Below are 57400 nucleotides of genomic sequence, written 5' to 3' on the forward strand. Positions count from 1 at the left end.
GAAATTCGTTCCAACCTGGATGAGTATGTTATTGGTCAGAACCATGCGAAGAAGGTTCTGGCAGTCGCGGTTTATAACCACTACAAGCGTCTGCGCAATGGCGATACCAACAGTGAGGGTGTTGAGCTGGGCAAGAGTAATATCTTGCTGATCGGTCCTACCGGTAGTGGTAAGACGCTGCTTGCCGAAACCTTGGCACGTATGCTGGATGTTCCGTTCACCATGGCCGATGCAACCACGCTGACTGAAGCGGGTTACGTGGGTGAAGATGTTGAGAACATCATCCAGAAGCTTTTGCAAAAATGCGATTACGATGTAGCTAAGGCCGAGCGCGGCATTGTTTACATTGATGAAATTGACAAGATTTCCCGCAAGTCGGACAACCCATCGATTACTCGTGACGTATCGGGCGAAGGTGTTCAGCAGGCATTGCTGAAGCTGATCGAAGGTACTGTTGCATCGGTGCCGCCGCAGGGTGGTCGTAAGCATCCGCAGCAGGAATTCCTGCAGGTTGATACGTCGAAGATCTTGTTCATCTGTGGTGGTGCATTCGCCGGTTTGGACAAGGTTGTTGAGCAACGTGTGTCTACGGGTACGGGTATCGGTTTTGGTGCCGATGTTCGCTCGAAAGACGAGTCACGTACGCTAAGCGATCTGTTCGAGAAGGTTGAGCCAGAAGATTTGGTTAAATACGGCCTGATCCCTGAGTTCATAGGTCGTCTGCCTGTGGCGGCGATCCTGAGCGAGCTGGACGAAGACGCATTGGTTCAGATCCTACGCGAGCCAAAGAATGCCCTGACCAAACAGTACGGTGCGTTGCTTGAGCTGGAAAATGTCGAGCTTGAGTTCCGTGACGATGCATTGGTTGCGATTGCCCGCAAGGCAATGGAGCGCAAGACGGGTGCCCGTGGCCTGCGTTCGATTGTTGAAGCCGTGCTTCTCGACACTATGTACGAGCTTCCTTCGGCAGAAGGCGTAAGTAAGGTTGTTATCGATGAATCAGTTATTAAGGGCGAGTCTGAGCCTTTGCTGATTTACGAAAACACTGAAAATCAAGCCGCTGGCGCTGAGTAAACTCTGCACAGAGTGACGAAAAAAAGGAGGCATTGGCCTCCTTTTTTATTTTCTGCCGCATATCCCGTTGAATCTTGTCCCCAAGCCCCCATATACTCAGTAATAGAGTGAACGGAAGAGAGAATAATATGAACCTGGAGCGTTCGGAACGCCTTGAGATCCCCGTTCTGCCACTGCGTGATGTGGTTGTCTACCCGCATATGGTTATTCCATTGTTTGTAGGACGGGAAAAATCGATTCGCTGCCTAGAAGCGGCGATGGATGATAATAAACAAATTCTGTTGGTTGCCCAGAAGGAAGCGGCGACTGATGAGCCATCGATCAATGATCTCTACAACGTCGGTACGATAGCAACGATTTTGCAGTTGCTGAAGCTGCCTGATGGTACAGTTAAAGTGTTGGTTGAAGGTCAACAACGCGCCAAGGTTCACACGCTTAGCGATGATGATTTCTTCTATGCTGACGCAGAGTACCTGGTGACAGAAGAGATGGATGAGCGCGAGCAGGAAGTGCTTGTGCGCACCGCCATCAACCAGTTTGAAGGCTTTATCAAGCTCAACAAGAAAATCCCACCGGAAGTTCTGACCTCGCTAAACGGTATCGATGAGGCGGCACGTCTTGCTGACACCATTGCTGCGCATATGCCTCTTAAGTTGGCAGATAAGCAAAAAGTGCTGGAAATCACCGATGTCGTCGAGCGTCTGGAATTCCTGATGGCGATGATGGAGTCTGAGATTGACCTGCTGCAGGTGGAAAAGCGCATCCGCGGCCGCGTCAAGAAGCAGATGGAAAAGAGCCAGCGCGAGTACTACCTCAACGAGCAGATGAAGGCGATCCAGAAAGAGCTGGGTGAGCTTGACGATGCACCGGACGAATTCGAATCACTCAAGAAGAAGATCGAAGAGTCGAAGATGCCGGCTGAGGCGCGCGAGAAGACCGAGCAAGAACTGCAGAAGCTGAAGATGATGTCGCCGATGTCTGCCGAGGCAACGGTGGTACGCGGCTATATCGATTGGATGCTTAGCGTGCCGTGGCACAAGCGTTCAAAAGTGAAGAAAAACTTGGCGAAGGCCGAGGAAGTACTGAACGCCGATCACTACGGCCTTGAGCGCGTCAAAGAACGTATCCTTGAGTATTTGGCGGTTCAGAGCCGAATCAACAAGCTGAAAGGTCCGATCCTGTGTTTGGTTGGGCCTCCAGGTGTTGGTAAAACATCGCTGGGTCAGTCGATTGCTGCAGCTACCGGACGTAAGTATGTACGTATGGCCCTTGGTGGCGTACGTGACGAAGCGGAAATCCGTGGTCACCGTCGTACCTATATCGGTTCGATGCCGGGTAAGCTGATCCAGAAAATGGCCAAGGTCGAGGTGAAGAACCCACTGTTCTTGCTTGATGAAATCGACAAGATGTCCTCTGACATGCGTGGCGATCCTGCCTCAGCCTTGCTTGAGGTACTTGACCCCGAGCAGAACAATGCGTTCAACGATCACTATCTGGAAGTTGACTATGACCTGTCGGATGTGATGTTCGTGGCGACATCGAACTCAATGAATATCCCAGGTCCGCTGCTTGACCGTATGGAAGTGATCCGTTTGTCGGGTTATACCGAAGACGAGAAGCTGAACATTGCCAAGCGTCACCTGTTAGGCAAGCAGATCCAGCGTAATGGCCTTAAAGCCGGCGAGATTGACGTTGATGATTCCGCACTGATCGGCATTATCCGCTACTACACGCGCGAAGCGGGTGTGCGTAGCCTTGAGCGTGAGATCTCTAAGCTATGCCGCAAGGCAGTGAAAGAGATCCTGCTGAATCCGCAAACCAAGCAAGTGGTTGTTAATCAGGAGAACCTGAAAGACTACCTCGGCGTGCAGCGCTTCGATTACGGTAAAGCGGAAGACAGCAACCGTATTGGTCAGGTAACCGGTTTGGCATGGACCGAAGTGGGCGGCGATCTGCTGACCATCGAGACCGAATCTATGCCGGGCAAGGGCAAGCTGACCTACACCGGTTCGCTAGGTGATGTGATGCAGGAGTCGATTCAGGCGGCGATGACCGTTGTCCGGACCCGTGCAGAGCATTTGGGTATTGCGCCAGACTTCTACGAGAAGCGTGATATCCACGTACACGTGCCTGAGGGCGCAACGCCGAAAGACGGCCCGAGTGCCGGTATCGCGATGTGTACGGCACTGGTATCGAGCCTGACGGGCAACCCGGTACGCGGTGACGTGGCCATGACGGGTGAAATTACCCTGCGTGGTGAAGTGTTGCCGATTGGCGGCTTGAAAGAGAAGTTGCTGGCTGCCCACCGTGGCGGTATCAAAACAGTGCTGATCCCGAAAGAGAACGAACGTGATCTGGAAGAGATCCCAGACAACGTGATTGCTGATTTGGAAGTACGCCCAGTGCGCTGGATTGACGAGGTGCTGACGATAGCGCTTCAGAACAACCCAGCAGGCATTGAACTGGTCAACGCACAAAACAGTGACATGCAGCAAAGTTAATGTATGAAAAAACGCTTTCAGGGCTAAAAAGCCTTGTCAGCGTTTTTTTGTGTAGCTATAAGTTAGTTTTAATTTGCTGTTAGCTCAATAATATCAACGCTTGCCAGATTATTGGTGTTCTGTGCTGATATAATTAGACCTTATATATTTTTATCCGTGACATGTATTTTGCCCAGAAGGCCTTGCACGGATAGTGTTCATAGAGGGGATGAGATCGTGAACAAAACTCAACTAGTTGATAAAATCGCCGAAAATGCAGACATTTCTAAAGCATCTGCAGGACGTGCTCTTGATGCCTTCATCGAAGCCGTATCTGATAGCCTAAAAGCGGGTGATCAGGTTGCTCTTGTAGGCTTCGGTACATTTTCTGTTCGCGAGCGTGCAGCACGTACTGGCCGTAACCCTCAGACGGGCGCGGAAATTCAAATTGCAGCAGCAAAAGTACCTGGTTTTAAAGCGGGTAAAGCGCTAAAAGATTCTGTAAACTAAGCACCGGGTTGATGCCCGTTTGTTTTTTGGAACAAAGACTTATTCAAGTTGTCATAGCGATACAACTTCAAGTTGAATGTGCGTAGCAGCTTGGCATGATAAAGGGCGCATCCAATCGGTGCGCTTTTTTTACTTTGACAGTGTGAAAATTATTTCAGGTCTCGCCCTGTTAGCTTTCTTCACCGCTATGCCAAATCGAATCAGTAGGAGATACGGCAAATTATGATGGAGCGTATGCGCGAAGGCGCAAGCAGCATTTGGGTCAAGATCATTCTTGGACTCATTATTCTTTCTTTTGTTTTTGCAGGTGTAGGTAGTTACCTTGCCAGCGGCGGTCAGCAAGTAGCTGCTAAAGTAGATGGCCGTGAGATCAGTCAGCGCGAATTCGAGATGGCATATCAGAACGAGCGTAACCGTATGCAAAGCCAGCTAGGTGACTATTTCTCGACGTTGATGGGTGATCCTGCCTACGTTGAACAGTTCCGCCGCAGCGTGCTGGATCGTATGGTGAACGATCTGCTTATCGAAGAGCGTGCGAAGGCGCTGGGTATGCGTATCAGCGATGCGCAGGTTCGTCAGACTATTCTGGCAATGCCTGAATTCCAGCGCATGGGTACATTTGATAACGAACAGTACAACACATTGCTGCGCCGTGCCGGTATGACACCTGACATGTTTGCCGAATCGATGCGTACTGACCTGCTTCGCCAGCAATTGCTTCGTGCTCTGCAAAGCAGCGATTTTGCCCTGAGCAATGAGCTGACTGCGCTGACTAAGCTTGAGCAGCAGCAGCGTGAAGTACGTACGCTTACTCTGAATGTGGCTGACTTTACCAATAAAGTCGAAGTGACTGACGAGGAAGCCCGAGAGTTCTACGCACAGAATTCAGAGATGTACACGCGTCCTGATCAGGTGAAAGCGGCGTATATCGAACTGTCTGGTGACAATCTGAAGCAGACGCTGGTGATTAGCGATGCAGATGCCAAGGCATACTACGACGAGCACCCAGCCAAGTTTGGTTCAGCCGAGCAGCGTTTGGTTCGCCACATCCTTGTTGAAGGCCGTGGTAGCGAGGCGAAGGCCAAGGCTGAAGCGCTGGATGCAGAGCTGAAAGGCGGTGCGGATTTTGCTGCATTGGCTGAGAAAGAATCTGCGGATACGTTCAGTGCTAAGAACGGCGGTGAGCTGGACTGGTTCGAGCGTGGCGTGATGGATCCTGCTTTTGAAGACGCAGCATTTGCCTTGGACAAAGGCCAGATCTCCGGCGTGGTTGAATCTGATTTCGGTTTCCATATCATCAAGCTGGAAGATGTGAAGCCATCGAAGCTGAAGCCATTCGATCAGGTACGTGATGAAATCATTGCTGACCTGCGCGAGCAGCGTGCGGCAGAAGCATTCTACGACTTGCAGACTCAGCTAGCAGAGAAGGCGTTCGAAATGCCAGATTCGCTGGATGATGCAGCCGAAGCCGTTAATGCCAAGGTGCATGCTACAGGTTACTTCTCGCATGCGGATGCCCCGGGTGTGCTTAACAACCCTGCGGTATTGCAGGCGCTGTTCAGCCCAGAAGTTCGTGAAGATGGTCTGAACTCAGATATTATTGAGATTGCACCTGAGCACGTGGTTGTAGTGCGCGTTGATGACTCTCGTGATGAAGCGGTGCTTCCTTTCGAAGAGGTATCTGCCAAGGTTAAGAGTCAGCTAGCACAGCAGAAAGGCCAGGAGCAGGCGCAGGCGAAAGCCGACGAACTACTGGCAGCCCTGCGTGATGGCAAGGCAGATGTAGTCGCTGAAGAAGGTCTGAGCTTCTCTGCACCTGAAATGCTGACTCGTACCAGTGCAGAGCCTATGGTTGCTCAGGTAGCCTTTAGCTTGGCGAAACCAGTAGACGGCAAGCCTGTTTACGGTATGACCCGCGATGCCAAGGGTGACATGCTGATCATCGAACTGGACAAGGTGGTTGAAGCCACTGTTCAGCCAGTATCGGCAGACAGTCAGCTAGGCCAGCAGTATGCTCAGATGCTTGCTCAGCAAGATGTGATGACAACCCTACAGGTGTTGCGCAATACATCGGAAGTGAGCTTCCCAGTGGAAGAGCAATCAGCTGCAAACTAACAGGTAATTATTACGTTAGTCAGACGGGCCACCTTGTGTGGCCCGTCGTTTTTTTAGGGCCTGAAAATAATTGACTCTTTACTCGCCGGAGTGCACTCCACCACTCTGGTTATGTTTGGCACGATGGTACAAACATGACAAAAACATTAAAAGGAGAGTATGAATGAAACAGTCACTGAAAGGGATTTTGCTGCTGCTGGCTTGTCTGTGTTATCCGGGCGCAGCGGTATTGGCTGCAGAGAGCAGTCACGAGGGAATAGAAATCACTGTCAATATCAATGACGCCAATGCCGAGGAGCTGGATGAGCTGTTGGTGGGTATTGGGCCGGAGAAGGCTCAAAGCATCATTGAGTTCCGGACCCAAAATGGCAAGTTTACCTCGATAGAGCAATTGTCTGAGGTGAAAGGGATCGGCCCTGCTACGGTGGAGAAGAATCGTAAGCGGATTCAGCTGTAGGCGACCCCGAGTGTTATAGCTTTACCCTGCGAAGGAGAGAAGTGTGTGGTTCTCCTTTGTTTTGCATTATCAGAGTCAGACCTTGGGTGTTGTGGCTTTGTTTTTGGCCATTGATGCCAGCCCCCCGAATACAATTCCGCCCAGTGCGCCAGCAAGGTGCGCTTCGACCGCTACCCGGGCCCCGATCAGTTGTGCTGAACTGGCGGCTCCTCCGAAAAACTGCTCCCATAGAATTTTGGCAACAATCGCTGCTAGTAACCATTTACCGAGTTTGTCATGTTGTTTGATATCGGCCAGCGCCCCCCAGGCAAACAGGCCATGAAGCACTCCTGACAGCCCTGCGTACCAAGTTGTCGGCCATGCAAACAATGCGCATCCTACCCAGGCGGAAAGTCCGAGAAGTAGCAGGAATAACCGTTTAGGGCTCAGGTGATGGCGAAAACAGAAGGTTATAATTGCCAATCCCATGCTGTTCATTATCATGTGGGGCCAGTTGGTGTGGGTGAGGTTACCGGTGATAATCCGCCACAACTCCCCATTTTTAATCATGTCGCTCTGCCAGACCAACTGCGGCTGGATGAACGGCAGTTGTGCCAATGCCATTAAGGCGATCACAATGAGTACTGAAATACGTAAAGACAAGGCAACCTCGATGAGTCGTTACTGTGAGCAATGCGGCAAGGCGAAGAAAGCCTGTATTTGCCGTTGGATCCAAGTTATTGATGCTAAAACCGAACTTTGGATATTACAACACCCAAGCGAGGTTAAACGGGCAATTGGTACAGCCAGAATCCTGTCGTTGTCGCTTCCTAACAGCCGATTGTGGGTTGGAGAGGACTTTTCCTTGCACGAGGAAATTAACCATTTGCTGGCTGAGCCGGGGCGGCAGGCATGGGTGGTATACCCCGGTGAGCAGGCGGTTCCCATCTCTAGCCTGTGCTCGCAAGACGCAGCGAGTGCGACGGACGGGATACGGACATTGATCCTGCTCGATGGCACGTGGAAGAAAGCCTATAAGATGTGGCAGCTGTCCAGCAACCTGCAGCAGTTGCCGTCGGTGATGTTGGACAATGTCGAAAAAGGCAACTACCGGATCCGCAAGTCCCCGCGTGAAGAAGGGGTGTCGACCGTAGAGGCCGGTTTCCTTGCCCTGTCGGCGATGGACGGTGAAACGGATAAGTACTTGCCCCTTATCGACACCTTCAACAAGATGATTGAGTTCCAGATCCAGCAGATGCCTGCAGGGGTCTACCAGAAAAACTACGGCGCCTCCTAGAATCCATGTCCGTCGAGCCCGAACGATGATGAGGTAGAGGGCTGGAACAGGGTGCTGTAGAGGCGTTGGGCATAGCCATCGGTCATGCTGGAAATATAATCGGCAATCACCCGGTGCGGGTTTCCTCCGCTGCCTAGTGCCTCGCGCCAGCGTGCTCGGGTGCTTTCAGGCAGCAGTCGTTCGGGATCGGAGGCATAGGCTTCGAATAGCTCCATGATCAGCTGCTGGCCTTTGTATTCAACCAGCTGGATGTCGGGTTTGTGAACGACGTACTGGCTAACGAACTGCTTGAGGACATTGAGGACCTGCTCCATCGGTTCGGTGAGGAAAGCGTTCCATTTGAGCAGCGGCTCATCGTAGCTGTCGATACCGTTCTGGATTGCCGGGGCGATATGGATCGAGGTCAGCAGCGCGTTGACCATCGCGCCGATGGCATCCTTGCGCTGGTGGTGGTTGCCAAAGAGTTGGTCGCTAAGCGTGCCGATTCGCTCTTCAAGCCAGTACTCGCCACAATCGGCAAGCTTGCTGGCCGCCGCTTCCTGCCATTGGTCGCGGTTGACGATTCCCATCACAATGGCATCTTCCAAGTCATGCACGCCATAGGCGATATCATCGGCCAATTCCATGATCGAGCAATCTAGTGATTTGAATTGGGTTTTGTTGTGCTCGCGCGGGCCGATATCAGCAGCGCGCATCTGGCTAAACAGGGTTCGGTCGTTGCTGCTCAGGGGTTCCAGTACCCAGTTGAAGGTATCGGCATCGTCATGGTAGATCCCTTTTGCCGGGTGCCAGTCGCGAGCCTTGAGGTGACGGAAATTATGGACCGGTGCCGGCTGTTCGCTGGCTTGGGTCTGGCTGATGAAAGCCGGGTATTTGAGCAGGCCGAGCAGGGTACGGCGTGACAGGTTCATCCCGTAGTGTTCGGTGTAGGGTTCGAGCTGGCTGACGATACGGAAGGTTTGGGCGTTACCTTCGAAGCCGCCGAATTCGTGCATCATGTAATTGAGTGCCACTTCACCGCCGTGGCCAAAAGGGGGATGGCCGATATCATGAGCTAGGCACAGGCTTTCCATCAGGCTGGTGGAGGGGAGCAGGTTGCGAAATTCGGGCTGCTTGATTTTTAGCTGGGCGACGATCCCTGTTCCGATCTGCGATGCCTCAAGGGAGTGGGTCAGGCGGGTGCGGTAGAAATCATGGTGTCCGGCGCCGTGGACTTGGGTTTTCGCCTGTAGGCGGCGAAAGGCGGCCGAGTGAAGAATTCTTGCCCGGTCTCGCTGGAAGGCCGAACGGTGGTCGTTGCGGCGCATCTTTTGTTCGTTGCTTTTGCGTGCTTCCCAGATTTCACCGGAAGGTACTGTTGTGGTTAACATTGTCATTAGCTGATTTCGTCCAGAGTTAAGTTGAAGCTGTCGACAAAGGTATCGAGGAAGTAGCGCATTTCCGGTGTTGAGCGGTCAGCGAGGGTCTTTTCAAGGTTCTTTTTGGCGGAGGTAAATTCGTGGTTGCCGGCATTGAGCTCTTCGAGGCATTTGAGGTAGGCACAAAGGCTGTCGGCCTGTTTGACGATAGCGTAGTCGTCTTTGTCGATACGGTGACTATCGAGCAGCGGGGCATAATCGTCGTGGAACTCTTCCGGTAGCATCGATAACAGTTTTTGCTCTGCTGCCAGTTCGATTTTCTTGTATTCCTCTGCAATGGCCGGGTTGTAGTACTTGATTGGCGTTGGCATGTCACCGGTGAGTACTTCGCTGCAATCGTGGAACATGCCGAGCAGGGCTATGCGCTCGGGGTTGGTGTTGCCGCCGAATTTTCGGTTCTTGATCAGGGCGAGGGCATGGGCGACGAAGGCGACTTGAAGGCTGTGCTCGGAGATATTTTCGGTTTCGACGCTGCGCATGAGCGGCCAGCGTTGGATGAGTTTCATCCTGGCGAGGTGTGCAAAAAAATGGCTCTGTTTCATGATCTACTTCTTGTTGGTATCGCGTGATATTGAGGATTGTACCGCTGGTTTATGTAAGGTAGCTGACAGGATTACGTTACCAGATCTGGACACGGGTCAATAGTAAATTTGTTGGGTATAAGTATAGCGAGGGAATGGATGGCCAAGCGGATAAAAGAAACCCCGCAGAAGCGGGGTTTGAAATTACTGGCGGTAGCCTGACAGGAAGCGCTCCAGTCGGCCGATGGCCAGCTCGAGGTCGTCGACCCGTGGCAGGGTAACGATACGGAAGTGGTCAGGCTGCTTCCAGTTGAAGCCGGTACCGTGGACGATCAGCACTTTTTCCTGCTGGAGGAAGTCCAGCGCCATGCGTTGGTCGTCGATGATGTTGAATTTCTTCTGGTCCAGTTTCGGGAACAGGTATAGCGCGCCTTTCGGCTTGACGCATGAAACACCCGGGATCGAGGTCAGCAGTTCGTAGGCTTTGTCGCGCTGTTCAAGCAGCCGACCGCCCGGCAGGATAAGCTCGTTGATACTCTGGTAGCCGCCGAGAGCGGTTTGAATCGCATGCTGCATCGGCACGTTGGCACACAGGCGCATAGAAGAGAGCATTTCCAACCCTTCGATGTAGCCTTTGGCAACGTGCTTCGGCCCAGAAAGTACCATCCAGCCAGCACGGAAGCCACACACGCGGTATGATTTCGACAGGCCATTGAACGTCACGCAGAACACATCGTCTGCCAGCGAGGCAATGGATGTATGCTGCGCACCTTCGTAAAGGATCTTGTCATAGATTTCGTCGGCGAAAATAGCCAGTTTGTGTTGACGGGCAATTTCAACGATTTCCAGCAGGAAATCACGGCTGTAAACCGCGCCGGTTGGGTTGTTCGGGTTGATCAGCACGATGCCGCGGGTGTTCGGGGTGATTTTCTTGCGGATATCGTCGAGATCCGGATACCAGTCAGACGACTCATCACAGACATAGTGCACGGCCTTGCCGCCTGACAGTGAAACGGCTGCGGTCCACAGCGGGTAGTCCGGTGACGGGATCAGCATTTCGTCGTTGTTGTTGAGCAGTGCCTGCATAGCCATGACGATCAGCTCGGATACCCCGTTGCCGATATAGACATCTTCGACATCGATATCGCGCATGCCGCGTTTTTGGTAGTGCTGGACAACGGCTTTGCGAGCCGGGTAGATCCCTTTGGAATCACAGTACCCCTGCGAGGTCGGCAAGTTGCGGATTACGTCAACCAGAATTTCATCTGGGGCGTCAAAACCAAACGGGGCAGGGTTACCAATATTAAGCTTGAGGATTTTGTTTCCTTCCTCTTCCATGCGCTTGGCATGTTTGAGGACGGGCCCGCGAATGTCGTAGCAGACATTATTGAGTTTGGATGACATCCCGATGTTATGCATTGGCTGATACTCTGTAACTTTTAGTGAATATCCACAAATTACACTATGAAACCCTATAAAATAAACACCTATCGGGTGAATATAGGGATAAATAGTTTTTTATATTATTAAATTCTTCCTTGGGTGAAAGATTACGCTACTTTGGCGGTTTTTTTAGGCTCGATTGGCTTGGAAAGCAGTAGGAAATGTTACTTTGCGTGGTTCTGCTCGGGATTTAACCAATATAGAACCGAGGTTTTGCCCTGCATTGGACACATTGGTGTACAGTTTGGTGGAGTGGTTGCGTATGCCGAGATGAGAGTGGTAAGAAACTAAACATCGTAGGTATATGATGAGATGTGAAAATTCGTGTTGAGTCATTACTTTATTAGTCAGAATACGATAACTGATGTAGAATGGCTTATTCATTGTATGGTTGCCGTAGGTGGGCCGAGGGCTTGCTACATGCGGTATTTTGCAACGAAACTGCAACCATAACAGCCATACAAAGCAAGTGATATGCTAACGATTAGCAGCAAAGCATCAGCCAGGGATGAGCCTTTTTTAGTGCTTGAGAGCTGAGTGAGGTTACCTTGACCGCGTTACAACAAGCCGTTGAGTTCTTAATTAGAAAAATTCAACAATCCGCACCGACAACTCAACGATTAATGGTAAAGCTGGAGCTTCCGGCAAATACCGACTTGATAGACTGGCTAGACAGCCAGCCGCTGTTTCCTAAATTCTATTGGCAGTCACGTGACGGACGCGAAGAGGTCGTTGCGCTTGGCCAAATCAAAACCTTTACCGATCCGAAAGCTGCCGAGAAAATCTTGGCCCCCGAGCAACGCATCTGGGGTGGCCAGTCCTTTGACGGACGAACGGCACGCAACCAGCGTTGCCTCCCGTCGTTCTTTTTCCTGCCTGTGGCCGAGTTGGCCCGGACGGACGGTGACTGGTATCTTGCTGTCAATATCTCTCCAGAATCAACAAGCAAGGTGCTTTCAGCCTTGTCTCAGCTCAGCATAGAATCGAGTGAGGTGTTGGAGATAAAGAGCAAGATCCTTGGCCGGACCTATTCGCCAGATTTCTCTGGTTGGTCGACAATGATCAGCAACGCCCTTGAGGCGATCTCCCAAAAAGTATTCGAAAAAGTGGTTTTGGCGCGTAAGACAACGCTAACACTCGATACACCCGTTGCGCCTGCTCAGCTGCTGAAGGCCAGCCGGAGCAGCAATCATCACAGTTTTCACTTTATGATGGCCCTTGATGCCAAGCACTGCTTCGTCGGCTCGACTCCCGAGCGACTGTTTTTGCGTCAGGAGAGAGCATTGCTGACCGAGGCGGTGGCGGGAACGATCGGACGGGGCAATAGCCCTGCGGAAGATAACCGGTTGGCACAATGGCTGCTTGATGACAATAAGAACCGGTATGAAAACCGCCTTGTGGTTGATGATATTGTCAGTCGCCTCGAGGCATGCTGCGATACCATGAATGTGGCTGAGACCCCAGAACTGATCCGGTTGCGCAAGGTTCAGCACCTCAAGCGAGGCATCGATGCCCAGCTCAACAGCGACGTAGACAGTGCGGACTTGCTGGAAAGCCTCCAGCCGACAGCGGCGATTGCCGGTTTGCCCCGCGACAAGGCATTGGATTTTATCACCGAGCACGAGCCGTTTGCCCGAGGTTGGTACAGCGGTTCGGTTGGTTTTCTCAGCCAACAGCGCAGCGAGTTCTGCGTGGCAATTCGCAGTGCGCTGATTATGGGCGACCAGCTTCATCTGTTTGCTGGCGCCGGGATTGTCCCTGGCTCGACCGCCGATAGCGAATGGAAGGAGTTGGACCGGAAAACCTCAACCTTGTGCAGCCTGTTCGGTAGTGATGAAACGGATTGGGAGCGCAAGACGGCATGACAGTTGCGACTTTACCGCAGGGGCTCGAAAGCCGGGCTGCCTTGAACCAACTATGGGCAAGTTTGATGCTCGAAGAGCTTTTCAGGTTGGGTGTCAAACATATCTGTATTGCTCCGGGCTCACGCTCGACCCCGTTGACGCTGGCGGCGGCCCGTCATGGCGGATTGACCGTCCATACCCATTTTGACGAACGCGGTCTCGGATTTCTCGCGCTGGGGCTGGCAAAGGCCAGTGACCAGCCGGTGGCAGTCGTTGTGACTTCCGGTACGGCGGTGGCCAATTTGCTTCCCGCTGTTGCCGAGAGCGGCCTGACCGGTGAGAAGTTGGTCCTGCTTACCTCTGACCGTCCTACCGAGCTGATTCAGTGCGGGGCCAATCAGGCTATTCGCCAGCATGGTATTTTTTCCACCCATGTGACGGCCTTTGAAGATATACCTTCCCCTACGATGTCGATCAGTCCAGCATGGCTGTTGTCTACAGTGGACAAAGCGATGCAGCAGCAGGCTGTACGTGGTGGTGCCGTTCATTTCAATTGCCATTACCCTGAGCCGCTGTATGGCTGTGAGCAGGACTTTTCGGATTACCTTCAGCCTGTTGCCCGCTGGCAATCCTCGTCTTTGCCGCTGACGGTTTATCCGTCTCCGATGGCGGGGTGTGCCGTGCCTGCGTGGCAGGATTGCGTGTCGCGCAAGGGGGTACTGGTGGCTGGGCGGATGGCGCCGGGCGAGTTGGCGCAAGTCAAGGTGTTGGCAGAGGTTTTGGGCTGGCCGGTGTTGGTGGATCCGCAGGCAGGGGGAACCAGTGATTGGTTCGGTTTTGACGTTTGGATGCAAAATGCCGCGTGCCGAGCGAAACTGGCCGAAGCCGAGGTGGTGCTCCAGTTTGGCGGGCGTTTGGTATCGAAACGCCTTGGTCAGTTTATTGCGTCCAACCCGTTACAGCACTACTGGCTGGTGGATCCGCTGGATGTGCCGCTTGACCCGAGTTTCCGTTGTACCTTGCGGCTACAGGCGGGTATCGCACAATTCGCTGCCGCGATGGCCTCTGAATTGATGCAGGCAGGCCTGTGCGGTGAGCATCATGGTTGGGCGGATTCACTGAAAGCTGCCGCCTTGCGTTGCCAGCAATTGGCCTCTGATAAAAACGGTGGCTTGAATGAGTTGGGTCTAGCTGCCGAAATGATGGAGTGGGTGCCGCAAAACACCACGGTCTTTTTGGGTAACAGCCTGATTGTGCGTTTGCTTGATATGCTTGCGCAAATGCCGGAAACCGCTACTTTTGCCAATCGCGGGGCCTCGGGGATAGATGGCTTGATTGCCACTGCTGCCGGGGTGCAGCGGGCGCAGTTGGCACCGATGCTGTGCGTACTTGGTGACACTTCGCTGCTTTATGATTTGAATTCGCTGGCGCTGTTGCGCCAGCAGGATTTCCCGTTGGTGGTACTGGTGACCAATAACGATGGCGGGGCGATTTTCGATATGCTGCCGGTCCCTGAGCAGGAAAAGGCACAGTTCTACCGAATGCCCCACGGGTTAGACTTTAGTCATGCCGCCGCAATGTTCGGGTTGGATTATGTTTGCCCGGCAACGCTGCAAGATGCTCAGCAGGCTTGTGAGCAGGCATTGGTAAACTCAGGTACAACGGTTATTGAAATTCAGACCCCAGCCGGTGACAGCGGCAGCCGCTTGCAGGCGTTGTTTGCCGAGGTCCGCGATGCCGTATTGCTCTAGTCGGCTTTATAGCGAGTCATTTGGTTGGTCGTCACCGTTGGCGGTAGAGCGTCCGGTTCTGGTTTTTCTTCATGGTTTGTTGGGAAACGGGCGCGACTGGCAACGAGTGATTGCTGAGATGGCGACGCACTGGCCATGCCTGAGTATTGATTTGCCGGGGCACGGGCACAGCAAATGGTGCCGTGCAGATGGTTTTGATGATGTCTGCCGGCAATTATCGGCGACGCTGCGTGCGCGAGGCATCCGCCGTTATGTCTTGGTTGGCTATTCGCTGGGCGCTCGGATCGCAATGTATTATGCCAGCTGTTATCTGCCCGCTGAAACCGATAGCGAGGCAGGTGGCGAGGCAGGCGGCGAGGTCGATAACGAGTTCGGCCCCCCACGGCTTGCAGGCTTGGTTGTCGAAGGCGGGAATTTCGGTCTGCCGGAGATTGAGCGTGAGCCTCGCTGGAAAAATGATCTGTGCTGGTCGCGGCGATTTGCCACCGAGTCGCTGGATTCGGTGCTGGCGGACTGGTATCGACAGCCGGTTTTTTTATCTCTCAATGATGACCAAAGACAAGGTTTTATCGCCAAACGCAGTGATAACCTTGGGGTTGCTATAGCACATATGTTACAGGCTACATCGTTGGCCAAACAGCCGTTTTTGCTGCCACTTTTGACTGGGCTGACGATGCCCGTGCATTACATTTGCGGCGAGAACGACACCAAATTCAAAACTCTGGCAAGCCAGTCTGCACTTGACCACTCGGTGATTGGCGGAGCGGGGCACAATGTCCATGCCGAACAACCCGATGCGTTCGCAGGCACCTTGCGGCAGATATTAATCAATAAGATGGAATGAATAATGCGTAGTGCAAAACTCTACCAATACCAGTTGCCGATGGATAGCGGCGTGATCCTGCGAACTCAGCGATTGGTTAACCGTGATGGTTGGATTGTCGAGCTTAAAGACGGTGAGTGTACTGGCTATGGTGAAATTGCCCCCTTGCCGGAATTCAGCCACGAGACGGCTGAGCAAGCCGGTGAGCAGGCCAAAGCACTGCTGGCCCAGTGGGTGGCTGGTGAGGCATGGGATCTAGAGTCAGCAATGCCTTCTGTTGCGTTTGGCCTAAGCATGGCTGCCATGACGTTGGCTGGCGAACTGCCGGAAGACGGTAACTATCAGGTTGCCCCGCTGTGTGCCGGTGACCCTGATGATTTGGTGATTGCCCTCAATGAAATGGAAGGGGAGAAGGTCGCTAAAATCAAAGTGGGTATGTACGAAGCGGTTCGTGACGGCATGGTTGCGAACATGTTTATCGAGGCTATTCCGGGTGTACGCCTGCGTCTTGATGCCAACCGTCAGTGGACGCCATTGAAAGCCCAGCAGTTTGCCAAGTATGTGAAGCCCGAGCACCGCGGTGGAATCGCGTTCCTCGAAGAGCCGTGCATGAACCCTGCCGACAGCTTGGCTTTTGCCCAAGAGACCGGCATTAATATCGCATGGGATGAAACGGTACGCGACGAAGGCTTTGAAGTGAAGGCTGAACCGGGTGTTGCGGCAATTGTTATCAAGCCGACCTTGGTGGGAAGCGTGGCGCGCTGTATCGACCTTATTGCGCAGGCACAGGCCGTGGGTCTTGTCGCGGTGGTGAGTTCCAGTATGGAAAGCAGCCTTGGCCTTAATCAGTTGGCACGTCTTGCCGCATGGCAGACCCCGGGTGTTATTCCTGGGTTGGACACCATGCAGCTGTTCATGGCCCAGCTTGAGATGCCGTGGCCGGGTTGCGAATTGCCAGTGACGTCATTGGCGTCGTTGCCGGTTGTTTGGCAAGCCTAACGGTACGGTTTAGGGCAATTTATAATAAGTAAAGGTAAGTAATGGCGGAAGTGATTGAATCCCATTTCCCGACCTGGCCCTGGCAGTATTGGGCAGCAGAGCGGCCCTCAGCGGTCGCTCTGTCGTTTGATGGCCAGTCGTTTGGTTGGGCGGAAGTTGCTCAGCGGGTGGATGATTATGCCCAGGGGCTGATCGAACAGGGGGTGAAGCGCGACCAGCTCATCGCGGTTGTGGCTGCGAATTCTGTGTCTGTGGTTTGGTTGCTGTTGGCGACACTGCGCGTCGGAGCCCGGATTGTGGTTCTTAACCCGCGTTTTTCTGCGGTGGAACTGGAGCGTCAATTAGCTGCATTGGCCTGTGATTTTGTGTGGTATCCGTCGAAACAAGCTGGCGTACCATCGGGATATACCCGGCTGCAATTATTGCCGGCCAAACAGCCAAGGCTGGTGCCCGTGACATGGCAGCCGACGCGAGCGGCAACCTTGACGTTGACCTCTGGCTCGACAGGATTGCCAAAGGCCGTGGTGCATTCGGCCCAAAACCATTTGAGCAGTGCCGAGGGCTTGCTCGAACGGATGGCGTTTGATGCCGACGACAGTTGGCTGTTGTCATTGCCGCTGTTCCATATTTCTGGTTTGGCGATTGTATGGCGCTGGCTGCTGCGTGGTGCCCGGTTGGTATTGTGCCCGCCTCAGCAGTTGGAGCAATCGTTGGCCGACGTTACCCATGCTTCCTTGGTGCCTACCCAGCTTCAGCGGCTACTGGCTGGAGGAAGGCCGACTAATTTGGCGTTGAAACGGGTCCTCCTCGGCGGAGCTGTGATCCCGGTGAGTTTGACTGAACAGGCCAGAGCGGCTGGAATCGAATGCTGGTGCGGCTATGGCATGACCGAAATGGCTTCGACGGTCACGGCTAAACTGGCTGATCAGAGCACGGGGGTTGGCTATGTATTGCCTAACCGTAATGTGGCGGTGAGAAATGGTGAGGCATGGGTGAGCGGTGCGACGCTCTGCTTGGGATATTACCGTAATCGGATGATTTTCCCCGCTGGTGAAACCGAGTTTGACGGTGTGCGTTGGTTTGCGACTAAGGATCTGGCCTTCTGGCAGGATGAAGAGCTGCATATTTCCGGCCGTGCTGACAATATGTTTATTTCCGGTGGCGAGAACATTCAGCCAGAAGAGATTGAAAAAGTTCTGATGGCTCACCCTGAGGTCGATCAGGTGTTCGTTTTGCCTGTCGAGGACCATGAGTTCGGGAGCCGTCCGGTGGCGCTGGTGGCCTCGGGGCAACCGTTCACATCTGAGTTGGCCGAGCGGCTGGCGGATTATATGGCCGAGCAGGTTAGCGGCTATCGTCGGCCTGTACGTTATCTGCCGTTACCGGAGACATTGGGTGGTGGGATAAAAATATCGCGTGCCATGCTCGCTCAGTGGCTGACGACGCAGTAATTCTTATTATCTTGCTATTATTGCCAAAAAGGCCAGCTCTTGGGAGCTGGCCTTTTTATTTATCTGCTTATATCCGCTTATTCGCAATGAAGAGCCGTTATCGACTTTCGCCACGTAGCTGGGCTACCTGTTCGCGTAGGGTTGCGCTGTCGGCATCACTTGCATTGATTGGGCTGCCGAAAACAATATTGATTTTCGACCAGAAACGCTTTGGCCGTTTCAGCAGGGCCTTGCCGCCTTCGCGACTGAAATAGCTGCCCCATAGCCCCTGTAGGGCGACGGGGATCACCGGCACGGGGCTGCGCTTGATAATGAGGTCGATACCGCGCATGAAAGGGCCAATTTCCCCATCGTAGGTAAGCTGCCCTTCGGGGAAGACGCAGATTACCTCTCCGAGCTCTAGCCGTCGGTTTACTTCAGCGAAGGCTTTCATTATCGAGCGACGGTCTGTGGCATCGATTGGGATCACCTTGCACTCCCGGCAGAAGGTCTTGATCAGGGGCAAGTTGTAGATATCCCTGTCCATCAAAAAACGGATGGGGCGCGGGCAGGCCCCGGCCAGCAGCAAGGCATCCATGTAGCTGACATGGTTGCAGACAATAAGCGCGCCGCCTTTGGCCGGGATATTGGCCAGATTTTGGTGCTCGACCCGGTACATGGTGTGGCTGACCATCCATACCAGAAATCGCCAGAAGAAATCCGGAGCCTGGATATAGATATAGATTGTCACGCCGAAGTTAAGCACGGAGAGAAACAGGAAAAACTCAGGGATATTGAAGCCGAGGACGGAGAGGAAAACAATCCCGGTAATGGCACTGGCCACCATGAATATGGCATTCCAGATATTGTTGGCGGCAATAATCTGCGAGCGTTCACTGTCTTTGGCACGCTGTTGCATCATGGCATATAACGGGACGATGAATATCCCGCCTGAAACGCCTAGCATCATCAGGCAAACAAAGACCGAGAATAAGTCGGGATGGCTGATAAATTCGATAAACCCGATATTCTCCGGCATTGAGCTCGGGGTGGAGAACATCAGCCCGGCACCGAAGACCGTGATCCCCAAGCTGCCCAAAGGGACGATGCCCGGTTCGATACGGTGTCCTGAAAGGCGGTCGCAAAGCAGTGAGCCAACGGCAATTCCAATCGAAAATAGGGCCAGTAGGAACGAGACCGCCGCGGCATTGCCGGCAAGGTGCAATTTGGCAAAGTTCGGGAATTGGGTGAGGTAGCACGCGCCGAGGAACCAGAACCAACTGATCCCCATCACGCATTGGAAGATGACTTTGTCTTTACGTGCGATAGCCAGCGTGTGTCGTGTTTGCTTTATGGGTTGCCAGCGGAAGCTGCCGTGCGGATTGCTTGGCTTGGCTTCGGGGATCCACCTTGATGTCAGATAGCCGAGTACCGCAAAGGTGACAACGCTTATAGCGGCGATAATGTTGGCATCGGCCTGGTTGGCAATCATGCCTGCAATCAGAGTACCGAGCAGGATGGCTAAGAATGTACCGGTTTCAACCAGTGCATTGCCAGACACCAGCTCTTCTTTTTTCAGGTGCTGTGGCAGCAGGGAATATTTTGCCGGCCCGAAGAATGCCGATTGAGTCCCCATAAGAAATAATAAGATGAGGAGAATGGCATAGTTTTCACTGATCAAGGCCAGTGCTGCCAGTGACATGATAACCACTTCGGCCATTTTGACTACCCGCATAATTACGGCTTTGTCATACATGTCAGACAGGACTCCGGCACTTGCCGAGAACAGGAAGAAGGGCAGGATAAAGAGCCCTGCAGCCAAGTTGATGATCAGATCGCTCTCAAACGGCAGGGCACTAGGCGCAGCAAAGGCAATCAGTAGCAGCAGGACATTTTTATAGACATTGTCATTGAATGCCCCAAGCGCCTGAGTGAGGAAGTAAGGCAGGAAGCGCCGTTTGGTCAACAGGCGAGATTGGGGCTTTTCCGACATCACAGGCTCCGCTTACCCTTTCCAGACATTAAGGTAAGTTGTCAGCAAGTTGTCGATGAGCGCCTTGCCGTCTACTGGTACTTCGGTAAACAACTTGTCGTCGACAGTCAGCAGGGTAATACCGTGAACACCCGCCCACAAGACCCGGCTTGCCGCCAGAACATCGGCGTCATTGATGTCGGGGTTGATCTGGCTGATCAGGGTTTCCAGCATTCCCGTCATATTGTTGATACGGTCTGACTGCCAATCTGGCAATTCTTCACCGTTCATTGTGTGCTGGAAAATAAGCTGCCATCGGTAAGGGTTGCGGCTGGCAAAATCGAGATAGCAGTAGGCGAGCTTTCGCAGTGCTTCTTCCGGCGAGGTAGCGGTGGCCATTTCGGCTTCGGCCTCGGCGAACAGCTCATCGAGTGTCTGGGCGACAGCATGAAGCAGAAGCAGGTTGTAGTTGCCGAAAATATTGACCAGCGTGCTCGGTACGTAGCCGATCATCGCGGCAACTTTACGCAGGCTGAGTTCGTGGTGAGGGTGCTCGGAAAGGAACAGCTTTACTTGTTCAAGGGTCATGCTTACCAACTCTTCCCGAGTATGGTCATTTCGTCTTGCCATTGAATTATCAACTCTTAATCGTTCAATTTATTATCTTGCCCAGCCTCAGTCCGGTTAGCGCAGAGACATCGTCAATATAGAACATTGTTCGATATTTTAGTTCGAACGCTTGTTCTAGGTCAAGGGCTGGGCTTATATCCCACAAGGTTTCGGCTGATTTCTTGGCAGCCTGTGAGGGCTATCATATCAGCGTGTATTGAGCGTCGTGGTCGACGGGTTAGCGTCGTAGGCTCTCGCTATTTTTGATGGAGACCTGCTCGTTGAGTGTCCAGAAATCGACTAGGACACCGATCAGGAAGAAGCCTGCTGTACATAGGTATAGCAAACCTGTTAGCCACTTGCCCATATAGAAGCGGTGGAGGCCGAAGATCCCTAGAAACGTCAGCAGTAACCATGCAACGGTATAGTCGTAAGGGCCAGCTTGGAAGCGCAGGTCAGCTTCTCTGTCCATCGAAGGGATCAGAAATAGGTCAATTAACCAACCTATGCCCAGTAAGCCAAAGGTGAAGAACCAAATCGTGCCGGTAACCGGTTTGCCGTAATAGAAGCGATGGGCGCCGAGGAAGCCGAAGATCCATAAGAGGTAACCGATGAGTTTGCTATGTGTATCTTGGTGCATTACTTATTTCTCCTGAGGTGACAGCCGGTTGGGTCAGCCTAATGGCGATTACCGGTTATGGCGAGCGGCTGCCATATAAATATTAGTAACAATTTGCTTTTGTGGTTTAGTTGACATTCAGTCAAGGATGTTTACGATGCAGCTACGACTATAAGGCAAAGGTATGCATTGATATGAAACGCATCTTCACCATTTTTGCCCTGATACTGACAGTGTCCTTCGCGGCACCGCACGTTGAGGCTAAAAAATTCGGTGGCGGCAAATCATTCGGTAAAAGTTTTAAAACGGCACCGGTGAAAAAGCAGCAACCGCAACAAACTGATACCCTAAAACAACAACAACCTACCGCGAATCAGCCTGCTAAGTCTAGCAAGAAAGGGCTTATGGGCGGTCTACTTGGCGGCTTGTTGGCCGGTGGCTTGTTGGCAGCCTTCTTCGGCGGGGCATTCGATGGCATTCAGTTTATGGATATTCTGATCATCGGTTTGCTGATGTTTGTGGTATTCAAGATTTTCAAAGCACTGCGTGGTTCAAAATCGACACCGATGGGACACCGCGAAGCGTATGCGGGGAACTCTCCCCAGCAGCAGCAACAAGCCCAGCAATTCCGCCAGCAGGCGAATGCCGGTCAGGAAAGCTATGTGTCGACAGACAGCGAAGTGCCGTTCAACTTGCCTCCAGGCTTCAATATGAACGCATTCCTGAATGGTTCGCGTGAACATTATCGTACGATTCAGGGAGCTTGGAACCACAATGAACTGGGTAAAATCCGTGAATACGTAAGCCCGGCATTGTTCGATGATCTCGCGGCAGAGCGCGCCAAGCTAGATGGCGAGCAGCATACTGAAGTCATGTATGTTGACGCCGAACTGGTACGTGCCGATTACAATGCGAGCATGGCTCAGTTGAGTATCCAGTTCTCCGGCCGCTACAAAGACCGTGCTGAAGGCGTTGAGGAAGAGATCACTGATGTGTGGCACCTTGAGCGCGATTTAACCAAGCCAAATGCACCGTGGTTGATTGTGGGTATTCAGGCGTAAGCCGTTCTCATCAATACCAATAATGGTGTAGCCGCAAGACAAAAGCCGTCCCTAGCAGGGCGGCTTTTTGTTTTTTTGATCTTCCTCTCTCAAAAAATCAATGAGATATGATCTGACCACCTATTATTCGTGCGCCAAGACGCTACTATTAATGCAGGTTAAGAAACAAATGAGAGAATGCTATGCCTTATAATGCAGACCTAATGCACGAGATGAACCTGCTGGTAAAGTTCCCGATGCACAGTGAACGAGAGGGGATTAAAGTTCGCAGCGATGCCGCGCCTGAAACGGTAGCAGCAGCCAAGCGTCTTTATGCCAAGGGGCTGGTAACTCAAGAAGATGGCGGCTATTTGACCTTTTCCGGCCATCAAACCGTTGAGCATGCAAAAGCAGCGTTACGTATTCTGACTGGTAAAGTCGACGTTGCCTAAATTTCGCTAACTGCGAGAGAGTCTTCAGGCCTGATGAGCAAATCATCAGGCCTTTTTGTTTCTGGTACCATTCGAAGAGTACGATGGGTATCAGGTAATATTTTCCAGTTCGGTGATGGTATCAAGCGCTTCTTGGTTTGATGTGCCGCATACCGATGGGCAGGGTTTGAAGTGTCCGCAGACTTTAGGCCGTTCCGGCTTGCCAAATAGCTTGCACAGATTATCGTCGTTAAGCTGAATGCAACGCACGCCAGCCGGTTTGCCATTGGGCATCCCAGGAATGGGGGAGGAGATACTCGGGGCTATACAACAGGCACCGCACCCTAAACGGCATTCCATAACTCACCTACACTGTAATTTTAAGGGAGCGAACGTTATCACCCTTGGGCGTTCGGATCAAAAATTTGTCGTTGTTTGTCTGCCAAATAAGAATGAATTTTATTACAACGCCGGTTTGGCGGCATTTGGCCATAAGTGCTTGCACTTTGCTGGGCTGGCGGCTATAACACCGCCTCACCATAGCGCTTGGCCAAGTTGGCAGGCAGGATGAAGACAGAAGGCGATGTAATGACACACTACTGGCAAGAAAAAGATTTGAAGGATATGACAGATCAGGAATGGGAAGCCCTGTGCGACGGTTGCGGTAAATGCTGCCTGCATAAGCTGATCGATGACGATACCGATGAAATCTACTACACCAATGTTGCCTGTAGTTTGCTCGACAGCAAGACTTGTTCGTGCAGTGATTACCTGAACCGTTTTGAATCAGGCGAAGAATGCCTCAAGCTGACCCGCGAACGTATCGATGAGTTCGTATGGCTGCCAGATACTTGTGCATACCGCTTATTGGCTGAAGGCAAAGGCCTACCAGAGTGGCACCCGCTGATCACCGGTTCTAAAGACGCGATGCATGCAGCTGACGAGTCGGTTAAAGACAAAGTCGTCTACGAAATCGATGTGATTGATTGGGAAGACCACATTCTGAATCATCCAAATCGATAACAGATAATTTAATATTGTCTAAGTGTCAATGATATAGGGTTTCTAGTCTAAACCGTGTATTGACATTGAATGCCGCCATGTTGTGGCCACTCTTGTGGCAACAACATGGCGGCATTTTTTATTGGCGATATTTACCCTAAAATCATTTTTGATTTTGGTAACAGACGTAGAATCGCGGCAATTACCAGACAGATGGTAAATGTAATTAGAGAAATGGAGATAATAGAAATCATAGCCGGTAAATGGATGTGACCGGTAACAAAATGAGTGACTTTCTCTAGCACAAGCACATGAACAAAATAGATGATGAATGTGCGATCAGAGATCCAGTTAAGAACCTTCGCTGTTTTTTCTTTGGTCTTTAGTTGGCTAAAGAGAACAAATAGCGAAACAGAGGCAATGAAAATGGTTGGGCAGAAGTTACCGTAAGCCGTTTCTAGTGGCCTGTTGGCTTTGTCGGAAATAAACCAAGTAATTAAAAATGTACTTACTACCGCGCCTACAAAAACAATGAAGGCGAGCATTGTTTGTGGTTTGCCGAGTTCTTTATGGGATGAAAGGTATGAAAAGAGTAGGCCACCAATCAGGAAATAGCCTGCATGCCCCAAAAAACCAGTGAGGTGCATGAGGTTTATTTCTGGCATGTAAATAAACGTTGGCAAACAGTTAATGGTAAACCAGAGAACCAAAAAATAAATTTGGTAGTCTTTCCTTGATAGTAGTGCATTGAAAATACACTGCAGGATTGGGAGTAATAGATATACGCCAATTAAAGAATAAACGAACCATAGATGATACATTGAGTTTTTTTTGAATACACTTAATACATCAATGTCTTGGCCGGTATAATGTGAAATATAAGCAAGGTATCCAATGCTCCAAACAAATAATGGAATCGCTATTCTTGCTGTTCTTTTAAATACACATTTCAGGCTGGTATAACTGCCGTCAGTCTTTAAAATAAAGGCGCCGGAAAGCATGAAAAATAATGGGACTGAGACACGAACAAGAGAATCTAGAAGGTTGACAGAGAGCCACTCATCGGTGGATATTGTGCCAAATTTGTAAAAGTTTCCTATACAAGCGTGAATAATAATAACGCCGAAAGTGGCAAATATCCGGCATGAATCTGCCCAAGATAGTCGGGTGTACATATTTATAACATTCCTTCGTGTATGTATATTACTTATTTATCAGTATTTATACGCTTAAATAAAAATAATCCGACCGGGTCATGCCCGGTCAGATGGAGTCGAAAATCAAGGCGTGGAATTAACGGCGTGCGTTTTCCAATATCTCGATGATTGGCGCGGCCTTGTTGTGGCTGCGGATTTCGGCAAAGAGTGCTTTGGCCTGCGGGTATTGCTGGCGCAGGTAGCTGAACCACTGTTTGATGCGGTTGGGGTAGTAAAGCCCTTTGTCGCCTTTGATCTCGTAGGTGGAGTATTTTAACAGCAAATCAAGCACGGCGGGCCATTCCATTGCTTTTTCATCGTATTTAACGACATTGCCCAGGTTGGGCAGGTTGATTGCGCCTCGGCATACCATGAGCGAGTCGGTATGGGTAGCGGCAATACAACGTTGTCCGTCCTCGTAATTCCAGATCTCGCCGTTGGCCACTACCGGGATCTTGATAGCTTGCTTGACCTTGGCGATGTAGTCCCACTTGATGGTGTCGGCACGGTAACCGTCTTCTTTGGTGCGGGCGTGGATGACGATCTCGTCGGCACCGGCTTGGGCGACGGCATCGGCAATTTCGAAGCATCGATTAGGATCATCCCAGCCGAGACGAACCTTGGCTGAAACCGGGCGACGGCAGTCGACGCCATCTCGCACGTTTTTGACGATTTGGTACATCATCTCGGGGTCTTGCAGCAAAACGGCTCCGCCACGGCTCTTGTTAACCATTTTGGCCGGGCAGCCAAAGTTGAGGTCAACACCGGGTGAGCCCAGTTCGACGGCCCTGACGGCATTTTCGGCCAGCCAGTGCGGGTCTTGCCCCAGTAATTGGATTCGAACGGGGGTGCCCGATGCCGTTTTTCCGCCTTGATACAGTTCGGGGCACAGGCGATAGAAGACACTCTTGTTTAGAAGCTGATCAACAACCCGGACAAATTCTGTCACGCACAAGTCATAGTCATTTATTTCGGTCAGCATCTCCCGCATCAGGTGATCGACTACACCTTCCATCGGGCCTAAAATTACTCGCATCGAACTCTCTCGGCTGGCGAACAGTAACCTCTTGCTGACCGCTGTGTTGGGCAACAACTCCCATTGGGAATGCATTACACAACGGGCCTGAAACAAGATGATCCGGGCTCGTGATAAGAGCCGCAAAGAGGTCTGTTCTGATCACTGTTGGGAGCGCGATTCTAGTTGTTAAGTGTTTACTTGTCTAATAACTTTCGGCCGGACACGATCACAACCTCAGGCAGTTTGCGGCGAGTTGCCGAGATAGCCAGCTCGATCATCCGCTTGGCGACCTGTTCAGCTGGAATCGGGGTGAAGTTGGCGAGCGGGCCAATCATCAGCGGGTGTAGGGATGCAGATAGGCGTTGGATCGCCAGTTCATCCTTGCGGGGAATATGGCGTTCGCCTTTCAACGGGCCGGGACGGACGAAAATACAGGTTTCGAAGCCGATATTTGTGACGGCTTTTTCCATTTTCCCCTTACAGCGTAGGTAATGGGCAGGGGAGTGGCGGCAGGCCCCAAGACTGGAAATGACGACGATATGCTTTACACCGAGCATTTTCATTGACTTGGCGACGTCCCTAACCAAGGTAATGTCGACGGCCTCGAGTGCTTGTTGAGAACCCGCTTGTTTTTTAGTGCTGCCCAAGCAAATAAAGCCGAGCGTCGGCGTGGGATCGTGCTCTTCCCAGTGATTTATTCGCAGGGCTGGGTCAAGAATTTGCTTCAGCTTTTTGCTTTGGTAGGGCAATTCCCGGCGAGACAGGGCATAGACGTTATTGATGTCATCATTGCGCAGCAGTAAGTGGATCAATTCTTCGCCGACCAACCCGCTGGCCCCGGCAATAATGGCATGTTGTCCCGTCATTCTATTCATCCTGATTGGCTTGAATGGGGTACTTTTTGCCACTGTTCGTAGGTGTTTTCAATATCTTTGTCGCTAACGCCCTCATTTTTCTGTCTTAGCTCAAATTATGCACAGCCAGTAATAATTGTTTCACGGGTCGGCCAAATCGGGGAAGTCAGGTATAATCAGCATTAATATTTAAGACGCAACGAGATATCGACCATGACACATCTGCTGTCTTTGCCACAAGATTGGCAAGGGATGCCTGCTACTTTCATCGAAGGCGCGCTGCTTGCAGCAAATGCCAATCCGAAACCGCTTGAGCCAGAAGCCTGGCTTCCCCTGTTGATCACAGGCGGTGTTGACGAGGATGAAGCTATCGAACTGGGTCATGATGACAAAATGGCAATCCTGAACCATTTTGAACTGCAATACCGCTATATCAAAGCTGGCGAGTTTGTATTGCCCGCTGAACTGCAGTGGGATCCGGAGACAGGGCTTTGCGATGCACACCGCGAATTTGCCGAAGGTTTCTTGACGGTGTGGCCTTGTATCGAGCCTGGTTGGGCCGATCAGCCATTGTCCGACGGTACGATGCGTATGCTGTCTGCGCTTATTACAACGCTGATGTTGATGCTGGATGAAGAGGCAACGCTGGCACAAATGGAAGATGCGGGCGTAACAGGGATGCCTCAACCTACAGATCTTTATTGCCAATTGCCACTGATGCTAACCGAAGTGGTGATGGCGGCAGATGAGCTGCAAGTCGGTGCCAAGTCACAGGCGGTGAACCCGTTTAAAGAGACCGGGCGCAATGATGACTGCCTGTGCGGCAGTGGCAAGAAATTCAAGCATTGCTGCGGCCAGTAATGGAAAGTCGTTGTCAGAAAGTCATCCTGGTCGTGGCCGGGGTGATTGAAAAAGACGGTAAGTATCTATTGGCCCAACGGCCTGAACACGGTAGTCAGGCTGGATTGTGGGAGTTTCCCGGCGGCAAAGTCGAAGCCGGAGAGACCCCTGAGCAGGCATTGGAACGCGAGTTGACCGAGGAGCTGGCTATCGCCACGCATACGGGACGTTTCTTGGCTGACAGTGTTTTTGACTATGGCGATAAGGTTATCCATTTAAAAGGATATCTTTCCCATTGGCTGTCGGGAGACTTGGTACTGCATAGCCATCAGGATGCCCGTTGGGTGGAGGCCGATCAGATAGCGGCATACTCGCTCTGCCCGGCTGATTTACCGATTGTTGATGCATTGCTGGTTTAGTCGTTGAGAGGCGGCCAAAGGCGAGATTGAGCGCAGCAAGGATAAAAAAAAGCAAGAGGTTACCTCTTGCTTTTTTATTGCGCTGAACAGGCCGAGTTAGCAACGGCTGTTCGTGATTTGGCGAGTTATTTTTTTCTCGCGCCGAAGAATTGGGCGATAACAATAATAGCCAGAGCGACCAAGTTGGCGGCAAAGATGATTTCAAGCCATTGCGGCATGGATAGCCCCAAGAACTGCCATACGATTTTGCCGCAGTCGCCAGTAGCTTCGAAGAACCAAGGTGCCCACTCGTTAAGCGGCGCCCATGCAGGGAAATTAACATTCAGGGCACAGGTTGCTGACCACGGGTTGGTAGGGAATTGGTAGGCAACATGCTCGGTTGACAGAATAAGGCCCTGATAGGCGCCAAATCCCCAGCCTGCGAGCCCTAACCAGCGAAACAGGGCGTTTTGAGGGGCAATAAGGCCGATGATAGCGGCAATACCGATACCGGTCATGGCAACGCGCTCATAGACACACATTACGCAAGGCTCTAGCTTCATCCCATGCTGGAAGAACATTGCACATGCTTCGAAGAAGACAATGAAAGCGAGCAGCAGACCCCAAGAGAGACGGCTTTTGGAAAAGTTGTATAAAAATTGCATTGTCGGTTCCTAATTACTCTTTTTTCACGGGCTGTTTGCCAGGGCATTGTGATGGTCAACAGCCAATGTGCTGTTTGGTCATACTAATATATTACAAAGCCCTGAATAAACAGGGCTTTGATAGTTAACAGACCATGAAATGTGAAAAAGATTCCATTAATGTCCAATTACGGGCGCAGCATGACTAGCTGCTTCAGCTGCGGTTTGGGCCAGCCATCCCATGTCGTAGAACCAGTGGGTCATAGGGACTAGGGTAAATTCAATGCAGGCCAAGCCAACCAGAGACAGCACGATGGTGTATGGCAGAGCCATGTAGACCATACGACCGTATGACAGGCGAATCAACGGTGCCAGCGCAGAGGTCAGCGCGAACAAGAACGCTGCCTGTCCGTTAGGCGTTGCCACTGACGGCAGGTTGGTACCTGTGTTGATGGCAACGGCTAGCATGTCGAACTGCTCTCGGCTGATCGCGCCGTTAAGTAGGGCAGATTTAACCTCGTTGATGTAAACGGTACCGACGAATACGTTATCCGATACCATCGATAGCAGGCCGTTGGCTACATAGAACATGGTCATTTGGCTGTTGCCTTCCATGCTGAGTACCCACTGAATGATCGGCGCGAACAGCTTCTGGTCAATGATCACGGCTACGATAGAGAAAAATACGGCCAGCAACGCGGTGAACGGTAGGGCTTCCTCAAAGGCCTTGCCCAAAGCGTGCTCTTCGGTAATACCGGTGAACGAGGTCGCAAGGATGATAACGGTCAGGCCAATCAAGCCTACAGCAGCGAGGTGCATTGCCAAGCCGACAATCAGCCATACGGCAATGATGACTTGAATGATCAGTTTTGCGTAATCAAGGTTAGTGCGTTGTTTGCGTTCTTCGTTGTCGAATTCAACGAGGATCTGACGAACGTTTTCTGGTAGCTCTGTACCGTATCCGCAGATTTTGAATTTCTCAACCAGTATACAGGTGGTTAGGCCACAGACGAAAACGGGTAGGGTGACTGGCGCCATTCGCAGGATGAATTCACCGAACATCCAGCCAGCCTGATCGGCAATGATCAGGTTTTGAGGTTCGCCGACCATAGTGGTTACGCCGCCAAGGGCGGTACCGATACCGGCATGCATGAGTAGGCTGCGTAGGAAGGCACGGTAGTTTTCCAGATCATCACGGCTGACTTCGAGGATGTGATTGTCAGAAGTATGGTCGTGGGCTGCGTGTGGTTCCTGACCAGATGCCACTTTGTGGTAAATGCTGTAGAAGCCAACAGTAACGCTGATTACAACGGCAATAACTGTCAGGGCATCAAGGAATGCAGACAGGAATGCCGCCATGACACAAAACGCCAGCGACAATAGGATTTTCGAGCGAATGCCAATCAGTATCTTGGTGAAGATGTAGAGTAGCAGTTGCTTCATGAAGTAGATGCCGGCAACCATGAAGATCAACAGCAAAAGTACTTCGATATTGGCAACGATTTCGTGTTTAACCATTTCCGGGCTGGTCATGCCTATCGCAACAGCTTCTATTGCAAGTAGGCCGCCGGGCTGAAGCGGGTAACATTTCAGCGCCATTGCCAAGGTGAAAATGAATTCAACGACCAGTAGCCATCCTGCTACAAAAGGGTCGACAAGGAAAAATACGATAGGGTTAATAATGAGGAATGCAATGATTGCTACCTTATACCAATCAGGGGCTTTGCCCAGAAAGTTCTTGATAAAGGCGTTCCTTAGCGAAATTGCCATTTTTGAGTCTCTTAAAAAAATAAAAAGTGCAAAAGGGATGGCTGCGAGCTACTTTGCCTTTTTAGTCCGAGAGCATCGACCAAGAGAGTGTTCAGCTTGGTTATGTGTTCTTTTAGAGACCCTCTAAGCTAAAAACCATGTCCATAATGGTGTTTAACTTAAAGCAGGCAGCAGCATCCATACAGCTCCCAGTGATAGATCGAGCTAACTCTACCGTGTGATCTTGATCAGTCAAGCGGTTATAGTTGAACTTATTTAACTTTGTGAAACTTGATCAAGAAACGAGGTGTTAATACGGTATTTTCTCGATTTTATGAAATATATGCTTACAAATTTCATAATGCGTTGCGCTAGGTCAAAGGTTTGGCAAGAGCGGGTAAATGTTGATTCTTGTTGGGAATAAAACGAAATTGTTACATGGCTGTATATAATAGGTGTTTCATAAAAAAGATATCTGTTAGATGCTTCTTTTCGCAAGAAGGTAGGCAATCTTTCAGCTCTGGTGGTATGATGAGTTGATAACAAGCAGAGCAAGAAGCAATTGGAAAATAAGTTAGATGGTTATAAAGGCTGATAGCCCAGCAACATTTGCTGAGAAATACATCATTGAGAGTATCTGGAATAATCATTTCCCGCAGGGCTCAATCCTTCCCGCAGAACGCGAGCTGTCCGAGTTGATTGGTGTTACTCGAACTACGCTCCGTGAGGTATTGCAGCGTCTGGCGCGAGATGGCTGGTTGACCATTCAACATGGTAAGCCTACCCGGGTCAATAACTACATGGAAACCTCAGGCTTGAATATCCTGGATACCCTGATCACCCTTGACGGTCAGGACGTTCAGCGCGTATTGGAAGATCTGCTGTCAGCCCGTACTGATATCAGTTGCGTGTATATGCGCTATGCCATTAAAGGTCGCCATGAAGAGGCATCTAAGCTGATCGCTCATGTTATTGAAGAGTGTGAAGCCCTGCTGAAGGTCAACAGCTTCGCTGACTATATTGAAAACAGTAACGACAAGACTGAACTGATGCAGGAAGTGAAGAAGATCGTTGATAAATATGGGAAAGAAGATCCGGAGCTTTGTGAAAAGATCTGTCTTGCCCGTGCATTCAACTACTACGACTACCGCATGTTCCAAGGTATGGCGGCAAAATCGGGCAATACGCTATATGTGTTGACGATCAATGGCCTGCGTAAAATTTATACCCGAGTGGGCGGCTACTACTTCATGTCAAAAGAAGCGTGCGAATTGGCACTGAATTTCTACCGTGACATTAAATCGTACTGTGACAACCAGCAGCCGGAATTGGTTTCTGACCGAATTCGCCAATATGGCCGAGAGAGTGGTCAGATTTGGTATGCCAACCGCGTTGAGATTGCCCGTTACCTGCACGAAGAAGAGCAGTAACAGGTTGCAGCCTACAGCTTTGCTGATGAGAGAATTCTACTCTCAGCAATAGCTCAGTAGTCGATAGGCCAAATTAAAAAAGGAGATGCCCTCGGCATCTCCTTTTTGTTTATCCATATTACTCGTGGATAGCCGAGATTTTTAGATCTCGGTGTTGTACTGGGCTCGGGTCGGGCAGGCCGCGAGGATCTGACTGCGTCCGTCGGCCATTTCTTCTTCGAGCGTGACATCAAACCCCCATAGCCTATGCATGTGCTTGAGGACCTCGTGGTAGCTATTTCCAAGAGGGATCCTGTTGTGCGGTACATAGCGTAGGGTTAGTGACCGGTCACCCTTCAGTGCAACGTTCCATACCTGTATATTCGGTTCGTGGTTGCTGAGGTTGTACTGTGAAGACAGTTTCTCGCGGATCTGGCGATAGCCTTCTTCGTTATGTATAGCACTGACTTCAACATAGTTGTGACGGTCGTCGTCGTTGACGGCGAACAACTTGAAGTCACGGATTACCTTAGGTGATAGGAATTGGCTGATAAAGCTTTCGTCTTTGAAGTTCTCCATAGCGAAGTGGACAGTATCAAGCCAATTTGAGCCTGCGATATCAGGGAACCAGTATTTGTCCTCCTCGGTTGGGTTTTCACAGATCCGGCGGATATCCTGAAACATTGCAAACCCCAGCGCGTACGGGTTGATCCCGTTGTAGTACGGACTGTTGTAATCCGGCTGGGCCACCACATTGGTATGGCTGTGCAGGAATTCAATAATAAAGCGATCGGTAACCAATCCTTCATCGTACAGATGGTTGAGAATGGTGTAGTGCCAGAATGTCGCCCAGCCTTCGTTCATGACCTGAGTTTGTTTTTGCGGGTAGAAATACTGGCTGACCTTGCGGACAATCCGTACCACTTCTCGCTGCCAAGGCTCTAGTAGCGGTGCGTGCTTCTCGACAAAATACAGGATGTTTTCCTGTGGTTCGGACGGGAAGCGGAGCTCTTCCTCTACAGTTTCTTTTTCCGCTTGAATGGGCAGGGTTCGCCACAGGGAGTTAACCTGCGTTTGCAAGTAGTCTTCCCGTGCCTTTTGCCGAGCCTTTTCTTCGACCATGGAAATTTTCTGTGGTCGCTTATAACGGTCTACGCCATAGTTCATTAGTGCATGACATGAATCGAGCAGGCGTTCGACATCGTCGACCCCGTATTTTTCCTCGCATTCAGTGATGTATTTGCGGGCGAAAAGTAGGTAGTCGATGATCGAGCTGGCGTCGGTCCACGCCTTGAACAGGTAGTTTCCCTTGAAGAACGAGTTATGCCCATAGCAGGCGTGGGCCATGACCAATGCCTGCATGGTAATGGTGTTCTCTTCCATCAGATAGGCGATACATGGATCGGAATTGATTACGATTTCGTAGGCCAATCCCATTTGACCATGTTTGTAGCCCCGCTCGGTTTCGATAAAGCGTTTACCGAACGACCAGTGATGGTAGTTAATGGGCATACCGATACTGGAATAAGCATCCATCATTTGTTCGGCAGTGATGATCTCAATTTGATTGGGGTAGGAGTCCAACCGGTAGTGTTCAGCTACTCGTTTGATTTCCTTATGGTATTTATCCAATAAATCAAATGTCCAATCTGGACCATCACTGAGTGTCTTAGACTTTGCGGTTGTCTCCATAACACACTCCCCCTAAAGCGAATTAACTCACTTGCTTTTTGAATAGCTCACGGAATACAGGGAAGATGTCTTCCACACTCCTTATGTTCTGCATCGCGAAATTACTGTGGCTCGCCTGCAGTGCCTCATATTCTCGCCAAAGCGTTTGATGTGCCCGGCGAGTGATTTCAATGTATGAGTAATAGCGGGTAACAGGCAGAATCTGTGTGTCCAGCAACTCACGGCATCCCGGCGAGTCGTCAGCCCAGTTATCGCCATCAGAGGCTTGGGCTGCGTAAATATTCCATTCGGCCGGTGAGTAGCGTTTCTTGATAATCTCATCCATTAAGCGCAGTGCACTGGATACAATGGTACCGCCCGTTTCCTGTGAATAGAAAAATTCGTGTTCGTCGACTTCTTTAGCCTGGGTATGGTGACGAACGAAAACAACATCGACATTCTTGTAGGTACGGTTTAGGAACAAGTACAGCAGAATATAGAAGCGTTTCGCCATATCCTTGGTGGCTTGGTCCATCGAACCGGATACATCCATCAGACAGAACATGACTGCTTGGCTGGTGGGTTGTGGCCGACGTTCGTAGTTTTTGTAACGTAAATCAAAAGTGTCGATGAACGGCACGCTGCTGATTTTGTCGCGAAGCACCCGGATCTCGCCTTTCACCCGCTCTTCTTCGAAGGGTTGAGCCGGTTCCGTATTCATCAGGAGATCGAGCTCGCGCTCTAACTCTCGCAAATGACGTCGCTTGGCGGCAGTCATGGCGGTACGGCGTGCCAATGAGTTTTGCAACGATTTTACGATAGCAATATTGGCCGGAACCCCAGATGACTTGTAACCTGAGCGGAATGTCTTCCATTCGACAATCTTGTTAAGTTGGGTTTTCTCCAAGTTAGGTAGTTCCAAATCCTCGAACAGGAGATCAAGGTATTCGTCCTTTGATATTTGGAATACAAACTCGTCTTGGCCTTCACCATCAGGGCTGGCTTGTCCTTCCCCAGCTCCGCCTTGGCCGCCCCCTCCTTGGGGGCGTTCAATTCGGTCTCCGGGGGTAAACTGGTCATTGCCTGGGTGGACAACTTCACGTTGTCCGCCCCGTCCTTGATGAAAGCTTGGCTCACGGATATCGCGAGAAGGAATTGAAATATCCTCACCGCTTTCCACATCGGTAATCGAGCGTTTGTTTACCGCATCGGCAATAGATTCTTTGATCTGCTGCTTATGACGGCGCAGAAAACGCTGACGGTTTACCGTGCTTTTATTTTTACCGTTGAGCCGGCGGTCAATGAAATGCGCCATAAGCTCCCCCTCTCATTCGTCCTTATCCACACTGGTTACGATGACTTACGGACACGTAAGTACCATTCGGACAGCAGGCGAACCTGCTTGCGTGTGTAGCCTTTTTCCATCATACGGGCAACGAAGTCATCGTGTTTCTTCTGCTCGTCGGTGGATGTTTTGGCGTTGAAGGAGATAACAGGCAGCAACTCTTCAGTGTTTGAGAACATTTTCTTCTCAATCACGGTGCGCAGTTTCTCGTAGCTGGTCCAATTCGGGTTTTTGCCTGCGTTGTTGGCGCGGGCTCGCAATACGAAGTTGACGATTTCGTTTCGGAAATCTTTCGGGTTGCTGATCCCTGCTGGTTTCTCGATTTTTTCCAGCTCGTTGTTCAGGGCAGCACGGTCAAATAGCTGGCCTGTTTCCGGATCACGGTACTCTTGGTCTTGAATCCAGAAGTCAGCATAGCTGACGTAACGGTCAAAAATATTCTGGCCATACTCGGAGTAGGACTCTAGGTAGGCGGTCTGAATTTCCTTGCCGATGAATTCGACATACTTCGGCGTCAGGTAACCTTTGAGGTGCTCAAGGTATTTTTCGGCCAGCTCTTGCGGGAACTGCTCGCGTTCGATTTGCTGCTCAAGTACGTAGAACAGGTGTACCGGGTTGGCAGCAACCTCTGAGTGGTCGAAGTTGAACACGCGAGAGAGGATCTTGAACGCAAATCGGGTAGACAGGCCCGCCATCCCTTCATCCACACCGGCGTAGTCACGGTACTCTTGGTATGACTTGGCTTTTGGATCGGTGTCTTTGAGCGTTTCGCCGTCGTACACTCGCATTTTGGAATACATGCTGGAGTTTTCTGGTTCTTTCAAGCGGGAAAGAACAGAGAAGCGCGCAAGAATTTCCAATGTGCTTGGCGAACACGGTGCGGCAGATAGCTCACTGTTTTGCAGCAGTTTTTCGTAGATTTTGATCTCTTCTGAAACGCGCAGGCAGTAAGGGACTTTCACGATGAACACTCGGTCTAAAAAGGCCTCGTTGTTCTTGTTGTTACGGAATGTCTGCCACTCCGATTCGTTGGAGTGGGCGAGGATGATCCCGTCAAATGGCAGCGCAGAGAGCCCTTCGGTACCGTTGTAGTTACCTTCCTGTGTGGCCGTCAGCAACGGGTGGAGCACTTTGAGCGGTGCCTTGAACATCTCAACGAACTCCATCAGGCCTTGGTTGGCCTTACAAAGTGCGCCTGAATAGCTGTAGGCATCTGGGTCATCTTGTGAGAAGTGCTCAAGCTGGCGAATATCGACTTTACCGACCAGTGATGAAATATCCTGGTTGTTTTCATCCCCCGGCTCTGTTTTGGCAATACCGATTTGGTCGAGGATAGAAGGTCGAACCTTAACGACTTTGAATTTGGTGATGTCACCACCAAATTCATGGAGACGTTTGGCTGCCCATGGTGACATGATGGTATTGAGATAGCGTTCGGGAATGCCGTACTCTTTTTTTAGAATATCGCCATCTTCTACTTTATCGAATAGGCAGAAAGGATGATCGTTGACTGGACTTGTCTCGCCGTTTGCCGTTAGAACGTATACGGGGACTTTTTGCATTAGGCTCTTGAGCTTTTCGGCGAGCGATGACTTACCGCCACCTACCGGACCGAGCAAATAAAGGATCTGTTTGCGCTCTTCAAGGCCTTGAGCGGCGTGTTTTAGGTATGAAACGATCTGCTCGATAGCTTCTTCCATACCATAAAAATCTTCAAAGGTTTTATAACGGGAAATGACGCGGTTTGAGAACAAACGGCTCAAACGCGGATCCTGTGCAGTGTCGATCATTTCTGGTTCGCCAATTGCCATAAGCAGACGTTCTGCTGCGTTGACGTAGGCACTGCGGTCGTTACGACAAATCTCAAGGAATTCTTGCAATGAAAGCTCTTCATCCTTGGCTTCTTCGTAGCGCTGACGATAGTGGTCAAAAATACTCATGGTATGCCCCCTGAATCGTTCTTCAATCAATTAGAAAGGACGAAAACAAATTACTTTCACATCCCTTAGTTCTAAGACTAGACCTAACTGATTAAATTGCGTGACTGAGTTGTTGGTTTCTAAACTAAATTTCCTTGTACCCCTTTACCTGATGAGCTTAGTACCTTTGGTACATTCATCCACTATCCTCTGATCCTCTTTGTTCTGCAAGTACTACTCTTTAAATTTTTTTAACCAAGTTGTAATAAAAATGTGATCAATGCGGCTGAAAAAATAGTCAGTCGAATTCAATGGAATTTATTCCAATACTGGCTATATAAGCCAAATGAAAAGGATTTCATGCATTGAAATTGCAAATTGTTGCTGGTTATCCGGAGAATGATGCTTTTTAGGCCTTTTCCTGCTTTTTACAAGAGCTGTAAATGAAAGGAATCCTAATAATGACTGTTTGAATAGGCTGCATCAAAGTGTCGAGTTTATGCGACATGCGCTTATTTTGTGAGCTAAATCAAAAGCTATGGCATAAGCTTTTCAAATGCTCATTAAGGGGAGGGTGATTTATGGGGATTTCGCGTGTAGATACGGTGTCGATACCGGTTTCAGATCAGGGACTGGCATTGGCGTTTTATCGAGATGCTCTTGGATTTGAACTGATACGAGACCATCATGCCGATAACCATAAGCGTTGGATCCAATTGGCCCCGAAAGGCGCCGAAACGACGATTAGCTTGGTAACGCCATTCGGTGGTATGGAGGCGGGTTCAGTGCAGGGGTTGGTGGTACAGACGGAAGATATCCATGCGACCCATACCGAGCTGGTAAACCGAGGTGTGCCGTTATCTGAGATCGTCAGTATTATTGGCGGGCGCTTTGCGACATTTGCCGATCCGGACGGTAATGGCTGGGTCTTGATTGAAGCCAATGGTCAGATGCTGGCGTAATACTGTTCGGGGCAAGTGCTGCCCCGAACAGTATAACAAGTATGCAGCTTAGTTTTGGGTTGCAACCCTGGTGCTAAGTGAATGTGACTCACCAGGCTGAAGGGTAATCGGTCGGTCGCTACGAATGGTCGATTCAACACATACCATTGTTTCAAAGCTGTTGTCCGCCATGTCACCCATGCTGATTGATAGCTCTTGCCAAGGGTTCCAGATCACAGCGGCGTTGTGACCGTTGTTGCTGACGTTAATTTTACGCTGGCCGTTTACATCGGCGATAACCACATTCTCATCTGGCTGAGTGTAGACCCGGTCGATTTCTGCGGTAAATGTCAGCATTTCTTCGCCTTGGCATTCCAACCCACCTTGGGTGCTATCTAGGTAGCTAGGACCCATGCCGGTGATCTGGGCGTGGCGGATATCGGCGATATCAAAGTAAGTGTGCAATGCGCCGGAGTAATCCCAAGCGGAGCTGTCTGTATTGGTTGAAGTAAGCGTAACGTTTAGCTCGGCACCTATTTCAAATGTCAGCAGGTTATGGAAGGCATGAGGCCAAACCGCACGTGTTGCTTCGGAGTCTGTCAGCTCTAGGGCAACGATAACGCCGTGTTCGTTTTCACGGTGTTCTTTCAGCGACCATTCTGAGGTGCGGGCGAAACCGTGTGACGGGTTACCTGCCTTGCCAAACCACGGCCAGCAAACCGGAATACCGCCACGGATAGCTTTTGCCGGATCAAATTCAGCTTTTTCGCTGAGCCAGATAACATCATTTTCTCCTGCAGGTTTGAACCAGATCAGGTGGCCGCCGTGGAGGGAAATTCCAGCCTCGGCAGTATCGTGGATCACGCGGACTATTTTTAGCCCTTGGTATTCGCAAACAGTTACAGCATCAGAAAGTACGGTGAGGGGAGTAAGGTTATGACGATCCATCATGCGCTCCTTGATAAACAATACGACTATGGCTGAAGACTTGCTCGCAATGTTATAGCGGGGAGCGTTCAGGCATAGGAATACTTATTTTTATTTAAAAATTATCTGCGACTATTAAAATTTATTTGTTAAATTTGTGACTTGTTTTGTGATGACGGTCACGTAATTATTTCTGGTAATTTTATCCAAGTCTGTCGTTAATGCCTTGGGCTGTTTGTTTTTCAAACAAATTGGTGAGATGCCTTGAATCGTATTGCTTACATCCTCACGTTTGGTTTGACTTAATTTGCTATGGTATAGGCGGGTTTTGTAGCTCTGTAGCCCGTCCTGTTACGCAAATAGCAGATACAAAAAAGGCGACACCGTAGCGCCGCCTTTTTAATCCTAGCTAAAAGCTTACATTACTTAGAGATGTGAGCGATTAGGTCTAGAACTTTGTTTGAGTAACCGATTTCGTTGTCGTACCAAGATACAACTTTAACGAAGTTGTCAGTTAGAGCGATACCAGCTTTAGCATCGAATACAGAAGTCTGTACTTCACCGATGAAGTCCTGAGATACAACTTGATCTTCAGTGTAGCCTAGAACGCCTTTCAGCTCGCCTTCAGAAGCTTCTTTCATTGCTGCACAGATAGCTTCGTAAGATGCGCCTTTCTCTAGGTTAACTGTTAGGTCAACAACAGAAACGTTCGCAGTTGGTACGCGGAAAGCCATACCAGTTAGCTTGCCGTTTAGCTCAGGAAGAACAACGCCTACAGCTTTAGCAGCACCAGTTGAAGATGGGATGATGTTCTGAGAAGCACCACGACCACCACGCCAGTCTTTAGCAGAAGGACCGTCAACAGTTTTCTGAGTCGCTGTAGTAGCGTGAACTGTAGTCATAAGACCAGAAACGATACCGAACTTGTCGTTAAGAACTTTAGCGATAGGCGCTAGGCAGTTAGTAGTACAAGAAGCGTTAGAAACGATATCCTGACCTGCGTAAGTTGAATCGTTCACGCCCATAACGAACATTGGAGTTGCGTCTTTAGAAGGACCAGTTAGAACAACTTTCTTCGCACCAGCAGTGATGTGCTGACGAGCAGTTTCGTCAGTTAGGAAGATACCAGTTGCTTCAGCAACTACGTCAACACCAATTTCGTCCCACTTAAGGTCAGTTGGGTTGCGCTCAGCTGTTACGCGAACAGTTTTACCGTTAACGATTAGGTTGCCGTCTTTAACTTCAACAGTGCCGTTGAAACGACCGTGAGTTGAGTCGTACTTCAGCATGTAAGCCATGTAATCAACATCGATTAGGTCGTTGATACCTACTACTTCGATGTCAGCGCGCTCTTGAGCAGCACGAAATACAAAACGACCGATACGGCCAAAACCGTTAATACCTACTTTGATAGTCATTACAGTTGCTCCACAACTTAATTTCTAATGAAAGATAACTGGTAGTAAAATTACAGAATCTAGCGTAACCCTGCAAGTGAAAAACGAACTTAAATTGCGTAAGGTCAAAAAAAAGTTCGGATTTTTTTTACATTCCCTATACAACGCTGCAAATTTGAGCAGGGTTTGTATGAATATCCACCATTACCGTTATTAACTTTTAATATCAACACTCAGTTAGGCAAAATATGCTTAAATGGACGTTGAAGATGTAAAATCCTTTCGAGCAGAAAGTATGTGCTACACGAGGCATCAAACGCAACCTATTTTCTGCACGAAATATACGAACAATATATAAGGATATAGTAATGTTTGAAAAAACAGATGCTTACTGGCGCGAACGACTTTCCGATGAGGCATATCGGGTTTGCCGTGAGCGCGGCACAGAAGCTCCGTTTTCTGGCAAGCTTCTTCATAACCGTGAAACAGGTGTCTACAGCTGCACATGTTGCGAGGCCCCGCTGTTTCATTCTGAAAGTAAATACGATTCTGGTTGTGGCTGGCCGAGCTTCGATGCCCCGATTCAAAAAGATGCCATTATCTACCTAGATGATCGTAGTCATGGTATGCAGCGGGTTGAAATTCGCTGTGCCCAGTGTGACAGTCACCTTGGACATGTTTTTCCTGATGGTCCTGTGACGACGGGGGAGCGGTATTGTGTCAATTCGGTTTCTTTGATCTTTGGTCAGAAGGATACGGACGAGTAGCGCAAGCAGGTATGCGTTGTATTCCGGCCTTACTCGGTTGATCCGTAATGAATGTAAAACGGCGCTGTCTACACAGCGCCGTTTTTTTATTTCGTATCCTTGCCTTAGGAGATTAGGAGGCTAGTTCTGGCTCGGGTAGTGGGGCAGGAATGGACATATCCTCTCGGTATCTGCCTTGCTTGATGGCCTTGGCGATCTCGACAGCTTGTTTCTCCAAGTGCATGCGTAGCGCGTCGTCCATCGGGTAGAAGGCATTTAGTTTTTCCGTGCTGCTAACTGCCATTCCCAGTTCAATGCCGACTCGACCCCACAAAAATGCTTGTTGCGACTGACCCCGCTGGTGGGCATGAGTTGCCAGACTTTGGATTATCTCCTGCTTAATCGGTTGATCCGGGGAATAGAGCTCCAGAGCATGGTTGAGCAGCCTGATGGTCTTGTCTTGGTCCTTGGCACTATAAATACTGGCAAGGGCGAATTGGATCTCCGGGGTCTCCATCTCTGGAAGCCCTTCTTTGGAGAGAAACTGATCAAGCGCTTTATGATCACCTTGACCCCAGCGGAAATACAGGATTTCAGGCTCGGTTGAGTCACTCAGTTCTTGCAACAGGCGTTCAATGGCTGTGTAGGCATTAATAAGGGCCTGTGTACGCCGGCTTTTACGTTCTTTTTCTTCCCGAGGCTCGATGAGCGCAGCATACTCAAGGCATTCCTGATAGTCGTAGGTGAGCTTGAGCTCTTTGAACTTTTCCAGATCGCTTGGCGTATTCAGTACATCATAGCGTTGCCAAATCAAATGCGTGCGCGGCAGGCGACACTGACTATCTCTGAGATTGGTGTCTTGGCAGATTTCGGGATGCTTTTCGCACAGGCTTTCGGTCGTTCGGGGCCGATCGAAGCAGCCTGTCAGGGTCGCGGTAGCGAGAATGGTGGTAATGTATAACGCTGTTCTGTTCATTGTGTTGTTTGCTATTGGTCAGGTTTCGGCAAGCGGCGACTGCAGAGATGAAGTTTTATTTTATCAGACTATATAGGGTTGCAGGCAGTCAGCTGTTGTTCTGGTAATGTGATCCTGAGAACAAAACAGAGACGTTTCATTGCGGTGATTAATGGGAAACTGCACTATTTCCTTGATAACAATACAGAGAAGGAAAGCCAGCGTGGAATTAGAACAGCTATTGAACGCAATGACGCCAGAGGTGTACCTGCGGATGTGCCAAGCCGTTGAAACGGGTAAGTGGCCAGATGGAACGCCGCTGACGGATGCTCAGAAGGACTCAGCCTTGCAAGCGGTGATGTTGTACCAGTCTCGGTATAATACTGAGGCAGAACATATGACAGTTGCACAAGGTGGGGAGCTCAAGTTTAAGTCAAAAGCCGAACTCAAGCGGGATTTTTCTGTTGACGAGAAAGAGGATGAGGCGGTCGAGATTGCTCGGTTTGATCACCGCCAGCTCTAGTTTTCATGTATTGATGGCGCTTTGTGTGTCTATTCGTATGTCCCCAAGATAATGGGCTTGCAGTAGAACCCTGCAAGTTCGTGATCTTCTTCGGCCATCAGATTGGCAACCCACGGCTCTTGTTCTATCCGTGCCAGATAAGCATGGAGTCGAGGGTAATTAGGGAGCCTTATTCCAGCCATCCAGCCACTGCGCAATACACTCCAAAGGCTGATTTCGGCCATCGACAACTGGGACCCAATAAAACCCTGTGCGGGGATCTGCTCTTCTAGGTAGGTCAACGCCAATGGTAGGTGTTGTCCCTGACACTGCTCTACGGCTTGGTCATCAACCTCTTTGCCGAGCATTTTCCCCCTAAGTATTTTTTGGTAGAACAATACACCGCCAACGAGCGATGTCAGCCGGGTATCGGCGTATTCTTCTAGCCATCGGATTTGCGCCCTGGTTGCGGCATCTCCCGGGTAGAGTGGCGGCACGGGCATCAGATCGTCAAGATAATGGGCGATAACGGTGGAGTCGATGACGTTGTGTTCGTTATGTTCAAGTACCGGAACTTTGCCCATAGGGTGGCGTTTTTGGGCCAGCTCTTTTTCGAGAAAGGGGTTAAGGGGTTTTAGCTCGTAATTGATCCCCTTGTAAGCGAGGGCAAGCATGATTTTGCGGACAAAGGGTGAAATTGACGAACCGTGAAGGATCATGGCGTAGCGTACCTCTAGTGATCGGTGAATATAGAGATAGTGTAGTCCCCGCTGTGGATGAGGTCGTTTGGTTGTATAAAAAAACGGAAGTGAGTCACTTCCGTTTTTTGATGCGTTTTGTGTCATTACGACGAGGAGAGACTGACTCGCTTGGCTTACTTGGCTTAGTGGGTAAGCTCGCCACGTAGATCCTGCTGCATCAGGCTGCGGACGGTTTCGATCGGCAGATTCTGGCTCAGTAGGTAATGCAGCTTGGCCAGTGCAGCTTCGGGGGTCATGTCATAACCGCTCAGGACACCGGCATCGGCAAGGGCACAGCCTGTCGCATAGCCACCCATGTTGACCTTGCCTGATAGGCACTGGGTCAGGTTCATCACGACAACACCACGGTTGGTGGCTTCTGTGAGCTGTGCAAGCAGCTCAGGATTTTGCGGCGCGTTGCCGACACCAAAGGTTAGCAGGATCATCGCATTCACGGGCTGACGCAGGGTGTTGCGGATCACTTCTGGTGATATCCCCGGGTACATGGTGATGACGCCGATAGGTTGCGGCGTGATGTTGTGTACCTTGAATGGCCCGTCAGGTTTCTTGTCGATTTCGACATTGTTGATCTGGATGTTGATCCCGGCTTCTAACAATGGTGGCAGGTTTGGGGAAATGAATGCACCAAACCCGTCAGCATGTGCCTTGGTACTGCGGTTACCACGGATCAATTTGTTGTTGAAGAATACAGTGACTTCGTTGATCGGGTAGTTAGCGGCAATATGCAGGGCATTGAGCAAGTTGCTCTGGCCGTCAGAACGCAGTTCTGCCAGTGGAATTTGTGAGCCTGTCACAATGACCGGCTTGTCTAGGTTTTCGAACATGAACGACAGGGCTGAGGCGGTATATGCCATGGTATCCGTACCATGCAGAATGACAAAACCGTCGTATTTGTCGTAGTTCGCTTTGATATCATCAGCAATGCGCTGCCAATCCGCTGGCGTCATATCCGAAGAGTCGATCAGTGGATCGTATTCGTGGATAGTGAACTTTGGCATTTCTGCACGATGGAATTCAGGCATGCTCTCAAGCTGTTTTTCCATAAAGCCAGATACTGGGATATAACCGTGATCAGACTTTTGCATGCCGATGGTGCCGCCTGTATAGGCAATGTAAATATGTTTTCTTTCCATATGTGGGTACAGAATGTCGGTTTGGAGTGGGGGCATTATACGGTCTACAGCGGGTAAAAAAAGCCCGGCAATGCCGGGCTGAGTCTCACTTTTGGTTATTGATACAGTTCAAGCAGAATGCGTATTGCCCTTTTGGATCGTTGAAGTTACTCAACGTAGACAAGTCTGTTACAACCTGTTGTGAAACAGGTTGGAGTGCTGCAGGTACGTTATCAAACAGTGCTTGGGCAATGAGTGCCTTGGCACCGCCGCTTAGTTGCTGCATAAATAGCTGAGCAGGGCTAAGTGGTTGTTCCATCCAACGAATTTGGTAATTATCACCAAGATTCGCCAGTTCAGCCGTGGCCGCAACGGCGTCATCGAAATCACCTAGCTGATCAACCAAGCCTAGCTTGAGAGCATCTTCGCCAGTCCAAACGCGGCCTTGAGCGACTTTGTCTGCTTCTTCCAGTGACATGTTGCGGTATTGGCTGACAAGCCCGATGAAGCGCTGGTAGCCATTTTCGATGCCGAGCTGGAAAATCTCTGCCACGCCCTGTGGCAGTTCACGGGTTACACCAACGCCAGCAAATGGGGTGGTGCCGACACCATCGCTATATACCCCCATTTTTTCGAGGCCTTTTTCAAAGGTCGTCAAAATAGCAAAAATACCGATTGAACCGGTGATGGTCGTAGGGTTGGCCATGATCTTATCGGCGCTGGCCGAAATCCAGTAGCCGCCTGATGCTGCGACACTCGACATAGAGACAACAACGGGCTTGCCGGCCGCTTTCAGGGCATCAACTTCGTTGCGGATAACCTCTGAGGCAAAGGCGCTGCCCCCTGGGCTGTCTACGCGAAGCAAAACGGCCTTAACGTTATCATCGTTGCGGGCTTCACGTAGAAGTGCAGCGGTTGTATCGCCCCCGACGGTGCCTTTACGCTGCTCGCCGTCCATGATCGCGCCGCTGGCAACCACAACGGCAATTTCATTGTCTCCCGGCAGAGTAGGGGCTTTGGTTAGAGGCATGTAGTCGTAGTAGCTGACATGGTTGAAGCTGTGATCGCCATCGCTGCCGAACTGCTCAATCAATTTAGCGCTCAGCTGAGGGCGGTTGATCAGCTCATCGACGAGGCCCATTTGCAGGCTGAGTTTTGCAAAATCGCCGTTTGCAGCCTTGAATTTTTCAACAAAGATATCGAGTTCCGGTGTCAGGGCCGCGGCATCAATCTTACGGTTGCTTGCAACGTCGTTGGTGTAGGCGGTCCATAGTTGATTCAACCATGCGGTATTGGCCTCACGCGCAGCTTCTGACATGCCGTCTTGGGTGTACGGTTCAACAAACGATTTGTACGTACCTACACGGAAGACGTGGGTGTTGATGTTCAGCTTCTCAAGTAGCGTTTTGTAGTACAGGCTGTAAGTGCCATAGCCGTTTAGCAGCACGCCGCCGTCTGGCGACATGTAGAGTTTGTCAGCAAAAGACGATAGGTAGTACTGGCTCTGGCGGAAGTTCTCGCCAAAAGCGATAACTGGCTTGCCTGATTGCTTGAACTCGGTAATGGCCTTGGCAATGTAGCGCAGCTTGGTCAGATTGGTTTCTGGCATATTGCGCAGGTCGAGCACGAGTCCGGTGATTCGTTCATCGGTTTTAGCTGTGCGCAGAGTGTCAACGATATCGAACAGTACGTTTTCTTGTACTTGCTCACCGCCCAGCGCGCTGCTGGTCAGGTTGTCGATTGGGTTGGTTGGAGTGCGTTGCTCAACGATAGGCCCTTGCAGGTTGAGTACCAATGCTGCGCTTTCTGGTAATAGCGGTTGTTTGTCGCTTTCAGAGAAGGCAAAAATGATAATGCCGATAAAGATAAGGAAGAACAGGTTGATCAGCAATTGGCGGGCAAAGCTGATCAGTTTCCATATCCCTCGGAATAGCTTTCCAATTCCTTTGAAGATGGTTTTCATGATTGTTCCTGACTGTTTACGATGCGCTTATCCTAACGTAGTAAACGTGGAATTACAGTAACAAATCGCTCTTAGCCAACTGAACCGAAAGGCAATTGCGGCCTGGCTTGCAACAATGGCTAATGGGTTTCATGATGTGGCTGGTTAGATCTAAATCAATTTATTGTTAAGTCGTTGTAAACAGTTGTTTGAAAAAAGTAAGATTGCTTCGTATACTGGTCAGACCATACCAAAAGAAGAATGGATGCCATGGAAGATAAATCATACTCTCACCTATTAGCACCGCTGGATCTTGGTTTCACAACATTACGCAACCGTGTCTTGATGGGGTCGATGCATACTGGCTTGGAAGAAGCCCGAGATGGTTTCAAGAAGCTGGCGGCCTTTTATGCGGCCCGTGCGAAAGGTGGTGTGGGACTGATTGTGACCGGTGGTTTTTCTCCCAATTTTCGCGGCAGGCTTCATCCTCTGAGCGCGGAGTTTAGCTCGGCGCGAGCCGCTCGGGCGCACAGGGCCATTACTGATGCCGTCCATGAGCAGGGGGGTAAAATAGCCCTTCAGCTGCTCCATGCTGGCCGTTATGCGCTGCACCCCTTTGCGGTCAGTGCTTCGGCGGTCAAATCGCCAATTTCCAAATTTACCCCGAGTGAAATGAGCCACCGCCAGATCCGAAAAACCATCGAGGCCTTTGCCAAGAGCGCGGAATTAGCTCGTGAAGCTGGCTATGATGGGGTAGAGCTGATGGGATCGGAAGGCTATCTCATCAACCAGTTTATCTGTAAGCGTTCCAACCATCGCTATGATGAGTGGGGGGGCAGCTATGAAAACAGAATTCGCTTCCCGATTGAATTGGTCAAGGCGGTTAGGGCACGTGCCGGTCGTGATTTTATTATCGTATTTCGATTGTCGATGTTGGATCTGGTCGAGCAGGGCAGCACCCATGATGAGGTTGTCCAATTGGCCAAGCAGCTTGAGTTGGCCGGTGTGACGATCCTCAATACAGGGATTGGCTGGCACGAGGCGCGAGTACCAACCATTGCGACTCAAGTACCAAGGGCGGCCTTTAGCTGGGTAACGGAAAAACTCAAATCCGAAGTCTCTATCCCGTTGGTAACCTGTAACCGAATCAATACTCCGCAAGTTGCGGAAGATATTCTGGCGTCGGGACAGGCGGATATGGTCTCGATGGCACGACCGTTTTTGGCCGACCCGGACTTTGTGCTCAAAGCCGAGCAGGACCGGGCGGATGACATTAACACCTGTATTGGTTGTAACCAAGCCTGTTTAGACCATGTATTTGTTGGTAAACGTGCCAGTTGTTTGGTCAACCCGCAGGCGTGCTATGAAACGGAATTGGTTCTGACGCCTGCCGCGGGCAAACGTAAGGTTGCGGTTGTTGGTGCAGGTCCGGCTGGGATGGCAACGGCTGTTGCGGCGGCAGAACGGGGTTTTGTGGTGGATTTGTTTGAGAAGAATGACCATCTTGGTGGTCAGTTCAATTTGGCGATGCAGATTCCTGGCAAGGAAGAGTTCAAGGAAACAATTCGTTATTTCAGTCGTCGTCTGGAGCAGACCGGGGTCAACGTTAAGTTAAGCCATGCCGTGCAGGCCGACGAGCTGAAGGATTATGACGAGGTGATTGTGGCAACTGGGGTTCAGCCGAGGATGCCTAATATTCCAGGCATCGAGCATGGCAAGGTGATCGATTACCAGACGCTGATCCGTGATCAGATCAAACTGGGTCAGCGAGTTGCTGTGATTGGCGCTGGTGGTATAGGGATTGATGTCTCGACCATGCTGACTGAGCCCGAACATCAGGATCTTGATGATTGGCTTAAAGATTGGGGGATCGATAAAGCGATTTCCCATCCCGGCGGGCTCTATCCCCATGATGAGTATGTGAGCCAGCGACAGGTCTGGTTGATGCAGCGCCGGGCGGGGAAAATGGGCAAGGGGCCGGGTAAGACAACCGGTTGGATCCACAAGAGAGTGCTTGAAAAGCGCGGCGTGGAGATGCTTAGCGGGGTCAATTACGACAAGATTGATGATCAGGGATTGCACATTACCGTTGAGGGTCAGTCGCGGGTGCTGGATGTTGACCACATAGTGGTTTGTGCCGGGCAGACTTCTGTTGAAATGCTGTCGAATGCGTTAAAAGCGATGAATGTCTCGGTGCATGTGATTGGCGGCGCGGATGTGGCCGGTGAAGTCGATGCTAAGCGGGTTATTCGACAAGGTATTGAATTAGCGGCCCGTATTTGATCTTAAGTGCTGGTTGGTGGCAATGCCTTGGTTGGTAGTGTGTGCTATGGTTGACGGGTTGTTAAAAGGAAAATGAGGTTGATATGGATGCACTAACCCTTTTGCTAAATCGTCGGTCATTGCCAAAGATGACCTCTCCTGCACCGTTGGGCGAGGATCTTGATAATATCCTCCGGGCTGGGCTGCGAGCCCCTGACCACGGCGGTTTGACTCCGTGGCGGTTTATTGTTTCGCACGGCGACGGAGTCCAAAAGTTGGCTGATATCTTAGCTGAGGCCGCAAGGGCTGATGGAGCTAGTCCCGAGGTAATAGATAAAGCCAACAAGGCTCCGTTTCGGGCGCCTATGGTTATCACCGTGGTGGCGAAAGTGGCTGAGCATGACAAAGTGCCTCAGATAGAGCAATACCTCTCAGCCGGCTGTGCTGCCCAGGCCATGCAGATGGCTGCGATTGCGCAGGGATATGCCGGTTTTTGGCGGACGGGGAGTTGGGCCTACCATTCCGTGGTTCGCGAGGCGCTTGGGGTTAGAGGCGACGATATGATCGTCGGTTTTTTGTATCTTGGCACCGCCGCCTGCCGTGAGGCTAAAGTGCCAGAGCGCGATGTCAGCCGCTATGTTGAATATCTATAGTCGATAGTCCTTTGTACAGCTGCTATCCCTGTTTAAATGCCAGCTGCAAAGGTGCTAACGCGCGGCTTTTTGATCAAGCTACGTGACAGCCTGATCCCGCAGGAGTAGAATCCTTCGCTCTTTTGAATAATATCGGAGCGTGTCATGGATAATGTTCGCCTAACTCAATACAGCCACGGTGCAGGGTGTGGCTGTAAAATTTCCCCTCAAGTTCTGGATACCATTCTTCGTACCCAGATCGCTCCGTTCGCTGATCCTAACCTGCTGGTCGGCAATGAAAGCAAAGACGACGCGGCAGTTTATGATTTGGGTAACGGCACCGCTGTTATCAGTACCACCGACTTCTTTATGCCGATTGTCGATGACCCTTATGATTTCGGTCGAATCGCAGCGACTAATGCCATCAGTGATATCTACGCGATGGGCGGCAAGCCGATCATGGCGATTGCTATCCTTGGTTGGCCGGTTAATGTACTGGCACCTGAAATTGCCCAGCAAGTGATTGAAGGCGGTCGTGCCGTATGCCGTGAAGCCGGTATTAGCCTAGCGGGTGGCCACTCGATTGATGCACCTGAGCCAATTTTCGGCTTGGCCGTGACTGGTATTGTTGATACCGACCGCGTGAAGCGCAACAACTGTGCTGAGGCTGGCTGCAAGCTATTTTTGACCAAGCCATTGGGCATTGGCGTGCTGACGACAGCGGAGAAAAAATCTCAACTGAAGCCTGAACATCAGGGCTTGGCTCGTGATTGGATGTGCAAACTGAACAAGCCGGGTGCTGATTTTGCCGATATCGAAGGCGTGAAGGCGATGACGGACGTAACCGGTTTTGGTTTGTTGGGCCACCTGAATGAGATTTGTGAAGGTAGCGGTCTTAAAGCGACACTGGATTTTGATCAGGTTCCACACTTGCCTAATGTGTTTGATTATATTGAGCAAGGATGTGTTCCGGGTGGCACAGGCCGCAACTATGCGAGCTATGGGCACCGTGTGGCAGAGATCACTGAACAACAGAAATCGCTGCTTTGTGATCCTCAGACATCTGGTGGTTTGTTGCTGGCCGTATCTCCTGATGCTGAAAGCGAAGTACAGGCTGTAGCCGAGAAGCACGGGATTGTGCTTAATGCTATTGGTGAGTTGCATAAAGCCGAGGATGGCGAGACTGTATTGATCGAGATCCGCTAATTATGACACGTCCAAATTGTGAAGATTACCGCCAATTATTCCTTAACGATACGCCGTTGATGGACATGCGAGCCCCTGTTGAGTTTAGTCAAGGCGCATTCCCAACCTCGGTGAGTCATCCGTTGATGGAAGATGATGAACGTAAGGCGGTGGGGACTTGTTATAAAGAAAAAGGTCAGGCGGCTGCGATTGAACTGGGCCATGAATTGGTCAATGGTGAGGTCAAAGCGGCTCGAGTCGCTCAGTGGAAGGCTTTTTGTGAAGCGAACCCGAACGGTTATCTCTATTGCTTCCGTGGTGGTTTGCGCTCGCAGATCAGTCAGCAATGGCTGCGTGAGGCAGGTATTGACTACCCGTTTGTTGTTGGTGGTTACAAGGCTCTGCGCCGCTTCCTTATTGATACCATCGAGCAGGCTGCGGCAATGCCAGTGACGCTGGTGGGTGGTAATACCGGTAGCGGCAAGACCATTATGGTCAATGAGCTAGCCAACGGCCTCGATCTGGAAGGTGCGGCAAATCACCGTGGCTCTTCGTTTGGTCGTTATGTCTCGGCTCAGCGCACTCAGATTGATTTTGAAAATGTGCTGGCGGTAGAGATCCTCAAAAAACTTGATGCAGGCCAGCGGAGTTTCGTCCTAGAGGATGAAGGTAAAGCTATCGGCTCTGCCAGCGTACCGTTGCCTATTCATCATGCAATGCAGCTGGCACAGCTTGCGGTTGTGGATGACCCGTTGGATGTGCGTCTTGAGCGTCTGTTGGCCGACTATGTTATTCGGATGCAGCGTGACTTCTGCACTGAATATGGCGAGGATGCGGGCTGGGTGAGTTTCGCCGAGTATCTAGAACGAAGCATGTTCAGTATTCGCAAACGCCTAGGCAATGAGCGCTATGATGAGGTGCTCAATATCCAACAACAGGCTGTTAGACAGATGCAGGCAACGGGCGATCTAACCGGTCACTATGATTGGCTGACCATATTGCTTGAGCAGTATTATGATCCTATGTACACCTATCAGCTGAGCAAGAAGGCTGAGCGTATTGTCTTCCGTGGGCAGTATGATGAGGTTAAAGCTTGGCTTGCTGAGCGTTAAGTACAGCTAACCCAAGTTAAAAAATACCCGGTCTCTGGCCGGGTATTTTTTTGTCAGTAAGTCATGTATTGCCTAGGATTGCGGCATGTACTTGCTATCGTCTCGTACCATGTCACGGATTTCAGTGACGTATTTCTCGCCGATTTGCGAGTAGTGGAGCAGGCCAGCTGCCAGTGCATCAGCGGTGATTGGAAGATTATCAGCGCGGCGTTGTGCCCGGATATCCCGTAGGGTTTGATAGGCCGGGTTAGTATTGACGTTATCAAAATAGGCGTTGATTGCGGCTTCGACATTCGCGAAACGTTTCACTTCGTGGAATGCACCGCCATTTTCCTTATGCGGGAAAATACCGCAGCCTTGGGTATAGCACCATTGGCCAAAATAGTTATTGCCCTCGGTGGCAAAGCGCGAGGTGCCCCAAGCCGATTCAATGGCTGCTTGGCTCATTACCAGCGGAGCAGGAATGATATCAGCTCGCTTGAGGACGGCTTGCTGCCAATCACGATCTGGGCCGCCGGCTGGCATAGGTACGTTGTACTGCTTGGCCATTGCGTTGAGAAACGAAGAAGGGGCGATCGGGCCTGCAGCTTTGAAGGCGCAATGCAATTTAGCCCTGTCAGCCTCAATACGTTGGTTGATCTGTTTGATGGCTGGGGCGAGGTAGGCAAAAAACGCGGTCTTCTTTTCGATGACATTCGTCATGGTGGCAAAATCCGGTTTTTCATTTTGATGTTGTGCTTGAGAGTGTGTGGTGGCTGCCATACTCACACCCGGGTGCATAGCGGCTATGCCGATGGTGATAGCTAGCGTAACAGCGCCAAGAGAAGGATTTTTTCTCATATTTGGATATCCCTTGTTTTTTTAGGCACCTTACGCCTAACTTTGCAGCACTTCAAGCTGTTGCATTCTCTACAGGTATGCTGAGGGTGGGTATCTGTGTATATATCCAGTGTTTTGGTTGCTGCATTGAGGACTTTTCGGTACAGTCTCGGCATTAAATGAGTGATCAGAATACTGTAATGAGCCGTCTTTATATCGCTGAAAAACCAAGCCTTGGTCGCGCAATTGCTGCCGTATTACCCCGTCCGCACAAAAACCATGATGGTTATATTGAAGTTGGAAACGGTGATGTGGTGACCTGGTGTATTGGCCATTTGCTTGAGCAGGTGGAGCCGGATGCTTACGATGAACGATTTAAAAAATGGAATATGGCTGATCTGCCCATTGTCCCCCAACAGTGGCAGTTGAAGCCGCGAAAATCAGCGAGCAAACAACTTTCTGTGGTACGCAAGCTGTGTAAGCAGGCGAGCGAAATTGTCCATGCCGGTGACCCTGACCGGGAAGGCCAGTTGCTGGTGGATGAAGTCATCGATTATGTGAAGGTGTCTCAGAGCAAGAAGGCGACTATTCAACGTTTGTTAATTTCTGACTTGAACCCTGCAGCAGTCAAGCGGGCGTTGGATAAACTTCGCAGCAACCGTGATTTTATTCCCCTGTCGGTATCGGCGTTGGCACGGTCGCGCGCAGATTGGCTGTACGGTATGAACATGACCCGCGCCTATACGCTGCTTGGCCAAAAAGGCGGCTACCGGGGCGTATTGTCAGTCGGTCGGGTACAGACGCCAGTTCTTGGGTTGGTGACCCGGCGTGATGATGAGATCGCCAATTTTGTTCCTAAGCCATTTTACGAAGTGTTTGCTCTGATCCCCTATCAGGACATGGAGATCCGAGCCCGCTGGGTGCCAAGCGAGGCGTGCCAGCCTTGGCAGGATGAAGACGGGCGGGTACTTAACCGCAAACTTTGCGAGAACGTGGTTAGCCGGATCAAGGGCCAGCCAGCCGAAGTGACCGATTCCGAGCGCAAGGAGAGCCGTCAGGCACCTCCCTTGCCATACTCTCTTTCGGCGTTGCAGATTGATGCCGCCAAACGCTACGCCATGAGTGCTGCTGATGTACTGGCCACCTGTCAGTCACTCTATGAAAAGCATAAAGTGATTACCTACCCACGTTCCGATTGCCGTTATTTGCCAATGGATCATTTCCGACAGGCCGATGAGGTTAGCAAAGCGGTTGCCGCGACAGACCCGCAACTCGCGACAGCGGTGGCAAACAGCGATACTTCGCTCAAGTCCAAGGCGTGGAATGATAAGAAGGTGGATGCCCACCATGCCATTATCCCAACCCCGAAGGCTGTCAATCCGACGAGTTTGAGCAGTGCAGAACAGAAAGTCTATCAGTTGGTGGCTCGGCAATATTTGATGCAGTTCTACCCGGCAGCGGTGTACAGCGAAGCCCGACTGGTGTTCGCTATTGCCGGCGGGGAGTTTGTTGCCCGTGGCCGTCAATTGATGGCGCCGGGATGGCGAGTACTGCTAGGGCGAGATGACAGCAAAGAGAATAAAGAGAATAACGATGCCGACTTGGCCGATAAAGTCCCTCCTCTGCGTAAAGGAACGGTGCTGACGTGTCGCGACGGCGAGATCAAAGACAAGATGACCGAGCCGCCAAAGGCATTTACCGAGGCCACCTTGCTGCAGGCGATGACCGGTATTGCGCGTTTCGTTTCCGATAGCGGACTGAAAAAAATATTGCGTGACACCGATGGCCTTGGAACAGAGGCGACGCGGGCGGGCATTCTCGATACCTTGTTCAAGCGCCAGCTATTGGTACGTCAGGCCAAGAATATTCATGCCAGCGAAGCAGGACGGGGGTTGGTATACGCATTGCCTGATGAATCAACATACCCGGATATGACGGCTCATTGGGAACACCAGTTGCAGGATATGGCTGATAGAAAATGTGCCTACTCACCATTTATGGCGGCGCTGGAGAGTCAGGTTACCGCTTTGATGGATAAAGTAAAGAACAGCGAGATCCCGCCGAGTTTGCGAGATTTGAAATCGCCGGAACCGGCCAAAGGTGCGCGGCGCTACCGTAAATCATCAACGGCGAAATCGGCAAAATCAGCAGGAGCCGGGCGCAGAACCGCAACCAAAAAACAAGCGCCAAAGAAAAACAGCTGAACGCAAACCTCGATGCCCGAAGTGGCTGCTGCCCAGAGAGGTAGCCATTGTGGTTTTGTCGTTAGTGTTTTGTAGTCGCCGCTGAGTTTGAGCCGTCTGCTCACCCCTTGATAACAAAGTCATTCCGGCCCTGATCCTTGGCGGCATACAGGGCTTCGTCGGCCTGTTGGAAGAACTGGCGTGGGGTGGTGTAGGTTGATGGTATGACGGTATAGCCCCCGATACTGATGGTAACGATATTCGGTGCGCTATCAGCCCCATCCGTTCTGGGTAGCTCCAGTGAGCGAATTGTGTGGAGGGCGCGCTTAGCCGTGTATTGGGCGGCATGCTTGTCTTGGCCGGGCATCAGCAGAACGAATTCTTCACCGCCGTAGCGGGCAAATAACGTTCCAGCTCGCCTTTCAAGGGTTGAGAGGGCTTGGGCAATATCAAACAGACATTGGTCACCGGCGGCATGGCCGTAATGATCGTTGTAGCGTTTGAAGTGATCAACGTCGATGATCAGGAGTGAAATCGGCATCTGGTGGCGTTCGGCCCGACGCCATTCATCAATGAAGCGTTCATCAAATACACGCCTGTTAGCAACCTTGGTCAAGGCATCCTGGCTCGACATCATCTTGAGGTTTTTGTTTGCAATCTGCAGGGCTTCGGTACGTTCGGCGACCCGTTGCTCGAGTTCCGTATTAAGCTGGCGGAGCTGTTCTTCAGCCTGCCGGCGGACATATTGCTGCGATACGATAAAACCAAATTGCTTGAGGATTTGACGGTGATAGCTTTGTACCGGCATACCGCTGAGTAGGTTATCGCAGGCTATCCAGCCGATGGGGGTATCCTCATCCCATAGCGAGACAAAAGCACTCCAGCCAAATCCAACTTGTTTTAGGTCGTGGTACAACGGGGTATCTTGCTCGATAGCCAAGTATTCGCCCTTGGTGATCAAACTTTGGTGGGTGAACCACAGATCGGGAATATCAGATTCAAAATAGGACTCGTCCACGGTATTGCCGTGGATATCGGTACCGAATGTCCCTTGAATTTTGTTGTCTCCATTGATCAGGAATATTGCCATACGGTCGACATGCAATTTTTGCTTGGCTTGATCAATGGCGGTAAACAGTAACTCCTTGAGCGAATTGGTTCGCCACATATCGAAAGAGATATCATGCAGTGCTTGAAGCTGCTGCTGGAGGTGCTGCTGTTCTGTGAGACTGATTTCCAGTTCGCGCTCTGCCGAGCGGCGTCCGGCATGTTCGTCCTGAATCGATGCATTGAGAATAAACGCGTCAAGCTCGGAAGCCACAAGGCTAGCCAGCGGTTGAAAATCCTCCCCCCGTAACTGCCGGCATTGTTCGTTGTCGGGCAGGTCGACGACGATACATCCAATAATCATTGAACGGCGCTCAAGAGGGAGCCATAAGCGGAAATGATCGGATTCCGGCTCTATGGTGAGTTGACGTTGACGTACGGCTTTGGATATTTGAAAAAAGGGAAGTTCGTCTTGATCGCTGACCTCCGACGGCGGATATTGGAAGAAAATGCCATTGCTATTCATTTCAACCAAGATCTTCCATCGTGCTTTATAGGCGATAACTAACCATGCCCGCTCTGTTGCAAAACTTAAAGATAAGTTGCGGCAGGTAATTTCAGTTATTGAGCGTAATCCATGTGCTTTTCCCCATTGGGACAAAAGGCGTTGGTAAAAAGTGTTGAGTTGTTGCTGAGCCAAGGCTGACCATCCGTTTTATTCTAGCCGTTGCCTATTGTTACGGATTTTTCAAACTAAAATGGTTATAGCTCACGCAAAACAGGGAGTTAGCACTCTCTAACTTATTGAAATTGAGAAATGCCTCGAAATAATTTGCAACTCATCACGCATTGCACTCTATTTTGGTCATTAAAGCCTAATTAGAAAGACATTAATTGGTCAAAAAATTAGCAAAATATTGAAACTGAGACTGCATTCTGGGTGTTATCACTTTTAACTTAAGGAGATAGGTTCTATCAATTACATTGAGATAGCAGAAATAGTCAGGTGGGAAATGCCGGGGAACAAGGCGGGGTTTTTCGAAAAGTGGTTATTTTACAATCAGAAAGTCTAAGGCAGTTATTGAGCGTATTCACAGGCTTGAATGACCTGTTATTTACTACGATTGGTATTGTAGTGTAACGGTGAGCATAGGAGGCGAGATGATAAGTAATGGATCGGCAAGGCAGTGGTGGATTGCTAGCATTGTGGCTGTTGGGCTAACAGGGTGCGCAGATAGCCGACATCAAACATTGAAAGAGCTGGGTTTTGTCCGCCCATACCTAGAGGGTTATCAAGATGGCTGCTCTAGCCGGGAGCAGCAGGCGGACACTTACCATGATGGGTTCCGTCAGGATCCGGAGCGAATGTACAGTGATGGCAAGTATGCGAATGGCTGGCAGGATGGTTATGAGCACTGCTATGCCGCCAATCAAGACTATCTATAGTGTTTTATTCACGAGGGTTGCCACAGTGGTGGGCGGCCGAAACAGCAAGGGCAGCGATGACGCTGCCCTTTTTGATGACGGTTTGGCGAGATATGCCTAGTCTGGCTGGTTGAAACGCTTAATCTCGTGCATCGCCTGCATCAATGTTGATAGCTTGGGTTTTTCAGAGTTAAGTTTCTGATAACGCTGATTATAAACCCGATAATTACCGTATTTGTCAACAACGGTCGTGCTCTTTGGCTGGATCATGACAATGTCGCTGTCATTACCAGCTAGCAGCCAGCGCCGTTTTGGTGTTGCTTCGAATAGGCTGGCACCGCTACTGTAGGTTGATGCCGGCGTTGATACATTCAGCAGTGATTCCATCAGCGTTGGTACTAGATCCAAGTGGCTGGTCAGGCGGTTGGTCACCGATGCGACACTCTCTGGCCAGTGGATGATCATTGGCACTTGAAGCTGGTATTTGCTGTAGTTGCTGCTCGCCCCCCAGCTGTTGGTACCGGTTTCATTGAACTCGGTGCCGTGGTTGGCGGTGATTACCACGATAGTGTTACCAAGCTGTTTGTTGGCAACC

General features: G+C 50.6%; 51 protein-coding genes (2 of these 51 only partly in view). 26 read left to right on the forward strand and 25 right to left on the reverse strand.

Features of this window, described 5'->3' with window-relative positions:
- The 5 genes from clpX to ACSF8X_RS07105 form a co-directional block, all read left to right on the forward strand.
- A protein-coding gene (gene clpX, locus ACSF8X_RS07085; protein ID WP_047880103.1) for an ATP-dependent protease ATP-binding subunit ClpX crosses the window boundary here: on the forward strand, nt 1-1074 show its 3' portion. 207 nt of this gene lie to the left of the window's left edge; only the last 1074 of its 1281 coding nucleotides appear in the window; its start codon lies beyond the left edge, outside the window; its stop codon occupies nt 1072-1074.
- 128 nt (nt 1075-1202) lie between these two features.
- Nucleotides 1203-3575: an endopeptidase La gene (gene lon / locus ACSF8X_RS07090; RefSeq protein ID WP_047880102.1), complete on the forward strand. Its 2373-nt coding sequence runs from the start codon at nt 1203-1205 to the stop codon at nt 3573-3575.
- A gap of 216 nt (nt 3576-3791) precedes the next feature.
- Nucleotides 3792-4064, forward strand: coding sequence for a nucleoid-associated protein HU-beta (gene hupB, locus ACSF8X_RS07095; RefSeq protein ID WP_047880101.1), 273 nt, complete (start codon nt 3792-3794; stop codon nt 4062-4064).
- Nucleotides 4065-4286: 222 nt separating this feature from the next.
- Entirely contained in the window at nt 4287-6179 is a 1893-nt protein-coding gene (gene ppiD / locus ACSF8X_RS07100; protein ID WP_500851025.1) for a peptidylprolyl isomerase, read from the forward strand.
- 163 nt (nt 6180-6342) lie between these two features.
- A complete protein-coding gene (locus tag ACSF8X_RS07105) occupies nt 6343-6636 on the forward strand; it encodes a ComEA family DNA-binding protein (protein ID WP_500851026.1) in 294 nt (97 codons plus the stop codon).
- Between the two features lie 75 nt (nt 6637-6711).
- On the opposite strand, the gene rrtA is transcribed toward ACSF8X_RS07105, so the two are convergent.
- Nucleotides 6712-7278, reverse strand: a complete 567-nt coding sequence (gene rrtA, locus ACSF8X_RS07110) for a rhombosortase (protein ID WP_053062533.1) — start codon at nt 7276-7278, stop codon at nt 6712-6714.
- A gap of 10 nt (nt 7279-7288) precedes the next feature.
- Here rrtA and ACSF8X_RS07115 point away from each other — a divergent pair, with 10 nt between their 5' ends.
- Nucleotides 7289-7912, forward strand: coding sequence for a tRNA-uridine aminocarboxypropyltransferase (locus ACSF8X_RS07115; RefSeq protein WP_500851154.1), 624 nt, complete (start codon nt 7289-7291; stop codon nt 7910-7912).
- On the opposite strand, the gene ACSF8X_RS07120 is transcribed toward ACSF8X_RS07115, so the two are convergent.
- From ACSF8X_RS07120 to ACSF8X_RS07130, 3 genes are all read right to left on the reverse strand, one after another.
- Nucleotides 7909-9288 (reverse strand): anti-phage deoxyguanosine triphosphatase, encoded by a 1380-nt coding sequence (locus ACSF8X_RS07120; protein ID WP_500851027.1) that lies wholly within the window; start codon nt 9286-9288, stop codon nt 7909-7911. The two genes, ACSF8X_RS07115 and ACSF8X_RS07120, sit on opposite strands and share 4 nt — an antisense overlap.
- Complete coding sequence (gene yfbR / locus ACSF8X_RS07125) at nt 9288-9872, reverse strand: 5'-deoxynucleotidase (protein ID WP_047880097.1); 585 nt, start codon at nt 9870-9872, stop codon at nt 9288-9290. Before yfbR ends, ACSF8X_RS07120 begins: the two co-directional genes overlap by 1 nt.
- A 183-nt stretch (nt 9873-10055) precedes the next feature.
- Nucleotides 10056-11270: a pyridoxal phosphate-dependent aminotransferase gene (locus tag ACSF8X_RS07130; protein WP_047880096.1), complete on the reverse strand. Its 1215-nt coding sequence runs from the start codon at nt 11268-11270 to the stop codon at nt 10056-10058.
- 572 nt (nt 11271-11842) lie between these two features.
- On the opposite strand from ACSF8X_RS07130, the gene ACSF8X_RS07135 reads away from it, so the two are divergent.
- The 5 genes from ACSF8X_RS07135 to menE are packed head-to-tail and all read left to right on the forward strand — an operon-like array spanning nt 11843 to nt 18162.
- Nucleotides 11843-13159 (forward strand): isochorismate synthase, encoded by a 1317-nt coding sequence (locus tag ACSF8X_RS07135; RefSeq protein ID WP_047880095.1) that lies wholly within the window; start codon nt 11843-11845, stop codon nt 13157-13159.
- Nucleotides 13156-14889 carry a 2-succinyl-5-enolpyruvyl-6-hydroxy-3-cyclohexene-1-carboxylic-acid synthase gene (menD, locus tag ACSF8X_RS07140; RefSeq protein ID WP_500851028.1) on the forward strand — a complete coding sequence of 578 codons (1734 nt, stop codon included), beginning with the start codon at nt 13156-13158 and terminating at the stop codon, nt 14887-14889. The genes ACSF8X_RS07135 and menD overlap by 4 nt, the downstream gene beginning before the upstream one ends.
- Nucleotides 14873-15733, forward strand: coding sequence for a 2-succinyl-6-hydroxy-2,4-cyclohexadiene-1-carboxylate synthase (gene menH, locus ACSF8X_RS07145; protein WP_500851029.1), 861 nt, complete (start codon nt 14873-14875; stop codon nt 15731-15733). Before menD ends, menH begins: the two co-directional genes overlap by 17 nt.
- Before the next feature lie 3 nt (nt 15734-15736).
- Complete coding sequence (gene menC / locus ACSF8X_RS07150; protein WP_500851030.1) at nt 15737-16711, forward strand: o-succinylbenzoate synthase; 975 nt, start codon at nt 15737-15739, stop codon at nt 16709-16711.
- A 41-nt stretch (nt 16712-16752) separates the two neighbouring features.
- Entirely contained in the window at nt 16753-18162 is a 1410-nt protein-coding gene (gene menE / locus ACSF8X_RS07155; RefSeq protein WP_500851031.1) for an o-succinylbenzoate--CoA ligase, read from the forward strand.
- 97 nt (nt 18163-18259) lie between these two features.
- Here the strand turns inward: menE and ACSF8X_RS07160 are convergent, their stop codons facing one another.
- The 3 genes from ACSF8X_RS07160 to ACSF8X_RS07170 form a co-directional block, all read right to left on the reverse strand.
- Nucleotides 18260-20134, reverse strand: coding sequence for an MFS transporter (locus ACSF8X_RS07160; protein WP_500851032.1), 1875 nt, complete (start codon nt 20132-20134; stop codon nt 18260-18262).
- A gap of 12 nt (nt 20135-20146) precedes the next feature.
- Nucleotides 20147-20743 carry a TetR/AcrR family transcriptional regulator gene (locus tag ACSF8X_RS07165; protein ID WP_047880089.1) on the reverse strand — a complete coding sequence of 199 codons (597 nt, stop codon included), beginning with the start codon at nt 20741-20743 and terminating at the stop codon, nt 20147-20149.
- A gap of 217 nt (nt 20744-20960) precedes the next feature.
- Nucleotides 20961-21362, reverse strand: coding sequence for an NINE protein (locus ACSF8X_RS07170; RefSeq protein WP_047880088.1), 402 nt, complete (start codon nt 21360-21362; stop codon nt 20961-20963).
- Nucleotides 21363-21535: 173 nt separating this feature from the next.
- On the opposite strand from ACSF8X_RS07170, the gene ACSF8X_RS07175 reads away from it, so the two are divergent.
- Nucleotides 21536-22402: a Tim44 domain-containing protein gene (locus ACSF8X_RS07175; protein ID WP_500851033.1), complete on the forward strand. Its 867-nt coding sequence runs from the start codon at nt 21536-21538 to the stop codon at nt 22400-22402.
- A gap of 182 nt (nt 22403-22584) precedes the next feature.
- A complete protein-coding gene (locus ACSF8X_RS07180) occupies nt 22585-22833 on the forward strand; it encodes a TIGR02647 family protein (RefSeq protein ID WP_047880086.1) in 249 nt (82 codons plus the stop codon).
- A 90-nt stretch (nt 22834-22923) separates the two neighbouring features.
- Here the strand turns inward: ACSF8X_RS07180 and ACSF8X_RS07185 are convergent, their stop codons facing one another.
- Nucleotides 22924-23172 carry a YkgJ family cysteine cluster protein gene (locus ACSF8X_RS07185; protein WP_084722359.1) on the reverse strand — a complete coding sequence of 83 codons (249 nt, stop codon included), beginning with the start codon at nt 23170-23172 and terminating at the stop codon, nt 22924-22926.
- Nucleotides 23173-23400: 228 nt separating this feature from the next.
- Here ACSF8X_RS07185 and ACSF8X_RS07190 point away from each other — a divergent pair, with 228 nt between their 5' ends.
- Nucleotides 23401-23835 carry a YcgN family cysteine cluster protein gene (locus tag ACSF8X_RS07190; protein ID WP_084722365.1) on the forward strand — a complete coding sequence of 145 codons (435 nt, stop codon included), beginning with the start codon at nt 23401-23403 and terminating at the stop codon, nt 23833-23835.
- 131 nt (nt 23836-23966) lie between these two features.
- Here ACSF8X_RS07190 and ACSF8X_RS07195 read toward each other — a convergent pair whose 3' ends face one another.
- From ACSF8X_RS07195 to ACSF8X_RS07205, 3 genes are all read right to left on the reverse strand, one after another.
- A complete protein-coding gene (locus tag ACSF8X_RS07195) occupies nt 23967-24989 on the reverse strand; it encodes an acyltransferase (RefSeq protein WP_500851034.1) in 1023 nt (340 codons plus the stop codon).
- Between the two features lie 118 nt (nt 24990-25107).
- The gene (dusC, locus tag ACSF8X_RS07200) at nt 25108-26046 is read right to left on the reverse strand and encodes a tRNA dihydrouridine(16) synthase DusC (RefSeq protein ID WP_047880082.1); all 939 of its coding nucleotides are present in this window, start codon (nt 26044-26046) and stop codon (nt 25108-25110) included.
- Between the two features lie 176 nt (nt 26047-26222).
- The gene (locus ACSF8X_RS07205; RefSeq protein WP_500851035.1) at nt 26223-26894 is read right to left on the reverse strand and encodes an NAD(P)H-binding protein; all 672 of its coding nucleotides are present in this window, start codon (nt 26892-26894) and stop codon (nt 26223-26225) included.
- A 201-nt stretch (nt 26895-27095) separates the two neighbouring features.
- On the opposite strand from ACSF8X_RS07205, the gene ACSF8X_RS07210 reads away from it, so the two are divergent.
- Complete coding sequence (locus ACSF8X_RS07210; protein WP_500851036.1) at nt 27096-27743, forward strand: SEC-C metal-binding domain-containing protein; 648 nt, start codon at nt 27096-27098, stop codon at nt 27741-27743.
- Nucleotides 27743-28141 (forward strand): (deoxy)nucleoside triphosphate pyrophosphohydrolase, encoded by a 399-nt coding sequence (locus tag ACSF8X_RS07215; RefSeq protein WP_047880079.1) that lies wholly within the window; start codon nt 27743-27745, stop codon nt 28139-28141. The genes ACSF8X_RS07210 and ACSF8X_RS07215 overlap by 1 nt, the downstream gene beginning before the upstream one ends.
- A gap of 125 nt (nt 28142-28266) precedes the next feature.
- Here ACSF8X_RS07215 and dsbB read toward each other — a convergent pair whose 3' ends face one another.
- Both dsbB and nhaB read right to left on the reverse strand, forming a co-directional pair.
- Nucleotides 28267-28785, reverse strand: a complete 519-nt coding sequence (gene dsbB, locus ACSF8X_RS07220) for a disulfide bond formation protein DsbB (RefSeq protein ID WP_047880078.1) — start codon at nt 28783-28785, stop codon at nt 28267-28269.
- A gap of 156 nt (nt 28786-28941) precedes the next feature.
- Complete coding sequence (gene nhaB / locus ACSF8X_RS07225; protein WP_047880077.1) at nt 28942-30534, reverse strand: Na(+)/H(+) antiporter NhaB; 1593 nt, start codon at nt 30532-30534, stop codon at nt 28942-28944.
- Nucleotides 30535-31091: 557 nt separating this feature from the next.
- Here nhaB and fadR point away from each other — a divergent pair.
- Entirely contained in the window at nt 31092-31943 is an 852-nt protein-coding gene (fadR, locus tag ACSF8X_RS07230) for a fatty acid metabolism transcriptional regulator FadR (protein ID WP_500851037.1), read from the forward strand.
- A gap of 141 nt (nt 31944-32084) precedes the next feature.
- On the opposite strand, the gene ACSF8X_RS07235 is transcribed toward fadR, so the two are convergent.
- Genes ACSF8X_RS07235 through ACSF8X_RS07245 form a run of 3 tightly spaced genes read right to left on the reverse strand, consistent with a single transcriptional unit; the run spans nt 32085 to nt 36878 of the window.
- Nucleotides 32085-33614 (reverse strand): SpoVR family protein, encoded by a 1530-nt coding sequence (locus ACSF8X_RS07235; RefSeq protein WP_047880075.1) that lies wholly within the window; start codon nt 33612-33614, stop codon nt 32085-32087.
- 22 nt (nt 33615-33636) lie between these two features.
- Nucleotides 33637-34908 (reverse strand): YeaH/YhbH family protein, encoded by a 1272-nt coding sequence (locus ACSF8X_RS07240; RefSeq protein ID WP_047880074.1) that lies wholly within the window; start codon nt 34906-34908, stop codon nt 33637-33639.
- A gap of 35 nt (nt 34909-34943) precedes the next feature.
- Nucleotides 34944-36878: a PrkA family serine protein kinase gene (locus ACSF8X_RS07245; RefSeq protein WP_047880073.1), complete on the reverse strand. Its 1935-nt coding sequence runs from the start codon at nt 36876-36878 to the stop codon at nt 34944-34946.
- A gap of 560 nt (nt 36879-37438) precedes the next feature.
- On the opposite strand from ACSF8X_RS07245, the gene ACSF8X_RS07250 reads away from it, so the two are divergent.
- Nucleotides 37439-37819: a VOC family protein gene (locus ACSF8X_RS07250; RefSeq protein WP_047880072.1), complete on the forward strand. Its 381-nt coding sequence runs from the start codon at nt 37439-37441 to the stop codon at nt 37817-37819.
- Nucleotides 37820-37867: 48 nt separating this feature from the next.
- On the opposite strand, the gene ACSF8X_RS07255 is transcribed toward ACSF8X_RS07250, so the two are convergent.
- Together ACSF8X_RS07255 and gapA are read right to left on the reverse strand one after the other, a co-directional pair.
- Complete coding sequence (locus ACSF8X_RS07255; protein WP_500851155.1) at nt 37868-38746, reverse strand: D-hexose-6-phosphate mutarotase; 879 nt, start codon at nt 38744-38746, stop codon at nt 37868-37870.
- A gap of 401 nt (nt 38747-39147) precedes the next feature.
- The gene (gene gapA / locus ACSF8X_RS07260; RefSeq protein ID WP_047880070.1) at nt 39148-40143 is read right to left on the reverse strand and encodes a glyceraldehyde-3-phosphate dehydrogenase; all 996 of its coding nucleotides are present in this window, start codon (nt 40141-40143) and stop codon (nt 39148-39150) included.
- 347 nt (nt 40144-40490) lie between these two features.
- On the opposite strand from gapA, the gene msrB reads away from it, so the two are divergent.
- Nucleotides 40491-40889, forward strand: coding sequence for a peptide-methionine (R)-S-oxide reductase MsrB (gene msrB, locus ACSF8X_RS07265; RefSeq protein ID WP_047880069.1), 399 nt, complete (start codon nt 40491-40493; stop codon nt 40887-40889).
- Nucleotides 40890-41001: 112 nt separating this feature from the next.
- Here msrB and ACSF8X_RS07270 read toward each other — a convergent pair whose 3' ends face one another.
- Nucleotides 41002-41844 (reverse strand): DUF2989 domain-containing protein, encoded by an 843-nt coding sequence (locus tag ACSF8X_RS07270; RefSeq protein WP_047880068.1) that lies wholly within the window; start codon nt 41842-41844, stop codon nt 41002-41004.
- Nucleotides 41845-42046: 202 nt separating this feature from the next.
- Here ACSF8X_RS07270 and ACSF8X_RS07275 point away from each other — a divergent pair, with 202 nt between their 5' ends.
- The gene (locus tag ACSF8X_RS07275) at nt 42047-42346 is read left to right on the forward strand and encodes a YeaC family protein (RefSeq protein ID WP_047880067.1); all 300 of its coding nucleotides are present in this window, start codon (nt 42047-42049) and stop codon (nt 42344-42346) included.
- A gap of 29 nt (nt 42347-42375) precedes the next feature.
- Here the strand turns inward: ACSF8X_RS07275 and ACSF8X_RS07280 are convergent, their stop codons facing one another.
- From ACSF8X_RS07280 to sppA, 3 genes are all read right to left on the reverse strand, one after another.
- Nucleotides 42376-43044, reverse strand: a complete 669-nt coding sequence (locus ACSF8X_RS07280) for a glutathione S-transferase family protein (protein WP_047880066.1) — start codon at nt 43042-43044, stop codon at nt 42376-42378.
- 164 nt (nt 43045-43208) lie between these two features.
- The gene (ansA, locus tag ACSF8X_RS07285) at nt 43209-44219 is read right to left on the reverse strand and encodes an asparaginase (RefSeq protein WP_047880065.1); all 1011 of its coding nucleotides are present in this window, start codon (nt 44217-44219) and stop codon (nt 43209-43211) included.
- A gap of 85 nt (nt 44220-44304) precedes the next feature.
- Nucleotides 44305-46161, reverse strand: coding sequence for a signal peptide peptidase SppA (gene sppA, locus ACSF8X_RS07290; RefSeq protein ID WP_500851038.1), 1857 nt, complete (start codon nt 46159-46161; stop codon nt 44305-44307).
- 249 nt (nt 46162-46410) lie between these two features.
- Between sppA and ACSF8X_RS07295 the strand changes: the two genes are divergently transcribed.
- From ACSF8X_RS07295 to mnmH, 4 genes are all read left to right on the forward strand, one after another.
- On the forward strand, nt 46411-48423 hold the full coding sequence (locus tag ACSF8X_RS07295) for an oxidoreductase (RefSeq protein WP_500851039.1): 2013 nt from the start codon (nt 46411-46413) through the stop codon (nt 48421-48423).
- 83 nt (nt 48424-48506) lie between these two features.
- Nucleotides 48507-49055, forward strand: coding sequence for an NAD(P)H nitroreductase (locus tag ACSF8X_RS07300; protein ID WP_047880063.1), 549 nt, complete (start codon nt 48507-48509; stop codon nt 49053-49055).
- Between the two features lie 144 nt (nt 49056-49199).
- Nucleotides 49200-50240, forward strand: coding sequence for a selenide, water dikinase SelD (selD, locus tag ACSF8X_RS07305; protein WP_047880062.1), 1041 nt, complete (start codon nt 49200-49202; stop codon nt 50238-50240).
- 2 nt (nt 50241-50242) lie between these two features.
- Complete coding sequence (gene mnmH, locus ACSF8X_RS07310; protein ID WP_500851040.1) at nt 50243-51331, forward strand: tRNA 2-selenouridine(34) synthase MnmH; 1089 nt, start codon at nt 50243-50245, stop codon at nt 51329-51331.
- A gap of 72 nt (nt 51332-51403) precedes the next feature.
- Here the strand turns inward: mnmH and ACSF8X_RS07315 are convergent, their stop codons facing one another.
- On the reverse strand, nt 51404-52171 hold the full coding sequence (locus ACSF8X_RS07315) for a glucosaminidase domain-containing protein (protein ID WP_500851041.1): 768 nt from the start codon (nt 52169-52171) through the stop codon (nt 51404-51406).
- Nucleotides 52172-52350: 179 nt separating this feature from the next.
- Here ACSF8X_RS07315 and ACSF8X_RS07320 point away from each other — a divergent pair, with 179 nt between their 5' ends.
- The gene (locus tag ACSF8X_RS07320) at nt 52351-54354 is read left to right on the forward strand and encodes a DNA topoisomerase III (protein ID WP_500851042.1); all 2004 of its coding nucleotides are present in this window, start codon (nt 52351-52353) and stop codon (nt 54352-54354) included.
- A gap of 100 nt (nt 54355-54454) precedes the next feature.
- On the opposite strand, the gene ACSF8X_RS07325 is transcribed toward ACSF8X_RS07320, so the two are convergent.
- A complete protein-coding gene (locus ACSF8X_RS07325) occupies nt 54455-55906 on the reverse strand; it encodes a GGDEF domain-containing protein (protein ID WP_500851043.1) in 1452 nt (483 codons plus the stop codon).
- A 635-nt stretch (nt 55907-56541) separates the two neighbouring features.
- Here ACSF8X_RS07325 and ACSF8X_RS07330 point away from each other — a divergent pair.
- Entirely contained in the window at nt 56542-56826 is a 285-nt protein-coding gene (locus tag ACSF8X_RS07330; protein ID WP_047880058.1) for a hypothetical protein, read from the forward strand.
- Nucleotides 56827-56922: 96 nt separating this feature from the next.
- Here ACSF8X_RS07330 and ACSF8X_RS07335 read toward each other — a convergent pair whose 3' ends face one another.
- Nucleotides 56923-57400: the 3' portion of a DUF3413 domain-containing protein gene (locus tag ACSF8X_RS07335; RefSeq protein WP_047880057.1), read on the reverse strand. Its footprint extends 1367 nt past the window's final position; 478 of the gene's 1845 nt are visible here — the last part of the coding sequence; its start codon lies off the right edge, out of view; it ends in the stop codon at nt 56923-56925.

Source organism: Photobacterium panuliri, assembly GCF_059920555.1.

What these genes read in the sequence shown, in the direction of transcription:
- ACSF8X_RS07295 (WP_500851039.1), top strand. Translation starts at nt 46,411, where the DNA reads ATGGAAGATAAATCATACTCTCACCTATTAGCACCGCTGGATCTTGGT.
- ACSF8X_RS07180 (WP_047880086.1), top strand. Translation starts at nt 22,585, where the DNA reads ATGCCTTATAATGCAGACCTAATGCACGAGATGAACCTGCTGGTAAAG.
- ACSF8X_RS07315 (WP_500851041.1), bottom strand. Translation starts at nt 52,171, where the DNA reads ATGAGAAAAAATCCTTCTCTTGGCGCTGTTACGCTAGCTATCACCATC.
- ACSF8X_RS07120 (WP_500851027.1), bottom strand. Translation starts at nt 9,288, where the DNA reads ATGACAATGTTAACCACAACAGTACCTTCCGGTGAAATCTGGGAAGCA.
- yfbR (WP_047880097.1), bottom strand. Translation starts at nt 9,872, where the DNA reads ATGAAACAGAGCCATTTTTTTGCACACCTCGCCAGGATGAAACTCATC.
- nhaB (WP_047880077.1), bottom strand. Translation starts at nt 30,534, where the DNA reads ATGGCAATTTCGCTAAGGAACGCCTTTATCAAGAACTTTCTGGGCAAA.
- ACSF8X_RS07190 (WP_084722365.1), top strand. Translation starts at nt 23,401, where the DNA reads ATGACACACTACTGGCAAGAAAAAGATTTGAAGGATATGACAGATCAG.
- ACSF8X_RS07175 (WP_500851033.1), top strand. Translation starts at nt 21,536, where the DNA reads ATGAAACGCATCTTCACCATTTTTGCCCTGATACTGACAGTGTCCTTC.
- ACSF8X_RS07235 (WP_047880075.1), bottom strand. Translation starts at nt 33,614, where the DNA reads ATGGAGACAACCGCAAAGTCTAAGACACTCAGTGATGGTCCAGATTGG.
- menH (WP_500851029.1), top strand. Translation starts at nt 14,873, where the DNA reads ATGCCGTATTGCTCTAGTCGGCTTTATAGCGAGTCATTTGGTTGGTCG.
- ACSF8X_RS07115 (WP_500851154.1), top strand. Translation starts at nt 7,289, where the DNA reads ATGAGTCGTTACTGTGAGCAATGCGGCAAGGCGAAGAAAGCCTGTATT.
- ACSF8X_RS07250 (WP_047880072.1), top strand. Translation starts at nt 37,439, where the DNA reads ATGGGGATTTCGCGTGTAGATACGGTGTCGATACCGGTTTCAGATCAG.
- ACSF8X_RS07130 (WP_047880096.1), bottom strand. Translation starts at nt 11,270, where the DNA reads ATGCATAACATCGGGATGTCATCCAAACTCAATAATGTCTGCTACGAC.
- fadR (WP_500851037.1), top strand. Translation starts at nt 31,092, where the DNA reads ATGGTTATAAAGGCTGATAGCCCAGCAACATTTGCTGAGAAATACATC.
- ACSF8X_RS07160 (WP_500851032.1), bottom strand. Translation starts at nt 20,134, where the DNA reads ATGTCGGAAAAGCCCCAATCTCGCCTGTTGACCAAACGGCGCTTCCTG.
- ACSF8X_RS07320 (WP_500851042.1), top strand. Translation starts at nt 52,351, where the DNA reads ATGAGCCGTCTTTATATCGCTGAAAAACCAAGCCTTGGTCGCGCAATT.
- ppiD (WP_500851025.1), top strand. Translation starts at nt 4,287, where the DNA reads ATGATGGAGCGTATGCGCGAAGGCGCAAGCAGCATTTGGGTCAAGATC.
- ACSF8X_RS07280 (WP_047880066.1), bottom strand. Translation starts at nt 43,044, where the DNA reads ATGATCCTTCACGGTTCGTCAATTTCACCCTTTGTCCGCAAAATCATG.
- ansA (WP_047880065.1), bottom strand. Translation starts at nt 44,219, where the DNA reads ATGGAAAGAAAACATATTTACATTGCCTATACAGGCGGCACCATCGGC.
- ACSF8X_RS07325 (WP_500851043.1), bottom strand. Translation starts at nt 55,906, where the DNA reads ATGAATAGCAATGGCATTTTCTTCCAATATCCGCCGTCGGAGGTCAGC.
- dsbB (WP_047880078.1), bottom strand. Translation starts at nt 28,785, where the DNA reads ATGCAATTTTTATACAACTTTTCCAAAAGCCGTCTCTCTTGGGGTCTG.
- ACSF8X_RS07165 (WP_047880089.1), bottom strand. Translation starts at nt 20,743, where the DNA reads ATGGCAAGACGAAATGACCATACTCGGGAAGAGTTGGTAAGCATGACC.
- menD (WP_500851028.1), top strand. Translation starts at nt 13,156, where the DNA reads ATGACAGTTGCGACTTTACCGCAGGGGCTCGAAAGCCGGGCTGCCTTG.
- dusC (WP_047880082.1), bottom strand. Translation starts at nt 26,046, where the DNA reads ATGCGAGTAATTTTAGGCCCGATGGAAGGTGTAGTCGATCACCTGATG.
- menE (WP_500851031.1), top strand. Translation starts at nt 16,753, where the DNA reads ATGGCGGAAGTGATTGAATCCCATTTCCCGACCTGGCCCTGGCAGTAT.
- ACSF8X_RS07205 (WP_500851035.1), bottom strand. Translation starts at nt 26,894, where the DNA reads ATGACGGGACAACATGCCATTATTGCCGGGGCCAGCGGGTTGGTCGGC.
- ACSF8X_RS07185 (WP_084722359.1), bottom strand. Translation starts at nt 23,172, where the DNA reads ATGGAATGCCGTTTAGGGTGCGGTGCCTGTTGTATAGCCCCGAGTATC.
- ACSF8X_RS07215 (WP_047880079.1), top strand. Translation starts at nt 27,743, where the DNA reads ATGGAAAGTCGTTGTCAGAAAGTCATCCTGGTCGTGGCCGGGGTGATT.
- ACSF8X_RS07195 (WP_500851034.1), bottom strand. Translation starts at nt 24,989, where the DNA reads ATGTACACCCGACTATCTTGGGCAGATTCATGCCGGATATTTGCCACT.
- ACSF8X_RS07105 (WP_500851026.1), top strand. Translation starts at nt 6,343, where the DNA reads ATGAAACAGTCACTGAAAGGGATTTTGCTGCTGCTGGCTTGTCTGTGT.
- sppA (WP_500851038.1), bottom strand. Translation starts at nt 46,161, where the DNA reads ATGAAAACCATCTTCAAAGGAATTGGAAAGCTATTCCGAGGGATATGG.
- ACSF8X_RS07170 (WP_047880088.1), bottom strand. Translation starts at nt 21,362, where the DNA reads ATGCACCAAGATACACATAGCAAACTCATCGGTTACCTCTTATGGATC.
- ACSF8X_RS07210 (WP_500851036.1), top strand. Translation starts at nt 27,096, where the DNA reads ATGACACATCTGCTGTCTTTGCCACAAGATTGGCAAGGGATGCCTGCT.
- selD (WP_047880062.1), top strand. Translation starts at nt 49,200, where the DNA reads ATGGATAATGTTCGCCTAACTCAATACAGCCACGGTGCAGGGTGTGGC.
- ACSF8X_RS07240 (WP_047880074.1), bottom strand. Translation starts at nt 34,908, where the DNA reads ATGGCGCATTTCATTGACCGCCGGCTCAACGGTAAAAATAAAAGCACG.
- ACSF8X_RS07300 (WP_047880063.1), top strand. Translation starts at nt 48,507, where the DNA reads ATGGATGCACTAACCCTTTTGCTAAATCGTCGGTCATTGCCAAAGATG.
- ACSF8X_RS07245 (WP_047880073.1), bottom strand. Translation starts at nt 36,878, where the DNA reads ATGAGTATTTTTGACCACTATCGTCAGCGCTACGAAGAAGCCAAGGAT.
- ACSF8X_RS07270 (WP_047880068.1), bottom strand. Translation starts at nt 41,844, where the DNA reads ATGAACAGAACAGCGTTATACATTACCACCATTCTCGCTACCGCGACC.
- lon (WP_047880102.1), top strand. Translation starts at nt 1,203, where the DNA reads ATGAACCTGGAGCGTTCGGAACGCCTTGAGATCCCCGTTCTGCCACTG.
- ACSF8X_RS07255 (WP_500851155.1), bottom strand. Translation starts at nt 38,746, where the DNA reads ATGGATCGTCATAACCTTACTCCCCTCACCGTACTTTCTGATGCTGTA.
- msrB (WP_047880069.1), top strand. Translation starts at nt 40,491, where the DNA reads ATGTTTGAAAAAACAGATGCTTACTGGCGCGAACGACTTTCCGATGAG.
- gapA (WP_047880070.1), bottom strand. Translation starts at nt 40,143, where the DNA reads ATGACTATCAAAGTAGGTATTAACGGTTTTGGCCGTATCGGTCGTTTT.
- menC (WP_500851030.1), top strand. Translation starts at nt 15,737, where the DNA reads ATGCGTAGTGCAAAACTCTACCAATACCAGTTGCCGATGGATAGCGGC.
- mnmH (WP_500851040.1), top strand. Translation starts at nt 50,243, where the DNA reads ATGACACGTCCAAATTGTGAAGATTACCGCCAATTATTCCTTAACGAT.
- ACSF8X_RS07330 (WP_047880058.1), top strand. Translation starts at nt 56,542, where the DNA reads ATGATAAGTAATGGATCGGCAAGGCAGTGGTGGATTGCTAGCATTGTG.